Genomic DNA, 57671 nt, shown 5'->3' with positions numbered 1-57671 from the left:
GCTCGTGACGAAAGAAGCGGCTCTCTCACTAGTTGAGAGAGCCGCTTTTTTAGTAGAATAGAAGAAAAATAGAAACGAAGAATAACATTTCTATACGAAGGAGTTATTCCCATGTCATTGCACGATCTTTTCCGCCAAGTGATGGCCATTTACGAACAAGAAAAACGCGAAAAACTGTCAAAAGAGCGACGGTCGTTTCAGCTGGTGACACGAGCGATTCCAGAGGCGTTGAAAACATTGCCTTTCTTACCGCCTGACCGGTATGTGGTGAAAGGTTCTGTCGGTCAAGGGGTGTGGACTGACGTGCCGTGGGTGGCGGTGATGGATCAAGAGGTGACGGATTCGACGCAACGCGGGTATTATATCGTCTACTTATTCAGTGAAGATAGGCGCCGGCTCTATTTGACGCTCGCCCAAGGAGTGACGGAGACGCCGAGAGACGAAATGGAGCGGGTGAAGCGGGACATCCGCCAACTCATTCCCGCTGAAGAACGCGTGCGGACCGATGATGACATCCGTCTTGGCGAAAGCAAACGGGCGAAAGACTACGAACGGTCGGTGGCGGCGTATATCGCCTATTCGTTTGACGATCTGCCATCCGATGAACAACTCGCGCGCGACCTCGAAACGATGATCGGTTATTACCGACAGTATGTGGAGCGAACAGAACCGATGGCACCGCCCGAGCAGGCCCTTTCCTATCGGGAGGCGGTTGAGCATATTCATTCATACATATCCGCCAAAGGGTTTTACTATACGAAAGAGGAAGTGGCCAACCTCTTTCTATCGTTAAAAACAAAACCGTTTGTCATCTTGTCCGGCATTTCTGGAACCGGGAAAACAAAAATTGTTCAATGGCTCGCCGAGAGCGTCGGCGCGACGGAAGACAACGGTCGCTTCACCTTAATTCCCGTCCGCCCGGATTGGCACGACGGCTCGGACTTGCTTGGCTATGTCGACATTAAAGGCGATTTCAAGCCCGGGCCGCTCACCAACGTCATCATCGAAGCGGGGAAGCATCCGGACAAGCCGTATTTCGTCGTGTTGGATGAGATGAACCTCGCCCGCGTTGAGCATTATTTCAGCGATGTCTTAAGCGTCATGGAAAGCCGCCGCTGGGAAGACGGGTGCATCACCTCGTCACGGCTGCTGCCGAGAGAAACAGCAGGGTGCGATCTTTTTCTCCCGCCGAACGTCTACATCATCGGCACGGTCAACATGGACGAGACGACCCACCCCTTCAGCAAAAAAGTGCTCGACCGGGCGAACACGATCGAGTTCAACCGCGTCCAGCTCGACCATCTCGATTTTTTGCGCGACTTGCCGACCGTCGCGCCCCTGTCAGTCGGACAGGAGCTGTTCGCGGCGCGGTATTTGCATTTGAAAGATGTGTACGCACGCTGCCCAGAGCTTGTTGAAACCGTGACGAACCAACTCGTGGAGATCAACCGCATCCTCATGCCGCTTAACGCTCATATCGGCTACCGCGTCCGCGATGAAATTTGCTTCTACCTTGCGTACAACGAAGAAGGAAAGCTGATGGAATTTGAAAACGCGTTTGATCATTGCCTCTTGCAAAAAATTTTACCGCGCGTCTCTGGAAGTGATGCGAGAGTGCAACGCGCCCTGGAGCAACTATTTACGTTCTGCACTGGCATTGAATTAAATGGGGAATACGATGCCTTGCTTGATTTTACATACGCTAAATATCCGAAAAGCGCGGATAAAATTTTACACATGTTAAGGAGGTTAGCGGACGATGGCTTTACCTCCTTCTGGATTGGCTCGTGAGGATGTAGAGCTGGTCCATATTGAAACGAAACATTTAACACTCGTAATCAAAGGAAAGCCATATCACGAGCAATACAAAGGACTCCAGCAATACCGCAAACTCGACTTTCACGAATCGATGGAGTTTTTTGTCAAAGGAGAAGACATTTTCGAAGTAAAGATATTTGATATTGATCAGCAAAGACTTGTAGAATGGTCTGCGGGCCACCGGCCAATCTTTTTTGAAAATGGCATTTATCAAATCATCGTTTCTCCGAAAAACGATGTTGAATTAACGTTTTATCATGAATATCCATCGTTAAGAAGAGCGGTCGACCGAGTCAACATCGGCAGTCAATACGTACTGATGGGAAACCTCCATTTTCAAAATGAAGTGGGATTATCGACATTTGAAATCCGGAATGGAGATAAAGTCATATTAGAAGTGACGATCGAAATTTTTCCAACGAAATTAAATTATAAGGAAGACTATCAAAAGCTTCTCCAAGAAGTAAGCGATGAAATTTATAATCTCGCCTTTCATTTTATTAAGAAAACGTATCAGCGGGCGAAAGTAAAACTAGACGGCACTCCTTCCCGAAGCGAATTTTTCCGGCTGATGGAGGCGCATTTTCACGACTTCCTCCAAGCCATTCGGCAAATCGAGCGGCAGCCGCACCATCAGCTTGTGACGACCCATGTAAAAGCGAGGGGAGATCAGCTTGGCCGCTTGGACCAAAAAGGAAGAAACTATTTGCGGAAAAGACCGCAATTATTTTGTGAAGTCCATAACGGAATAAAGATTCAACACCGTTCACTAATGCCGGTATCCGGCTTAAAAGCGAAAAAAGAATTGACGTATGATACGCTGGAAAACCGGTTTGTAAAATGGATGATGGCACGTCTAATCGATAAATTGCAAGATTTATGGCAAAAAGTGCAATCGAAAAACAAACGATATGAAGTGGAAGCCGATCCGGATTTACTTACGAAAATCATGAACATGAAACGAGCGCTCGAAGCGAAAACAAACAATGCGTTTTGGCGGACGATCGGGAAACTGGACCGTTCGATCATGAGCCTCGTCTTGCAAATGGCGCCGGGATATCGCGATGCGTATCAAATATTTTTAATCGTGACGCGGGGCCTTGCACTGCAAGGAAAACTGTATCAAATGTCCGTCAAAGACGTGGCGACATTGTACGAGTATTGGACGTTTCTGAAGCTCGGACAACTGTTGGGCAAAAAATATAAATTGATCAGCCAGGACATAATTCAAGTGAATCGAACGGGGCTGTTCGTCAACTTGGAAAAAAACCGTTCCGCAAAGCGGGTATACGAACATCCGCACACGGGTGAAAAAATTATTTTGACGTATCAAAAATACGAAGGAAGGCTGCCGACCATTCCGCAAATTCCGGATACGATGCTGTCGATCGAAAAGAAAGGGAAAGATTATACGTTCAATTACATTTTCGACGCGAAATATCGTATCGATTTCGCAGTGGAGGGAAGCAGCTACCAAAAACGCTATCAAATTCCTGGTCCAATGGAAGAAGACATCAATACGATGCATCGTTACCGCGATTCGCTTGTTGTCCGACACAACGGACCTTATGAAAGAACCGCTTTTGGCGCCTATGTGTTATTTCCATGGTACGATGAAGATAGCTATCAAGAGCACAAGCTATACAAAAGCATTAATGAAGTCAATATCGGCGGGCTGCCGTTTTTGCCAAACGCGACTCGGTTAGTCGAACAATTGATCGAGCGTCTGATCGAAAAAAGCCCAGAGGAATTGCAAAAAGAAGGAATTTTGCCGCAAGGAATTATGGAGGAATGGCGATCTTCTTTCGATGAAAAAGTGCTTGTCGGAATGGTCCCTAGCGCACGAAACTATCACGCTCATCTGAGACACCGATTTTATCATATTCCGGTAAAACGGCTGAAAAAAGGATGGCAAGAAGCGAAATACATCGCTCTTTATCCAAAACAAGGAGCGGCACCGGTCAATGGAGTTACTTGCTTTGGAAAGATCACCGATGTAAAGTTTGTAAAACGATACGAAATCAACGAACTGCCAAAAAACAGTTCAGAGGAGTACGTGAGATTCGAGATCGAAAGCTGGCATTTTTTAAAGGACATTATCCGACCGGTCGGCTATGGAATATCGGTCTATACGATGACGACGTTAAACACATTAAAAGAAGCGAAAGAACTTCCTGAATTGTTCATGAAATCAAAAGAAGAAATCACTTTATGGAGAATGCTGCGGAGACTGTCCGACCGCATCCGCTTTGACCTGGATGACCGATACTTGGATAAAGCGTCTAAAATTACAGCGTACCGAATCAAAGACATTGTCATAAAGATCGAAGGAGAGCAGCTAGCCATCACACGAGGAACTGAACGCAAAACACTTCCGATTGATGCTTTGCTCAAACAGCCATCGATGGTGTTTAAGGAGATGGTGAGATTGATGGATAGAGATAATACTTAAAAAATAGCACTAACGGAGGTAGTAATCATGAAACACTTGCAGCAAAAAATTATTGAATTTCGCGATGCGCGCAATTGGAAACAGTTTCACACCCCAAAAGACTTAGCGATTTCATTATGCCTGGAAGCAGGAGAGTTGCTGGAAAATTTTCAATGGAAAAGCAGCGAAGAAGCTGTAAAAACAAACTTGGAAAATATAAAAGACGAAATTGCCGATGTAGTCATTTATGCGCTCCTATTATCACACGAATTAGGGATTGACCTAGAAAAAGCTGTTGTTGATAAAATAAAGAAAAATGAACAAAAGTATCCAATTGAGAAATCGTTTGGGTCAAAAAAGAAATATACTGAGTTATAAAATTGAAATAAGTATTGGTAATTTGTTAGATGTCTGTTCGCTGTTCCAATTGGAATCATGATCGTGTTCACCCCTTGGAGAGTTGTTTTTTGAACACTGTATATGACTTCTAAGGTGGTGGGTTTTTTATGTGCATTTATGCATTCGTTATGCGTTTTGCAACACGTTCAGTATTACTTAAACTATAGATGTCAATCGTTATACTATCATTGAGTAAATCAAGAACAAAAAATTATTAGGAGAAATGAAAGAAGCGGATAAACATTTTTTAATAAATTGAAGATAACAGTGAGAGAACCATGGGACCTTAGGAGAATATTGTCATATGTTGTCAAATGTCTGTTATTGTAAGATAACGTCGAATATAATAGAAATATAGATAACGTCCGGCATGCGAGTAACGTTGGGACTTTATATTTGGGGGGCTAGTTAATGATAACGCCATACCAAAGCAAATACTTTGCTTACGAATTAACAAAACAAAACGCTTCAAATTCGATAGGACGGTTAAGCCAATCTCTCATCAATGCTACGGTCGATTTAAACCCGCATCAAGTGGAAGCTGCTTTATTTGCCTTTCGTGCTCCATTGGAGAGAGGAGCGATTTTAGCGGATGAAGTAGGATTGGGAAAAACAATTGAAGCGGGATTGATTATCAGTCAATTGTGGGCAGAACGGAAGCGAAATATTCTTATTATCGTACCGCCTCCGTTAAGAAAACAATGGCATCAGGAACTATGGGAAAAATTTTATATCCCATCCATTATACTAGAAAGTAAAAACTTCAACGAAATGGTACGTTCCGGTCACCGTAATCCTTTTTTGCAACAAGATCAAGTTGTGATTACTTCTTATCCGTACGCCCGAAATAAAGCGGATATGATACGAAAGGTCAACTGGAATCTAATCGTTTTTGATGAAGCGCATCGTATGCGGAATGTATACAAAAAATCAAATAAAATTGCTCGCACGTTAAGAGAAGCTACAGCTGGTTATCCCAAGATTTTATTGACGGCTACGCCGTTACAAAACTCGTTAATGGAATTATATGGACTCATTAGTTTTATTGACCCGCACATTTTTGGTGATGAAACGACGTTTAGACGTCAGTTTTCCCGCGGAACGAAAGAAATGTCGGAAATGGATTTTATTGATTTAAAACAACGAATTAAGCCTGTTTGCCATCGTACATTAAGACGGCAAGTGACTGAGTACGTGAATTATACACAGCGTATTCCGATCACTCAAGAGTTTATGCCAACGAATGAGGAATGGGAACTGTATGAAAAAGTATCGGCATATTTACAAAGAGAACATCTTTTTGCGTTACCGGCAAGCCAACGAGCATTAATGACGCTTGTTGTCCGTAAATTGTTAGCTTCTTCTTCGTTTGCTATTTCCGATACATTGCTTTCTCTCATCAAAAGGCTTGAGCAATTGTTAGAACAATTAGATAGCGGAAAAACGGAGATAACTGTAGGACACTCTGATGTTTACGCTGATGTTGACGAATTTGATGATACGGTGGAAGAGTGGGAAGAAGACGATCAGCCATCATACATAGACAAATTATCGCCAGATGAAATGAAGGGTCTTATTCAAGAGGAAAAAGAAGAATTAGAACAATATTATTCTCTAGCAAAATCAATTAAAGAAAATTCAAAAGCGGAAGCATTGCTTATTGCGCTTGAAAAAGGATTTGAAAAATTAAGAATGCTAGGCGCAAATGAAAAAGCGGTTATTTTCACAGAGTCACGTCGAACACAGATGTATTTACGTGAATTTCTTGAACGTAATGGCTACGCTGGCAAAATTGTTTTATTTAATGGCGAAAACCAAGATGAACAGGCAAAACAAATTTATGAGCAATGGTTAGAAAAGCATCGGCATGATGATAAAATTACTGGATCAAAAACAGCAGATATGCGCGCGGCGCTTGTTGAATATTTTAAAGAACAAGCGTCGATTATGATTGCGACTGAATCGGCATCGGAAGGAATTAACTTGCAATTTTGCAGCCTAGTCGTTAACTACGATTTACCTTGGAATCCGCAGCGGATTGAGCAGCGAATCGGACGTTGTCATCGTTACGGTCAAAAACATGATGTTGTTGTGATTAACTTTTTAAATTGTAAAAATGAAGCCGATAAAAAAGTGTATGAAATTCTCTCCGAAAAATTTAGGCTGTTTGAAGGGGTTTTTGGTTCTTCCGATGAGGTGCTAGGTTCGCTGGAGTCCGGTGTCGATTTTGAAAAACGGATTCAACAAATTTATCAGACGTGTCGCACGGCGGAGGAAATTGAACAAGCGTTTAAAAACTTGCAAGCGGAGTTAGATGAGCAAATTCAATTAAAAATGAAAGAAACACGTATGCATCTATTGGAAAACTTCGATGATGAAGTAAGAGAGAAACTAAGAGATCATTATCATCAAACAAGTTTACACCTCAATCGTATGGAACGTTATCTTTGGAATCTATCAAAATATGAAGGAGCAAGAGAGGCAATATTTGATGATGAAACATTAAGTTTTGTCAAAGATCATGAAACATATCAAATGATATCACAAGCGAAGAAGCAAAACAGCCCAAATGTTCATCATTTTCGTTTTTCTCATCCGCTTGCACAAAAGTGGATCGAGCAAGCAAAAAGTCGGGAACTGTTGCCAAAGGAAATTACGTTCCGTTATTCGGATTATAAAGGGAAAGTCAGTATTTTAGAGCAATTGATCGGAAAAGAAGGTTGGTTATCGCTTGATTTGCTTCATGTACAGTCATTAGAAAGCGAACAGCACCTTATTTTTTCAGCAATTGATACAGAAGGTGGACAGCTCGATCAGGAAATGTGCGAAAAAATGGTTGAACTGCCTGCCGTTGAAGGAGAAGAGGTGGAAATTTCCGATTCGATTCGCAATACGCTTCGCCGGATCAGCGAAGGGCAACAAGAAGCAATTTTAAATGAAATTATGGAGAGAGCATCGGCTTATCTTGATTCTGAATTAGAAAAGCTGGAAAAGTGGTCGCAAGACTTGAAAAATAAACTTGAAAAAGATATAGATGAAATGACGGTAGAAATTGAACATTTGAAGCGAGAAGCAAAACTTACACGTAACTTAGCTGAAAAGCTGGAAAAAAACAAGCAAATTAAGGAATTGGAAAAGAAGCGCAACGAGATGCGGAGAAATCTCTATGATCAGCAAGATGAAATTGATGAACAAAAAGATCGCTTGTTCGAGGAAGTAGAGAAAAAACTAGAACAGCGTACGGCAACTGAGCACCTTTTTACAATCAAATGGAGAATCGTGTAGCAACAGGAGGGATTACATTGGCACAAAAACAAAAACTAGAATTAACATGGATTGGCAAAGACGAACAACCAAAACTCGAACCGCGCATTCTTCTCGAAGACCCGGAACTTTCGTATCATGCAAAAGAACGGGTGTCGGAAAATGATATATTTGATAACCGCCTTATTTATGGGGACAATTTGTTAGCGCTGAAAGCATTGGAACAAGAGTTTACGGGAAAGATTAAGTGTATTTACATTGACCCGCCGTATAATACAGGAGCGGCTTTTGAGTATTATGATGACAGTTTAGAACATTCAATTTGGTTGACTTTAATGAAACAAAGATTAGAAATATTAAAGAAACTATTATCGAAAGATGGGGTTATTTTTGTTCAAATTGATGATAAAGAGATGGCGTATTTACGTATTTTAATGGATGAGATCTTTGGTAGAAGAAATTTTCTGAATATGATAGTTGTAAAAACCTCTGACCCTTCTGGTCACAAAACAGTTAATCCATCTCCATATTCGCAAACCGAATATATATTAATGTATGCAAAGGAGAGAAGCCAATATAACTACGAAATTCAGTATGTGGAATCGGAGTATGATCCTTCTTATAATAAATATATAGTAAATCGCAATGAAAGTTTTGAAAAGTGGAAAATCGTAAATTTAGAAGATATTGTGGCAAAAGAGCTAGGGTTTAATGATGCACAAGAAGCAAAACTAAAATATGGTAAATTGGATTTTCTCGAGAAAATAGCAGAATTTGCTCTTCATAATGCGGATAGCGTATTTCAATTGACTGCAATTAGTGATGCAGCAGGAAAAAATATTGTTAAGATTAGAGATGAGTCTAAGAAAAATAGAGGAGTAATCTACCATATTCCACGCGAAGGTTATGAGGATATCTATGTTCTTAATGGAAGACAAATTTATTTTTATAGTTCCAAAATTAAAGAAATCGATAATAAAAAAGTACCTGCTAAGCCTTTAACTAATCTTTGGACTGATATACCATGGAATGGGATTGCGAATGAGGGAGGCGTTAAATTTAAAAACGGTAAAAAACCTGAAAAATTGATAAGAAGATGTATTGAGATGTCGACAAAGAAAGGAGACTGGGTTCTCGATTCGTTTGCCGGTTCAGGGACGACTGGTGCGGTGGCGCATAAAATGGGACGACGCTGGATTATGATTGAGCTTGGCGAGCATTGCCATACGCATATTATTCCGCGAATGAAGCGAGTCATCGATGGAACAGATCAAAGCGGAATTAGTAAAGCGGTGAATTGGAAAGGTGGAGGGGGGTTCCGCTATTACAAATTGGCGCCAAGTTTGTTGAAGAAAGATAAGTTTGGTAATTGGATTATTAATCCAGAATACAACCCCGAAATGTTGGCGGAAGCGATGTGTAAACATGAAGGGTTTACGTACAATCCAGACCCGGAAGTGTTTTGGAAGCAAGGTCAATCTACGGAGAACGATTTTATCTATACAACCACACAGCTTGTCACGCAACAAATGGTGGAAAGTATTGTCGAGCAAATGAAAGAAAATGAAACATTGCTCATTTGTTGTAAAGCATATAACGTTAACGTTGAGGATTTCCCGCAAGTGACGATTAAAAAAATTCCGCAAGCTATTTTAAACAAATGTGAGTTTGGTCGCGACGATTACAGTTTAAATGTCAACAACTTACCAATGAAAGAAAAAGAACCAGAACAATTAGAGTTATTTTAGGGGGAAGAGGTCATGAATCGTATCGTTAACGTTATCTCATCTCGGCTTAGTCTCCGTAAACCGCAAAAAGAATCATTGGAAATTCTCACCGAAGTGATTGAACACTTCGGCTTAGATAAACAAAATGATCCACAATCGTTAAAAGAGAAGTTAGCGGCTGTTAATGCATTATTTCCTAGTGTTACTGATTTTGAACGAGAATTTCCGTCGCTCTGTTTTGCGTTAGCCACTGGCGTCGGTAAAACACGTCTGATGGGAGCGTTTATTGCTTACTTACATATGGCAAAAGGAATTCGTAATTTCTTTGTTTTAGCACCTAACTTAACAATTTATGAAAAATTAATCCAAGATTTTACGCCTAATACACCGAAATATGTATTTAAGGGGCTTTCCGAGTTTGCTAATAAACAACCGAACATTATTACAGGGGATAACTATGATCAGCAAGCCCTCTTTTTAGCTGATCCGTTAGCTGTAAACATTAACATCTTCAACATATCTAAGATTAACAGCGAAGTTAGAGGAGGAAAAGCGCCAAGAATTAAACGGTTAAGTGAATATTTAGGACAGAGTTATTATGATTATTTAAAATCCCTTCCTGATCTTGTTTTATTAATGGATGAATCGCATCGGTATCGAGCATCAGCTGGGGTGAAAGCGATCAATGAACTGAACCCGATTCTTGGTCTGGAGTTAACGGCTACGCCGCAAGTGGAAAGCGGAAACAGAACGATACCATTTAAAAATATAATCTATAGCTATCCTTTGTATAAAGCGATGGAAGACGGATATGTGAAAGAGCCAGCTGTAGCGACGAGAGAAAATTTTAATCCAGCAAAATTCACCGAACGAGAGTTAGAACGTTTAAAATTAGAAGACGGTATCCGTGTCCATGAAGAAACGAAATTAGAGCTAGAATTATACGCTCGGGAAAACAACGAAAAATTAGTAAAGCCGTTTATTCTTATCGTCGCTCAAGATACGAATCATGCGGAAGAGTTAATGAACATCATTGAAAGTGATGATTTTTTTGAAGGACGCTATAAAGGTAAAGTCATTACTGTTCATTCCAACCAGCGTGGCGAAGAAAAGGACGAAACAATTAAGCAATTGCTTGCTCTTGAGGATCCGAATTCAAAAATAGAGATTGTCATTCATGTGAACATGTTAAAAGAAGGATGGGACGTAACGAATTTATATACGATTATCCCACTTCGTGCGGCAAACTCCAAAACATTAGTGGAACAGTCCATCGGTCGAGGACTTCGTCTCCCATACGGAAAACGGACGGGAGTTCCAGCAGTCGATCGTTTAACGATTATTGCGCATGATAAATTCCAAGAAATTATTGATGAGGCGAATAATCCTACTTCTATTATTCGCCGTGGGGTTGTCATCGGTCGTGATGTGGCACAGACAGAGAAAAAAATAGTTACTGTTGAGTCAAACGTAGAACGTTCATTAATTGATGAACTAGTTGGAACGACGGAATCCACTTCTCCAGAAGACGAAAAGAAAATAGAAATGAAAAGAAACATTGCGGAAACAATAGTAAAAGCCATTTCTAAGCAGCGCACATTATATAGTTCTAAACAATTAAAAGATCCTGAAGTACAACAGCAAATTGTTAGCGATGTGAAAGGAACATACACAGTATCACAATTGTCTATATTTGAGGAAGAACCTGAAAAAATGATTGAGAGCATGGTTGCAAGAGCAGTTGATGTACTTCCTAATTTGACTATGGAAATTCCGAGAATTATCGTGCAACCTACAGGAGAAATCTCGTGGGGGTACCGCGATTTTGATTTAAACTGCGATTTAATTCCAAAATTTCAGCCTGTTGCTGAAAATATTCTAATTGAACATTTGCGTACACATCAAAGAGAAGTGTTGCGGATTCAAAAAGATACGAATATGACGGAAGAACGTTTAGAAGATTATCTTGTCTTTCATCTAATGGATTATCCAGATGTTTCCTATGAAGAACATGCTGAATTGTTGTATAAGTTATCAGGACAGTTAATTAATTATCTTCGAAGTTATTTAAAAACGGAAGATGATGTCAAAAATGTAGTAATTTACAATCAAAAACGTTTGGCAGAATTGATTTATAAGCAAATGAAAGAACATTATTATGAAGAGCAAACGAATTATGAAGTGACTGTTCGAATAGGGTTTGATACGTTAAAAGATACCAGTGTCACTGTAGATGCTAATGAAGAAGTGCGCGATTTTCGCCAACTAGTAGCAAATAAAGCGGCGATTCGAAACATGTGTTTTGGCGGATTTAAAAAATGTTTGTATCGAACACAAAAATTTGAATCTGATGCGGAGCGAAGATTTGTGGTCATTTGTGAAAATGATCCATCCGTTTTAAAATGGCTGAAGCCAACGAAAAACCATATTAAAATTTATTATAATCAAACACAAGCATATATCCCGGATTTTATTGTAGAAACAGAAGAGAAAATGTATTTATGTGAAATCAAAGCAACAAACAGAATCGAAGAAGATCGAGAAGTAGCGCAGAAAGCACAAGCGGCTATCACCTGGTGCAAATATGCATCCGATCATGCTCGTCAAAACAACGGAAAAGAATGGGTATATTTATTAATTCCACATGATGATGTAGATTCGAATAAGACGATTAAAGGGTTGGAGGCGCTGTATAGAAAGTATTAATTTTTTATCATGATGTAAATAACAGATAAGCAAGCCAAACAGGCTCGCTTATCTGTTATTTGGTTCATCACCAAAAGTTGTACTTGCACCTGTCATGAAAGTATGTTAGCTGTTTCTAGCCGAACCCGCAATGCAAAACGCTGGATATTTCTGTATCCGTATCCCCGACGTTTCATCAGCTTGATCTTGTTATTTGTTCCCTCCATTTTCCCATTTGAATAAGGGGATAAAATGCACGATATGATTTCGTCTGTTCGTTTGACGAGTGATTTTGCGATGGCGCGAACAGCAGAACAAGGACAAAACAAATACCGATGAACCCAGGCGTTCAAACGACGTTTCGCTTGTCGCTCGCTTTGGCTTTTGGATACATAACGAAAATGTTGAAGGGATTGATAGACAGCCTGCAAGGAATCGCTCTCTTTCTGCCACTCCCGCACCGTTTGGCGCTCCTCCTCGGTGAGTTTCTCGGGACACTGGGTCAATAAGCGGCAAACATACCGAACATGCCCGTGTTTCTTGTTCCCTTTTCCGAAGGATTGGCGGCATCGATCCAACGCTTCCGTAAACAATTGAATCACATGAAAATAATCGACCACATGCTTCGCTTCCGGACACCCCCCTTGAATGGCTTTTTTCATCGCTGGAGCCAAATCACTCACGACATACTGAACAGAACCAGACACAGGAGCCAACACACGTCCAATGGCTTCCTCGTTCTTTCCTGCTTTAACGGCATACACTTCTCCCGTTTCGGCATCCATGACTGCCACTCCGTAATCATGCCCTTTTCGAAACGCAAACTCATCGACACAAACTGCCTTTGGTTGGATGTCATTCGATAGGAAGGAAGGGGCATGGGTATAAAACCAGCGTTCAACGGTCGTGTACGGAAGCTTGAGCATACGAGCCACCGCCTGAATGGATGTTCCGATGCAAGATTGCGCCACCCATTGCTGAAACGCATCCGTCGCTGCACTTCGAGGGGAAATTCCGGGATAAGACGTGCTGAATGTCATGCCACATGTACAACAACGTCTACGCTCCACAGGGAGTTCCACCCAAAAGATGCCGATCCGTTGAGCATACCCATGCATCCATTGCTTCTTTTTTCCTGTCATTTTGATCGTGCGTTTCAAGCAAACAGGACATAACGGGCATTGTTCGGGAAGAGAAAGTTCGAAAATCCAACGTTCTTCTTCTTTTCGCACCTTTTGAATCAAAACATCTGGTAAATCGATGAGTTCTTTGATAAACTGAGCGTACATGCGAATTTTCCTCCAATGGTTTGGTTTGGACACCTTTACCATACAGGAAAATTCGCATTTTTTGTACCCTCTATTTTCTCTATGCACACCGATCTTCAATGATCAAGTACAACTTGTGGTGAAGAGCCTGTTATTTTTATATTTTCAATATATTTGGATCTCCAAAGTATTGTTTGTAAAGTTGTTCAGCGTAATGATCTGTCATTTCAGCAATATTACAAAGCGTGAGCTGGAACTGTTCTCAATATTGTTGGACGAATGAATAAGTCAAATAAGTCAAAAAATTTATATGGATTGGATTTGATTGGGCTAAATTATTTAAAAATAAAAAGTTAAGTAAGATTTTAAAATAATCTTTGGTTTTTCAAAAAAGAAATATCTGTTGCAAAGGGAGAAAAGTTGGTTACTTTTTGAGTTTGTTTTTTCAGGTGATGATTATTTTTATTATAAGCAAAGGACATATGTTTTTTTATAAAAAAGAAATACGGTTTTGATAAAAAGTCCTCAAAATATTCTTGAAATAAACTGTCGGCTTCTTCTCTATATTGATCGTGATTTGTATACCGCCCGTGTTTATATTCATGTAATGCTTGCATATTTAAAGCAGATCCTTTCAAGACACCTAATAAACTTTTGTGTTCTGTGTTATATGTTTTCATAACATAATCAATGTCTTGAATTATGTCGTCATATTTTTCAAGCATTAGATATAAAAATGATTTCCAAACGTACAGCATTACTTTTTGCTCATCGTAATTATTCATATTAATCACGTGAGCAAATTCACTATTAATGTCTGAATATATATTATATGGATTCACCTTTCTCTCCTTTATTTTAATAAAGTTTTTATAGAATGGTACAAGATAATTACCAGGGTATAAAGTCATAATCTCTTGTAAATATTGTTCACTTTGTACACCATCGGTATCTAATACTTCTAAAATCATATTGTAAGACATGATTTCATTCTTATTTATTAATGTTTTCAAACCAAAGTTGAAAGCATAGTCTTCACGAATATTCTTAGTATACCTAGATATTTTTCTTGTTTTTTGATGAAGACGATTGTATTCTGCACCTGGTATTCTTTTCTCTTCTATTAAATAAGAACGTAATAAGTTATTTAATGAATAGACTAGTTGCCCGTTTTGATACTCCTTATAGAGCATAGACTGAGAACATAAAGATTCTAAAACATTCTGAAGCTCAGTATGTTCAATCGATGTAACATATTTTAATTCATGAAAGCTTAGATGATTATTTTCTGATACCGCTAAGGAGTACATTAATAATAGCTCATTAGCTTCAAGATTATTTAGTGTTGAATCGAAACAATATGCTTTTAAAGGTTTTTCAGCTTCTAGGTTTCTTCTCTCTAAAATATCATTGATGCCTCTATTCCTAATCATTTGAGCAATAAAAAATTTTATATACAACGGATTTCCGTTTGTCAATTTATAAAACCGGTCGAAATTATCAGAAATTTGAATTTCGAATCTTTTTTGAGTTTCTTCATCTTGAACAAGATCTTTTATTAGCTCAGATATATAAATTTTGCTAATATCCTCTCCGAATTTTTCAATATGGATAAATTCTTGAACTCTAAGATCGTGTCTAGAGGTTAAAAGAAACTTATGTCCTAGAGGAGCATTTTTTATAAAACGATGAATATCGGCTATCTCCTCATTTGAAAAAACTTCTAAGTTATCCAACACAATAAAAAACTTAGCACTCTCTAAAGCTTGGTTCACATATTCTTCCTTTTTATAAAAATCTAAACTCTGGATGAAATTTTTATCGTAGAAAACTAATAAAATTTTATTATATAAGTCCTCTAATGAATTAAATTCTCTATGTAATTGCCTTCTTTCATCGAAATATATTCTCTGATCTTTAGCGCTAATCCAAATTACATCATCAAACTCGTTTTCTCCATTTTTTATACTTTCTTTGACTTGGTGTGCAACTTTATAAGCTATTGAAGTTTTGCCAATTCCTCCATCTCCAGTTAAGGATAATAAATAATTTTTGTGATGATAAATCAACTCTTCATAAATAAGATTGATTTCATCATCTCTTCCTAAAAATTTATAATAAGGAGGGGGTGGGAATTTTGAGTACTTATTGTACGTTGGGTCATTGGATATAGTGTTATTTGGATTTAATCTTGTAGAATTAGAGATAATTTTCTCAATTGTGACTAAATCTTTTGCAATATCGTTTGAAGAACCATTTCTAAAATAAATAGCACCTTGTCGTAACTTTTCTCCCTCGTCTTTTGTACAGATAACTGGTCGATGTTGGTCTTTAGAGATTTCAATAACTACTAAGGTACGGTTGTAAGTATCTAGTGTAAATTTTTCAATTTTAAAATTAACAGGGTGACTACTATATGATTTAAGGAGTTGTACCCAATTTGCATCATCCACTCTAGTGTTCTTATCTACACCTAATATTTGTTTTTCACCAGTGTAGTCAACTTTGACTCCACAGATAATATAACCTGGTTCGTTTATAGTGGAATTAGCGAAAGAAAGTATGTCTTTGACAAAATCAGTTTTACTTTTTCTATCTGATATATCATAAAAAGTGGTTTTAAAATCTAATAACCTATGCTCGGTTTCCTTTAATAATTTTTTAATAAATTTTTCATCCATTTTTCTCCTCCTAAATTCTTTTTTATACATAATATAACAAAAATGTACTTTGACCTACATTATAACTATTTATGGTTTAGGGTGTCAAGGCCGATTATTTTTTCCCAAAAATCGCCGGTTTAAAATTCCCTAGAAGGACCTCATTGATCCTTCTGTTTTTCTTGTTGGAGCCTTTTTTCCCGTAATCGATAGCTTTCCCCCTTTAGGTTGAACTCACATTTCGCACCCTCTCGACCAAAATCGAGAGGATTTTTTATCTCCATGTCGAATAAAACCTTGAAACACAAGGAACGCAAAGGAGTTTTCCCATCATGGACGTTCGAATTCGTGCGATTTATGAAAGTTCCTATTTGAATATAATAAGCGCCATCTTCAAGGATCTTGGCCTCTCCCAGCTGATTGACCGACTGGTTCCGGTGGATCGCCAATGCCAAACCCGAACCAGCGATATCGTCAGCCTAATCATTCTGGATATCTTGAGCGGCCGGCAAGCCCTAGTTCATTTGGAACGGTGGGCGCATGACATCGATTTGCCGAAGCTGATTCGGCCAGGGCTGAATCCGTCTTGGTTCAACGACGATGCCATCGCCCGTCATTTGAACCGGCTGTATGAGGCGAATATCCATCAAGTCCTGTCGTCTTGCCTCGTGCAGATCTACAAGAAAGAAGGCCTCTCTCTTCGCGCCTTCCATGCGGATACGACGGACAAGACCGTTTACGGCGCGTATGAATCCGATTCGTCGGATGTGTTGCACATCACCTATGGCTATAATCGCCACCATCGCTGGCAAAAACAGATCGGCTTCGGCCTGATCGGCAACGAGGACGGCATCCCGTTTTACGGCGACGTGCACGACGGCAACGAGCCGGACAAAACGTGGAATCCCGAGGTGCTGTCGCGAGTCCATGAACAGCTGAAGCAAGCGAAGATCGACGACGAATGGATTTACGTGGCCGATTCCGCCGCGATGACGAAAGACACCTTGGCGCAGACGAAAGCCGCCAACGCCTTTTTGATTACCAGAGGCCCTTCGTCGCTCCGGATCGTGAAACGGGCATTAGCGGAGGCCGATTCGCCTCACATCCCGTGGAGCGAACCCTTTACCCTAGCGGAGAGAAACGGCGCCACGTACCGGGTATGGGAAACGGCCTCGACCTATGAAGGCCACTCGGTTCGGCTGATCGTCGTCGAATCGAGCGCGCTCGACCAGCGCAAAGGAAAAACGCTTGAAAAAGAACGAACCAAAGAAGCGGAGCTTCTTCGTGAGGAACAAGTCCGTTGGGAGCGCCACCCCTTCTCCTGCCGCGAAGACGCCGAACAGCCTTGACGTCCCTCAAGGCGTCCCTTCGCCCTCGGTTTCATCGGGTGGAGGCCGCGGTCGAAGAGATCGTGCGTCCGAAAAAACGGCGCGGACGGCCGAAAAAAGGGGCGGAACCCGAGATGGAGACGCTGTACACCCTTCGCCTAAACGTCGAATTCGACCAACCGGCATGGGAACAGGCAAGACGGAAAGCGTCCCGGTTTGTTCTCGTCACGACCGTTCCGAAGGAATGGAAGGGCCAACAAATGGATGCCCAAGAAATCTTGAAGCCGTATAAAGGGCAAATCTCGGTGGAAATGAACTTCGCGTTTTTGAAAGATCCGTTTTTCACCGATGAGATTGATGTCAAAAAGCCAGAACGAGTGGCCGTATTAGGCTATCTATTTCTCTTGGCCCTAGCGATTTACCGCGTTTTTCAGCGCCGGGTGCGTCAGTTCATCACTCCGGAACACCCGTTAAAAGGGGCTGGAGGCCGCAAGCTGACCCGGCCAACGGGACAGGCGATTTTTCAGCTGTTTCCATATGTGAACGTCGTCCTGCTGGAGCTGCCAGACGGGCGCATCCAACGCGCACTCGATCGCTCCCTCAACCCGGACCAGCGAAGGATTCTGCAGGGATTGAGCATGGATGAGAGCATCTACGTGTAACGCGATACGGAACGACCAGTGATGGTAAAAAAGGATTGCCATCGCTCGTTGTGTTGGTCAAAACGTTATTCTGAAAAACTAAATAAAAAATCCTTCGTTTCGACCTTGTTAGGGTGCGAAATGTGAGTTCGACAGCAACGTTTTACAAAAGTTGATACAATCAAATCAACTGAATCTTTTTATCTATGACAAAGGGAGGGGTCACGGGATGGCAACGATTCGTAAAGCGGATTATTACTATGGAGCACTTCTTTCCGCGCTGGTCAACGGCGGGTTGGCGCCGGCGCTGTTTGAAAAGGAAAATGACAACCGACAAATTTATGAAGTCACGACGAATAAAGCGAGCTATATTATGTACACGAAATACAACACGAATCCATCCGGCTCCAAAGATTTCACTTGGTCGTTTGTATTCAGCGATCATGAGATTGCTGAAATTAACAAGATTGATCTCGAACACAGCCAGGAAAAAGAAATCGTGTTTGCATTTGTCTGCGCACAGAAACAGCCGAGTGACTCCAATCAAGTGATTGCCATCGTCCGTTGGAATGAGTTTCTCGAGTGTGTCGACCTGCAAAGACAACAAGTGCGGGGAACTCCGCGGCTTTCCATAAAAGCGGTGAAAGGCTCTCCCAAGCTTCGCCTCTACGGCAGCAAGCGCGCAGATGTATTGGATGGAAAAGATCATACGATCAAAATTGAACGAAATCGATTAAACCATTTGTAATTAGGTGAAGGAACACCGATGGATGGGCTTATGTTATACGGTTTGTTCGTTTTGGCACATCTTAAATGTAGTGCCTATAGCGGCGAGCTATAGGCTCATTGTTTCGGCTCCTGTTTTTAGAAGAATGGCTGCTTCACGGAGCGATTTCTTTTTGCCAAAAGGAGGAACCCGGATGTCAAAATGGTGGATGATCCGCGCGGGCGATCGCAATGAACTGATTCCGCTTTGGCTGGAAAAGGGCATCGCATCGATCGGTTGGGCGAGATTGGGCGATCCGAAGCGCTTTCGGTCGAAAGAACAGCTGCAGCGAAAGGCGGATGAAGTGTTTGCCGAGTCAAAACCAAAATCGAGAACGAGTTGGGTGAATCAAGTATGGCGGTTTGCCCATGAAATCAAAAAGGGCGATCGAGTGATCACATATTCAAAAGAGAAAAGGGAGTACATTGTTGGAACCGTGACAGAAGAGCATCGTTACGATCCCTCCATCGGGCATCCCTATTATCCGAACATCATCCGGGTAAAATGGGAAAATGCGACAGTTCCAAGGGATTCGCTGTCAGACGGAGCGAAGAACAGTTTAGGTTCGACGCTGACGGTGTTTCGAGTGGACGAATGGGGCGATGAAATCGAGCAGCGTTTACACAGTGAACCATTCTCAAAACCTCAACATGAAGAGGGGGAAACGGAAGAAATCGTTGAAGACCTTGTTGGAAAAGCGTTGATGATGATCCAGGACAAAGTGGACAAGCTTGATCCGTGGCAAATGCAAGATTTAGTGGCGGGCTTGCTTCAAGCAATGGGGTACAATGTGCAAGTGAGTCCGAAAGGCCCTGACGGCGGTGTGGATGTGCTCGCCTATAAGGACGCGTTTGGCTTTGAAAAACCTGTAATCAAGGTGCAAGTGAAGCATCGCAAAAGCGCCGCCTCGGCCCCGGAAATCCAGCAGCTTCTCGGAGCCAACCCGATTGATGCCAATTGCCTGTTCGTCTCCACAGGCGGTTTTACGTCCCACGCAGAGGCAGTCGCCAAACATAATTCCGTGAAACTGATTGATTTGGAAGAGCTGGTCAACTTGATTGTTCATTGGTATGAGAACATGCCTAGCGATGCGAGAGCGCTGCTTCCGCTGCAGAAAATGTATGTGCCTGAATAAAAGCCGTTTGGGGCCGATTTCCTAGTTGCTCGAGGTTTTCCCGATTAAGCGAGTTGATGTTTGTTGAGCCTTTATGCCAAGGCAGGGATTTCGTCGTATTGACTTGGATGGAACACACAAGCGAAAAACGGAGAGCTTTCCCCAGCTCTCCATTTTTTCATTCATGCAGGATTTCGACCTTATGTTCACGAATGGTATTCCTTATGTTGGTTTCTTTCGTGAGGAACCGTTCTTTCCACGTGGGGGACGATTCGGCCAAGGATGTTGATGATGATAAACGGCCAACCGTTCGTCGTGCGGATGGTGCTCCCTAAGAACGCTGATCAAGTTGCGGTGTTTGCAAGGGCGGTGGCGCGAGAAGGTCGTCTTGCCTGCGATCAGGGAAGCAGCGGTTCAAGGCTGCGGCGAATCCCATCGCTTCGCGTTGCCGTGCAGACGGGGCGCCTCGTAAAAATGCGGGGGCAATGGCGGTGTGTGGCTGTAAAGATGGTGTTTTTGAGAGGGGATGAATGTTGCGAATCGTCACCTATACGTTCTATTCCATTGCCTCGGAACGAAGCGGGATTCGGCTGATGGATGCGGATTGGAGCGATCAGTGGGGATGGATCGTTGTGCAAAGAAGCCGCCGACGGTTGAATTGCTGGGAACGAAGAGCGAACTTTGGAGGGATCGGGGTTGAAGTTCTCTATTTTGTTTTTCTATCAGCTATTGAATTTTTAGGTGCAGATGGATAGAATGAAAAAGGAGAGCCATATGGCCCCGTAGCTCAGTGGATAGAGCGTCGGTTTCCTAAACCGTGCGTCGGAGGTTCGAATCCTCTCGGGGCCGTTCCAATGATCCGACTAGTTCGGATGAAAATTCGTAAACTCCTTGATACGACTGCGTTTGCAGTCGTTTTTCATTTTTTGGGAATCCGATGGGGTGAATATCATTCTTATTGAGGCAAGGAATGTAGAGTGGCGCTCACGTTGAGTTCAATGCATGTGGAAAAGACATAAAAATATATACAGTACATACAGTGGCATCGAACGATATTGAAGCGGGGGGCAAACATGACATTATTTGAAGAGTGTGTTTATGCAATAGGCCATGAGAACTTGAGGATGTTAACGAGCGGGGAAACCGAAACATATTTTGATTATTTGTGCACATGATTCCCGATCTTGCCTTGGGGGAGAATCGATTGGGAAAAGGTATCGGAAAAGAAACACATAAAGCATGCATCGGAAGTAGTTGATTGGCTGCGGCAAAGGGGAATTGATCATTACGATGTGATTGTGCTATGGAATTATTCTGATAACCCTGGCATCCAGACGACATTAGAGAGAGTTCTGCATGCTATTGATGATGTGTGGCAGTAGGGTCAGACACTTTTATTCTTTGCCAACATGGAGAGTATGCAATCGAATGTTTTCATGATGGTGTTGTGACGATCGGTGTTCCTGAAAAGAAGAGGCATTTTCATGCTGGAGAGGAGGGGGAGTCAAATGATCATTGCCAACAACTATAAAGAAATCAAAGACCATTTTGACTTCACAGATAGCATTATAACGGATATCAAGTGGAACAATCCGTTAGATTTGTCTATCACAATCGACTATTATTGGGATGTACAGGAGAATAGAGAGGAAAATAGAACATTCGTGTTGCATTTTACGGATTGCTTGGCTGTAGAGTACAAAATGAGGAAGGAAGTCATAGGAATGTCGAGGGAGGATCTCCATTTTGACAGCTTGTTTACCATGATTCGCTTCGAACATGCAGCAGCAGATTCAAGCGGATTTCAGCATTTTCGTATCTATACCTTTGATTATACAGAGCCGTTGCTGCAAATTATTTGCAAGCAGGTTCAGCTGGAAGAAGTGTAGGTCATTGTTTGTTAGGGGGGTTAATACAATTACCATTACATCGTTCCAGAACTTGACGGCCTGTAACCAAGGCTTCGCGGAAAACCTTCTTTTGCATGTCGAGAAATTAAATCGCATGGCCTGCACATCAAACGGATGGGTGCAATCGCACGGATGTCCTCCCATTGTGTTTGCAGATATCACTTATCGACAGCCCATGACTGTGGAGGAAACGGTAAGTCGTTGACAGATAAACCGGAGAAAAGAATGCTGACTGAACCGGTCACTTTGTACCATCACACAAGTCCTTGCCTATTCGCAAGGACATTTCTCCGAACGTTGGCAAGGCTAGTCACCCAACCGTTCTCGAACGTCTTCTTCCATCATGTCAAGAATAGTTGCAATGTCTGCGATGCTCATTTCCTTTTCTCTCATTTTCCGAATCGTCTCTTTGATTCCTTCTTCCCCTCCTGAAAAAATTCCGCATTTTTTTGCCAGACGGTGGCGAAATATTCAACGATTTTGTAAAATTATTGTGAAGGGCGATTGCGGATGGTCGTGTTGATGTCATGAATATGCAACGGTGCATTGAATTATATTAATATATTTTTGTTAAAATCGATAATAGTGACATACTATTAATCAATTGTGTTATAATAAATTTTGTAATCGCCCTCAAAAACAAAAGGGGTATCGGTGGAATCATTTCGAGCGCTCGCTCGATGCTCTTTTACAACTATTCATGGATAGGGATGGTAAACATGGGCAACAAACAAGGAAAAACGGATGTCATCTTAATCGGCGCGGGCATTATGAGCGCGACGTTGGGGACGCTCTTGAAGGAATTGGCGCCCGAGTGGGACATTGTCGTCTTTGAAAGACTGGAAGAGGCAGGAGCGGAAAGCTCCAACGAGTGGAACAACGCCGGGACGGGGCATGCGGCGCTGTGTGAGTTGAACTATACGGTTGAGAAGGCCGATGGGTCGATCGACATCGGCAAAGCGATTAAAATCAATGAGCAGTTTTACGTCTCCTTGCAGTTTTGGGCTTATTTAGTCAACAGCGGTATTCTTCGTGACCCGAAAGATTTCGTCCGTCCGCTGCCACATATGAGCTTTGTGCAAGGGGAAGACAATGTGGCGTTTTTGAAAAAGCGCCACGAAACGATGGCGGCCAATCCGCTGTTTAAAGGGATGGAGTTCACAGATGATCCGAAAAAGTTGGCCGAATGGGTGCCGCTCATGATGGAAGATCGGGTCGTGACCGAACCGATTGCGGCGACGCGGATCGAATCGGGGACGGACGTGAACTTCGGGGCGTTGACGCGCCAACTGTTTGAACATTTGAAACGGAAGAACGTGGAGATCCGCTACCGCCATCATGTCGAGGATATCAAACGGACAAGCGACGGCTTATGGGAGCTGAAAGTGCGGAATTTGGACACGGGCGCGGTGGAGCTTCATGCGGCCAAGTTCGTCTTCATCGGGGCCGGGGGAGGCAGCCTCCATCTGTTGCAAAAGTCCGGCATTCCGGAAGGGAAGGGAATCGGCGGCTTCCCGGTGAGCGGGTTGTTTATGGTGTGCAACAATCCGGAGGTTGTGGAAAAGCACCACGCGAAAGTGTACGGCAAAGCGAAAGTCGGCGCGCCGCCGATGTCGGTGCCGCATTTGGACACGCGGTTTATCGACAATCAAAAGATGCTGCTGTTTGGGCCATTTGCCGGGTTTTCGCCGAAGTTTTTGAAAAACGGATCGATGCTCGACTTGTTCACCTCGATCAAGCCGCATAACGTCTTGACGATCTTGGCGGCGGGCGTGAAAAATATGTCCTTGACCAACTATTTAATCCAGCAAGTGCTGTTGTCGAAAGAACAGCGCATGCAAGAGCTGCGGGAATTCGTGCCGACGGCGAAAAGCGACGAATGGGACATCGTCGTCGCTGGTCAGCGCGTGCAAGTGATCAAAGACACGGAAGCTGGCGGCAAAGGAACGCTGCAGTTTGGCACGGAAGTCGTCCATGCGGCTGATGGTTCGATCGCGGCGTTGCTCGGCGCGTCGCCAGGGGCATCGACGGCGGTTCATGTCATGCTTGAAGTGATGGAGAAGTGCTTCCCAGAACGGATGAACGAATGGCGGGCGAAAGTGAAAGAGATGATTCCGTCTTACGGCGAGTCGTTGATGAAAAACGAAGCGCTGTTGCGGCAAGTGCAAGCGTCTACAGCGGAAGCGCTCGGATTGAACGGCCACTTTGCGATGCAGTTGGCGTAGGCCATAGGTCTTAGCAATGGAAAGGAAAGCCGAGAGCCCGTTGCTTAGAAGGAGCAGCCGCCTGGAAATGAAGGGCGGCTGTTTTTCTATTTCGTTTGCCGCTTGGTGTCGGAATGAAAGGGGCCTTGCCCTGCGGTTTTCAGATGCACGGCGGGGCGCAATCAAGTATACTGGAAAACAAAGACGTGAATGGAATAGCAATGGATCATCGAGGCTTGTTGAGACGATCCTGCGCTGCGGCCGCTGTTATCTTCCATGGAGAAGCAGTTGAAGGGGGTGAGGCTATGACGAGATGGGTGTCCTATTCAGAAAAGCGGCAGTTCTTAACAACGTTTTTGCAGCAGCATCGTTTGAAGCATCCCGATGCCCGATTTGTGCTGCAATACTTGCTTCAACACCCCCATTTGCTTGAGAACGTCCATTTTACGGAAACCGAGCAAAAGCAGGCGCGGTGGCTGATCATTTCGACTGCGATGGCGGAAGAGGAAGGGCTCGTCTTTTATCGGCGCGGTCAAAAAAGCACGAGTCTTGCCTCGATTATGGGTGATTTGGCGCTGCATCCGAACGAGCCGCTCTATTTGACGCTCCATTTTCCAGGAAAGGCAAGGAATTTTTCGTACCTTCGGCTTATTGATCACCAAGCGTTTGAAAATGTCAGGCGGCACGAGCGGCATGAGAAAATGGCGAAGGCGGCCGAGCAAGTGTTGGATGAGGCGCTGAAACGTCATGAACTATCGGTGTTGAAAATGCAAATTGACCAGGCGCTTGACCGAAAAGATATGGCGTTGTTTCAACAGCTGACGGAACAGTTGAAAAAATACGAAGGACAAAACAGCTAAACGGGCTGCGGGCCTGCATGGGGCAAGCCCGCAGCCGGCGCTGGCCGCTGAACGCGGCAGTTGGGCATCGGGTGGGAGTGCTAGTGTTGCACCGTGCGGCAGCGTCAGGAAAGCGGGATGATGGCCTCGGCGACGTTGTAGTCGAACGAATCAAGTTCGGTCGGGCGGCCGAGCACAAGCTTGGCAAGCTCTGCGCCTAAATATGGCCCGACGGTGAGCCCGGAAGAGCCAAGGCCGTTGGCTGCGTAAAGTCCGGTAAAACCGGGAAGCGACCCGAAGACAGGGAGAAATCCAAGCGTGCGCGGGCGAAACCCGACCCGTGTTTCCACGTAGGTGCACGCCGACAGCCCTGGCGCGACGGCGAGCGCTTTGTCCAGTATTTCGTGGATGCCGCCGGCGGTGGCGCGGACATCCATCCCCGCTTCATCTTCATGGGTCGTTCCGATGATGATTCGCCCTCTAGGGAAGGCGAGCATATACTGATTGTTCGGCGGCATGACGACCGGCCATCGGCCAGTCTCGCCTGCCAACCATTCGAGATGAACGATTTGTCCTTTTTGCGGAGTGACGGCAAACCGAACGCCCAGCGGTTCGAGCAGTTCGCCAGCCCATGCGCCGGCTGTGACGATGACCGCTTCGGCCGTGTATTTCGCTCCATTGACTTTCGCGCCGATGACGCGGGAGCCTTCAAACAGGATCTGGGCGTTTCCGCGGATGTAGGCGGCGCCAAGCTTTTGGGCCGCGTTTGTGAGGGCGTCCCGCACCGCCCGGCCGTTCACTCGGGCGGCGCCGCTCACATATAGGGCATGATGCTCACCGCCAAGCGGCGGAAACAGCTCCTTCGCCTCATGGGGATGAAGCCGCACGATCTCTCCCATTTCCGGCGCGTCTTCGCGCCGTTTGCGAGCGCGCTCCTCCATTTGTTTCAGTTTCTGTTCGTCCGTGTGCAGCCATAGGGCGCCGACGCGCGCATAACCGGTGTCCGTTTCCCCGAGCGCTTGCAGTTCTTCGATGAGGGAGGGGTAAAACTTCGCTCCGTTTTTGGCCAATCGGTACCATTTTTGGTTGCGGCGCTGCGACAGCCAAGGGCAGACAATCCCCGCCGCCGCACCGGTCGCCTGCCCTTTGTCGCCGCGGTCGATGATGATCACGTTTGCGCCTTCCTTGGCCAAATGGTAAGCGGTCGAGGCCCCTAAAATGCCGGCTCCGACGATGATGTACTTCATTCATGAACACCTTTTCCTTTTTTCTACTAGCATACCATAGACGGCGCCAATCGGGAACCGGTGTGGGCCGGCCCGAAAGCCGGCAGGCGTCAAAAAGGCGCCCACGTCAAACGGTGTTCGGCATATTTTTTCCGTAAAAGATCTCATCCATTTCCCTTCTCAGCTTGGCGGTTGTTTCATTCGCTTCTTGTTCGCTCAAATCCTCTTTTGCATAGCCAAACAAGTAGTTGTCCAAGTCAAACTGTTTCAACTTGCATTTTGTGTGAAAAATATTCTCTTGGTAAATGTTTACGTCGATCATATCGTACTTTTCGCGAATGTGCTCCGGGATATAATCTTGAATCGACGTAATGTCATGGTCGATAAACAGCTTGTATCCGTGAATGTCGCGCGTAAATCCGCGCACGCGGTAGTCGATGATCATAATGTCGGCGTCAAATGAATGAATCAAATAGTCGAGCGCTTTGAGCGGCGAAATTTCCCCGCATGTGACGACATCAATATCGGCGCGGAACGTGCTGATTCCGTCATTCGGGTGATATTCTGGGTATGTATGGACGGTGATATGGCTTTTGTCAAGGGAAAGCACCACCGCCTCCGGCAAAGGGCCGTCATCTTCGGGCACCTCGACGACCGGCCCCTCGGAAACGAGCATCGTCACGCTCGCGCCCTGCGGAACGTAATCTTGTTTGGCGATGTTTAACACATGGGCGCCGATCATGTCGGCGACACGTTTTAAAATATTCGTCAGCCGTTCGGCATTGTACACGTCGTCAATGTATTCGATATACGCCTCCCGCTCCTTCGCCGTTTTCGTATAGCAAATATCGTACATATTGAAGCTGAGCGATTTCGTCAAGTTGTTGAACCCGTGCAGCTTGACGCGCGGTGTTTCGTTCATCGACGGGACCCATCCTTTCGTTTTTTCTTAATTTGTCCCGTTGCTGGCGAAGATAGTAATTTTTCATTTGAAATGGAAGAAAACGGAATATGGGCTTGCTCTAATGGTCTATGGCCATTTCCGGGAAGCGTCCGCTTCAGCTTGCCCGTTTCGCTTGATATTCTTGAATGACCGACCGGACAATGTGAAGGGAGTCCCACTCCTTCGCCGAAAAAAAGACGATCGGATATTTTTTCGGGAAAAGCGTTTCTTGAATTTGTTTCGGCGGCATGCCTTTTTCATATAAATCGATGATGTTGCCTTGAAGTTCAAGCAAGTAATCGAGTTTTCGCTGCAAGGCCTCGCGCCCGTTTGGGAGATAGCCGGCATGGGCGCAGAAGACGTCGCCGAAATCGTATGTCAACGTGCGTTGCAAGGAGGCGATGATCGCCGGGATGTTTTCCTCGCGCAAGATGACTTTCGTTTTCTCCTGACAGTACAAGTCGCCGCTGAACAATTGCCCCGTTTCGCGGTTCAAAAACGCCACATGATCGATGGAATGGCCTGGCGTCGGGATGACGTCCCACGTTGCGCTTCGTGAGGAAAACGTCGCGCCGATCGGTTTGGCGGTGAATGGCTCGCGCTTGCCCCAAAACACTTTTCGGTATAGCGGATAGTCCGCCTTTTGCTGGCAATAATGGATCATCGGTTCGTGCATGTAGATGGGCAGGCCCATCTTTCGCTGCAAAAATGCCGCGCAGCCGGTATGGTCTTCGTGATAGTGGGTGATGACGACTTGATCGATGTCTTGGTGTTGAAAAAACGAGGTGAATTCGTGCTCCATTGATTTGGCGCCGGTGTCAATCAGCACCCCATCGATGACAAAGCAGCGGACGGTGAGGCGGACGCCTTGAAACGTCGCCGTTCCTTTGGCGATATGCACGTTTTGAACCACTTCCGTTTCAAACCGTTTTTTGATCACTTTCTCGATCAGCATGGCGAACGGGCCTCCTTATTGGTGTGAGGATGTTGTTACCATTATACCACAACAGAATGAATGTTCATTCATTTGTTATTGGCGTTTCACACCCATCATGTGCTTGATGGGATGGAGAAAAGCGATGCTACAGTTAAGCTTACTTCAATCAAGCGTCTGTGAATATCCCCTCTTTTGGGGGATTGAACGTTTGATCAAAAGGAACGATTCGGAAATATGCAGGGGATGGTTTTGCGCAACTTGTATGATAAAATGATAGAAGATCGTATCGGAATGCGGATGCAATGGATGGACATTTGCGCCGACGCCTCTAATGGAGGACCGTCCATATTTCCGACAGGTGAGAAGGGGATGTTCATGAAAACCGTTATTCACGCTTTCGTCATTTCGATCATCGTTCATGTCGTGTATTTGGCATCCACCATCGGCATAGGGTATTGGAAAACGAAGCTTTACAAGCCCGATGTGGAGAATGCTTGGGAGAAAGCGGCCATGCTGCAAAATGAAGTGGTGTTTGGCCACACGGGGTCGCCGATTTTGTATTTGGTGTCGTTTGTTGGAGTGGCGGCGGTCGTTGCTTTGGTAATGCATGTGTACCAAATGGTTCGCGGCTGACAAAAGGAAAAAAGCCGGTCTCGACGGGGAACGAAACGTGTTGGGGCGGCTTTTCCGATTTTAGACGTTAATAGCCGTCCATCCGGCATCAGCTACAATGACCGTGCCAATGACGAGGATTTCACTACTCTATGGGAATAACGAAGAAAAAGGAGAACAAGGGGATGGCCGTTCTCCTTTTTCATGACGCAGATAGTGGAGATCAGTATTCATCTCTGTGAACATTATGGAGCAGGATCATATCCCACCACCGTCCATATTCCCGTCGCGTCTTGCCGGATCAGCCGTTTCAAATATACTCGCTTGATTGGAGTGTTGTGGGCGTCCACTTCCACGATGGCCTCCTTTGGATAACGGTTTTCTATGCATGTCGCTATGCCGATCTTCAAGGTAAAACAAGGACGAAGGCTGTGATCATTTCGATCATGGTGCATATCCGCGTTGTTTTGCCCATACACTGAAAGAAGAGGGGAAACAGGGAGGGAAGAGCGTGCAATTTTACTACGGCCCACACATGCCGCTGCGCGTTTTGGATGAGATTGAATTCTGGAAGCACCAAGAGGAAGAACATACGGTCGTCATTCGCGAGCTTGCGTCTGGATTGGAAGCGCCATATGTAGAAGCGTTGAAAAAATGGGAGGAGGCGCTTTCGGCTGCGCATCAGCACGCGGTCCGTTATATCGAATCGGTGGTTCGGGCCGGCCATTATGTTCCTGAACAACTGCATCAACAAGTGCTCCATTTTGTGTCGTACTGCCTAGAGCAGAGCCTTCAGTTCATCGAATTATGCCGGCAAATCAAAACCCGCAGCAAAGCCGTCAGCCAAAACCCGACCGCCAAGGTGGTGCTCGATCACATCATTCGCGAATCGGAGTATTTTGTCGGCATCGCGCAGTTGTTGCTGTACGGTACTCATTCGGCATTGGCTGCACTGCGGACAGATTCATCGGCGACGTCATAGATGCAATGTAGTATAATGGAATTGGGTGCTTCCACCTATTATGATGAGCCACGAGGGGGACATAGCTGTGATTGTCACGACCACCAATACCATTGAGGGAAAAGAAATTGAAGAGTATTTGGGCATCGTAGCGGGAGAGGTCATTTTGGGCGCCAATGTCGTCCGTGATTTTCTCGCCAGCATCACCGACATCATCGGCGGGCGGAGCGGAACGTATGAAAGCAAGCTGGCCGAAGGGCGGGAGATGGCGATCAAGGAGATGGTCAATAAGGCGAGAAGCCTTGGCGCCAACGCCGTCATCGGGGTGGATCTCGATTTTGAAACGCTGCGCGACGGCATGATGATGTGCATTGCGACGGGGACGGCGGTGCGGCTGAAATCGTAATGGGAAAGCAGCGGGTCTATCGGCCCCTGCTTTTTTTTGCTTTGTCGGCTGCCGTTGTGGGGGTGTCAGTGCATCGGCTGTTGATGCTGATGGGGTTTTGCAGCTTGAAATAGGATTGACAGAAGAAAAAAAAGCGGTTTATGATTCGCATATATGAACAAATGCTCATATATTAAAATGTGAGGGAACAGCCATGAACGCAGAGGATCATTCGTTTTTAGATGAAAGTGTGATTGAGGAAGTGTCACGGATCTTTAAAGCCCTAGCGGATCCGACTCGGATGAAGATGTTGTATTTGTTGTCGCAGGAAGAATGCCATGTAGGCCATATTGCGGAAGTGCTCGGCATGTCGCAATCGGCGGTTTCCCATCAGTTGGCGCTGCTTCGGACGTTGCGGCTTGTGAAATATCGCCGTGAGGGGAAGATGTTGGTTTACTCATGTGATGACGAACATGTCATTTCGTTGCTAAAGCAGGCGATTGATCACGCACAACACCAATAAATAAGGAGAGAAGATGGATGCATCATCACGCGCACGGCCATTGTGATCACCATCACGGGCATCATCACGGCAGAGAAGGAAATCAAAAAGGGCTGGCGATTGCCCTCGGTGTAACGATCGGGATCATGGTGCTCGAGTTTGTCGGCGGGCTTGTGACGAACAGCCTTGCTCTTCTTTCGGATTCGGGGCATATGCTGAGTGATGCCATTTCGCTTCTGTTAAGCCTGGCGGCGGTTTGGCTGGCGGCGAAGCCCGCGTCGCCGAAGAGAACGTATGGATTTTACCGGTTCGAGATTTTAGCGGCGCTAGTAAATGGGGTCACGTTGGTGGTGATTGCCGCTTGGATTATTTGGGAAGCGGTCGGGAGGTTTGTGAATCCACCTGCTGTCGCGAGCGGGCCGATGATGGCGGTGGCCGCCGTCGGGTTGTTGGCAAATCTCGTGAGCGCTTGGGTGTTAATGCGCAAAGGGGATGTCAAAGAGAACGTCAATGTCCGCAGTGCGTATTTGCACGTGCTCGGCGATGCGTTAGGCTCGGTCGGGGCGATGGCGGCAGGGCTTGTCATCTGGCTGTTCGATTGGTACGCGGCCGATCCGCTCATTTCCATCGCGGTGGCGGTTTTGATTCTAAAAGGAGCATTTGCCGTAGTCAAGCAGACAGTGCATATTTTAATGGAAGGAACGCCGGCGGCGATTGACCATGCGGAAGTGAAGGCGGCGCTCTCGGGCATTGATGGGGTGATCGATGTCCACGATTTGCATATTTGGACGATCACCTCGGGGCTTGATTCGTTAAGCTGCCATTTGCTCATTGAGGAAGGATGCGATGGACAGGCGGTTTTGCAGCGGGCGATTGATTTGGTCGAAACGCGCTTTCACATTCGCCATGCGACGATTCAAATTGAAATGCCGCACATCCGCCATGGGGAGATGGAAGTGTGAGGGCGGGTCATCCATGACCACGCCCTTCTGTTATTGGCTGACGCCAGTCCAATTGGTTTGCAAGGCTTCAAGGAAAATGCGCACGTTTTGTTTGTTTTCCATAATCGGTGCATAGATGTAGGAAAACATTCGGTAAAACGGTGGATGGTTCAGGCGAACGATGGACAGGTGGCCGTGCTCGATGTCGCGGGCGACGACGCTGCGCGACAGCAAGGACAGGGCGTTGCCGTTGATCAACGTTTCTTTAATGCCTTGGTTGCTGCTGATGATCATGAGCGATTTGACTTTCAGCCCGTTCGAGCGGATGAAATGGTTGAAATATTCCCTTGTTCCCGACCCGACTTCGCGCGCCACCCATGCTTCGTTTTGCAGCTCGGCGATCGTGACCTCCTCTTTTTGCGCCAGTTCGTGGCGGTTGGAGGCGACGATGACAAGCTCGTCCTGCATGAACGGATGAACGGACAGTTCTTTTTCGTTCGTTTGCCCTTCGATCAAGCCGATGTCGACTTGATATGATCTGACGAGTTCGACAATTTCTTTTGTGTTGCCGATCATGACCTCAAGCTCCAACTCTGGGTAACGTTTTTGGAAATCGGGCAAAAGCGGCGGCAAAATATACTCTCCAATTGTAAAGCTCGCCCCGATTTTCAATTTTCCTTTGACGGAATGATGGTGTTCCAAAATGTCTTGTTTCGTTTGTTCATAAAGCGCCACCATTTGTTTGGCGCGGTCGTATAGGAGCTCGCCGGTCGGCGTCATGCGCAGCCGCTTCGGGGAGCGGATGAACAGTTTCGTTTGAAACTCTTTTTCTAAATTTTTGATGTGCAAGCTGACGCTTGGCTGCGACAAATGGAGAATTTCCGCAGTTTTGGTGAAGTTTTTTACTTCAGCTAAGGTGATGAACGTTTTTAACTCTTCATAGTACATGTCCGCCTCTCCTCCGTCCCCATGATGACCGTACTATTAGAAATACTAATAGTTTTAATAATTTATATTTATTTTACTAATGTTTTGTTTTGCGGTAAAGTGTAAATATGATACCCTCATTAAAGTATACTTGGCTTATAGGAATAATGGAATTTGGCGTTCGTCCTGTCGTTGAGACCGAAACGGCGCCAATCGTTCCATTTTATTTTATATTGTGAGGTGGACACCGTTGCAGCTGCAAGTAACCAACAGTCCGTTTACCCAGGAGCAGATTGAGCTTTTGAATCGTTTGTTGCCAACGTTGACGCCGTCGCAAAAGCTTTGGCTGAGCGGGTATTTGGCTGCTGCCGAGGCGGCGGTCGCCGTTTTGGATGCCGAAGCGCCGGCGCTGTTTGCTGGAAGCAGCAAACCGGTTTCGAAAGAAGTGACGGTATTGTACGGCTCGCAAACCGGCAATGCGCAAAAGTTGGCTGAGAAAGCCGGCAAAGCGCTCAAAGAGCGTGGGTTTGAAGCGAAAGTGTTGTCCATGCTTGATTTTAAGCCGAACGAATTAAAGAAAGTGGAGACGCTGCTCATTGTTGTGAGCACGCATGGGGAAGGCGATCCGCCGGACAATGCGGTATCGTTTTACGAATTTCTCCACAGCAAACGGGCGCCGAAGCTGAATCATTTACGCTTTTCCGTCTTGGCGCTTGGCGATACGTCGTATGAACATTTTTGCCAGACGGGGAAAGATTTTGACAAGCGGCTCGAGGAGCTCGGGGGAGAGCGGTTTTATCCGCGCGTCGACTGTGACGTCGACTACGAGGAAGCGGCGGCGAAATGGCTTGATGGCGTGCTTGGCGAGTTAAGCAAAGAAGCGAATGCCCATGTTGGGGCCACGCCGCTTTTGTCCGCTGCGGCCACGGCGCCAAAAATGGAACCAGCTGTCGTCTATTCGCGGAAAAACCCGTTCCCGGCTGAGGTGCTGGAAAACATCAACTTAAACGGCCGCGGATCGAACAAAGAAACGCGCCATCTCGAATTGTCTCTTGAAGGATCGGGGTTGAAGTATGAGCCGGGCGATGCGCTTGGCATCTTCCCGAAAAACGATCCGGAGCTTGTCGATCTCATCATTCAAGAAATGAAATGGAACCCGGAAGAAACGGTGACGATCGACAAAGACGGGGAAGTGCGGTCGCTCAAAGAAGCGCTCACGTCCCATTTTGAAATCACTGTGTTGACCAAAGCGCTGTTGCAAAAGCTTGCGCCGCTGTCGAAAAACAGCGAGCTTCAAGCGCTCGTTGCCCCAGGCAATGAGGCGAAGCTGAAAGAATACGCCAAAGGCCGCGACTTATTGGATGCGTTCCGCGACTTCGGCCCATGGGATGCGGCGCCGCAACAAGTCATCTCGATTTTGCGCAAAATGCCGCCGCGCCTGTACTCGATCGCGAGCAGCTTAGCGGCCTATCCAGATGAAGTGCACTTGACGATCGGCGCGGTCCGTTATGAGTCGCACGGCCGCCTGCGCAAAGGGGTGTGCTCGACGTTCTGCGCCGAACGCGTCCAAATCGGCGATACGTTGCCGGTCTTTGTGCAGCCGAACCCGAATTTTAAGCTGCCAAAAGACCCATCGACGCCAATCATTATGATCGGTCCAGGCACTGGGGTTGCGCCGTTCCGCGCTTTTATGCAAGAGCGTGAGGCGACAGGAGCCAACGGAAAATCGTGGCTCTTTTTCGGCGACCAACATTTTATGACCGACTTCCTGTATCAAACGGAATGGCTCGCCTGGCTGAAAAGCGGTGTGCTGACCAAAATGGATGTCGCCTTCTCGCGCGATACAGAACGAAAAATATACGTCCAACACCGGATGCTCGAGCGAAGCAAAGAGCTGTTCGGCTGGCTCGAGGATGGCGCCGTCGTCTACGTATGCGGCGACAAACAACACATGGCGCGCGACGTCCATCAGACGTTGATCGAGATTATCGAAAAAGAAGGCGGAATGAGCCGTGAACAGGCGGAAGCGTATGTCACGGAGATGCAAAAGCAAAAACGATACCAACGCGACGTCTATTAATCTCAAAGAAGGAGTGGAATCGGAAATGGCGAAAGTCGAGTTAAAAGCGCCGGACGGACCGCCAAGCGATGTGGAGCGCATCAAGCAGGAAAGCCGTTACTTGCGCGGCACGCTCGCGGAAACGATGGAAGACCCGCTCAGCGCAGGAATTCCAGAGGATGACAACCGGTTGATGAAATTCCACGGCAGCTATTTGCAAGACGACCGCGACGTGCGCACCGAGCGGCAAAAACAAAAACTGGAGCCTGCATACCAGTTCATGGTTCGCGTCCGCACGCCGGGCGGGGTGGCGACGCCGGAGCAGTGGCTTGTCATGGATGAGCTCGCCCGCAAGTATGCGAACGGCACGTTGAAGCTGACGACGCGCCAAGCGTTCCAATTGCACGGCGTCTTAAAATGGAACATGAAAAAAACGATGCAAGCCATTCACAATGCGCTGATGACGACGCTTGCGGCGTGTGGCGACGTCAACCGAAACGTCATGTGCAACCCGAATCCGTACCAGTCGGAAGTGCACGCGGAAGTGTACGAATGGGCGAAGCTGATCAGCGACCATTTGCTGCCGCGGACGAGGGCGTATTACGAAATTTGGCTGGACGACGAGAAAGTGGCGGGGACGCCGGCGGTTGACGGCGAAGAAGAGCCGATTTACGGACCGACGTATTTGCCGCGGAAGTTTAAAATCGGCATCGCCGTTCCGCCGTCGAACGACGTCGATGTGTTCTCGCAAGACATCGGGTTCATCGCCATTGTCGAAGACGGCAAGCTTGCCGGGTTTAATGTCGCCATCGGTGGCGGCATGGGGATGACCCATGGGGACAAAACGACGTATCCGCAACTGGCGAAAGTGATCGGCTTCTGCAAGCCGGATCAAGTCGTGGAAGTGGCGGAGAAAATTATGACCGTTCAGCGCGACTACGGCAACCGCTCATCGCGCAAACACGCCCGCTTCAAATACACGATCGATCGGCTTGGGCTGGAAGCGGTGAAAGAAGAAATTGAGCGCCGCCTCGGCTGGAGGCTCGGCGAAGCGCGCCCGTACCATTTCGAGCATAGCGGCGACCGCTACGGCTGGGTCGAAGGCGTCAATGGGACATGGCATTTCACGCTCTTTGTCGAAGGCGGCCGCGTCAAAGACTACGACGATTACAAGCTGATGACCGGCCTGCGCGAAATCGCGAAAGTCCATACCGGCGATTTCCGGTTGACGCCAAACCAAAACTTGATCATCGCCAATGTCACGAGCGAGAAAAAGCCGGAAATCGAGGCGCTCATCGCCAAATACGGCTTGACCGACGGCCGCCGGTACACCGCCTTGCGCCGCAACGCGCTCGCCTGTGTCGCCTTGCCGACGTGCGGTTTGGCGATGGCGGAAGCGGAGCGGTACTTGCCGAAACTGCTCGATAAAATCGAGGAAATTATCGATGAAAACGGTTTGCGCGACGAAGAAATCACGATCCGCATGACGGGCTGTCCGAACGGCTGCGCCCGCCACGTGCTCGCGGAAATCGCCTTCGTCGGCAAAGCGGTCGGCAAATACAACATGTACCTTGGAGCCGCGTTCAACGGCACGCGCTTAGGCAAACTGTACCGCGAAAACATCGGCGAGGAGGAAATTTTGCGCGAACTGCGCATGCTCCTATCCCGCTATGCGAAAGAGCGGCTTGACGGTGAACACTTCGGCGACTTCGTCATCCGCGCCGGCATCGTCAAAGAAGTGACGGATGGGACGAATTTCCATGATTAAAGTGGTCAGGGTGAAATGGAAACCAGCCTCTCCTTGTTTAGGGGAGGTTGGTTTTTTGTTGCTTTCATGCAATGGCTTCGGTGTTTTGTTCATTGTAGCCGCATTCAATCTATATTAGGTTGTAATAAAGGATTTCCGATCTCCATGTCCTATCTTTATCACTTGAAAAGCTGGCACGGTGACAAAAAGAGCGAACAATGCTATGTAAAAAAGTTGCAACTTATATAATTCACAAAATATTTCAACTATATTATAGTAGTGTTATGAACTTGTATTTTTCAGATCATGACCAGGGGCAAACATTTTTTCCAAGATCGTATGCAGCGATCACGTGAATGGAAAGGGGGAGAAGATATTATGAAGATGGGAACAGAAAAACAAACATACTTGAATTACATCAATGGCGAATGGATTCATTCCTCCACTGGAAAAATCGAAGCCAGCCTTAACCCAGCCAACATCGATGATATCGTCGGCTACGTTCAAGAGTCCGGCGCGGAAGATGTGAACGCCGCGGTGGAGGCGGCGCGAAGGGCGCAGGCGGCATGGCGGAAGCTGTCCGGCCCGAAACGCGGAGAGTATTTGTTCCGCGCGGCTGACGTTCTTGAGAAACGGCTTGACGAGATCGCCGAAACGATGACAAGAGAAATGGGAAAAACGCTCCCGGAAGCAAAAGGGGAAGTGCAGCGGGGAGTCAATATTTTGCGCTACTATGCTGGGGAGGGGATGCGGTCCATCGGCGAGGTCATTCCATCCATGGACGGCGAAGCGTTGATGTTTACCACGCGCGTGCCTCTTGGCGTGGTTGGGGTCATCACGCCGTGGAACTTTCCAGTCGCGATTCCGATTTGGAAAATCGCACCCGCCATCGTCTATGGAAACACCGTTGTGTTTAAGCCGGCGCAAGAAACAGCTGTCACCGCCGCGAAAATCGTGGAGTGCTTTGATCAAGCGGGGCTGCCGGCCGGGGTTGTGAATTTGGTGACGGGCAAAGGATCGGTCATCGGCAATGCGATCGCCGAACACCCCCATATTCACGGCATCACCTTCACCGGCTCCAATGAAGTCGGCAAAACGATCGCCCAAAAAGCGGTGGCCCGAGGGGCGAAATACCAGCTGGAAATGGGCGGAAAGAATCCGGTGATCGTGCTCGAGGACGCTGACCTTGATCGCGCCGTCGAAGCGACGATTAGCGGAGGACTGCGTTCGACGGGGCAAAAATGTACGGCGACAAGCCGTGTCTTCGTTCAGAGTTCCATCTATGAATCGTTTAAAGAACAATTATTAGCGAAGATTAAACAGTTGAAAATTGGCGACGGACTGAAAGAAGGCGTCTGGATGGGCCCGTGCGCCAGCCGGAAGCAGTTGGAGACGATTCTTTCTTATATCGAAAAAGGGATCGAAGAAGGGGCGACATTGCTTTGCGGCGGCCGCCGCTTGGTCGATGGAGAGCTCGGAAACGGGTTTTATATAGAGCCGACGGTGTTTGAGAACGTATCCCCGAACATGACGATCGCTCGCGAGGAAATTTTCGGGCCGGTGCTCGCCTTAATTAAAGTGGACACGTTTGAAGAAGCGTTAGCCTTAGCCAATGACACACCGTTTGGCCTTAGCGCCTCGATTTTCACGCAAAATATCGGCAAGATGCTCGCGTTCATCCAAGACATCGAGGCCGGACTCGTCCGGATTAATGAAGAAAGCGCCGGCGTCGAACTGCAAGCGCCGTTTGGCGGGATGAAGCAGTCCAGCTCCCACTCGCGGGAACAAGGACGGGCGGCCATCGAGTTTTTCACGGCGATTAAAACGGTGTTTGTAAAAGGATAAGAAGTTGAGGAAAGTGCGCTGCCGTTTGGGCAGGGCGCTTTTTTAGCGTGAGGGAATTGGCAAAGGCGATTGTCGGCGAGCAAACGGTTTGCTTACATATAGAGGAAATAGCATGTGCGGGAGGGAGAGCGGCATGAGCCAATCAGGCGAGCAACGCCGGTATACGCTCGGCGAGTTCTTTTCTTTAGCTGGAGACGAGCGGATGGAGCTGTACGAAGGAACGATTGTGTTGATGTCCCCAGCTCCTTATGAGCATGAAGGGGTGGTCGCCAATTTGATTGCCGAGTTTCGCATGGCGTTAAAAGGAAGTCCTTGCCTTGTGTTCGGCAGCAACCTCCAAGTCGTTCTTTTGTTTGAAGATGAACAAAAAGGAACGAAAAATGTAACGGTGCTGCCCGACCTATCTATTATTGGTGATCGAACGAAACTGCGCCAAGGTCGGTGTTACGGCGCCCCCGACCTAGTGGTGGAAGTGTTGTCGCCAAGCACGGCCCGCAACGACCGGCTGCTTAAGCGTCATTATTATGAGAAAGCAGGAGTCCGCGAGTACTGGCTTGTCGATTATCAGCACCAGGTGATGGAAAAATATGTTTGGCAATCGGGGACGTTTCAGCTAGAAGACGTGTACGATGCAGCCAACGGAGCGGCTGCATCGACCATGTTTCCCGAGGTGCATTTTTCCGTGAAGGAGATTTTTGCGTTTTTGTCGTCGTAAAGAGCGGCACAGGCACATACAAAATAACAACAAGCATAACGGCCGACTCAAAGAAATGATCCGTATCGCGAAACGGGCAGCAGAGTCGGACTTGCCAGTGTTCATTATGGGGGAAAGCGGAGCCGGCAAGGAGCTGTTCGCCTAGGCGATTCATCAGGAAAGCCCGCGGGCTGACCGCCCATTCGTTCCTGTAAACTGTGCGGCCATTCCTGACGCTTTGCTGGAAAGCGAATTGTTCGGCTATGTGGAGGGATCGTTTACACATGCGAAAAAAGGAGGAAAAATCGGGCTGTTTGAACTGACGGACGGGGGAAATGGTTAAATAAGTTGAACAAGAGCGTAGCTAACGGACAGGCGGGCTTAGGCGGCCCGCCTGCTTTATCGTCATAAAATGACATTCTTAATTTTGTAGATTTCCCGTTCGTGTTCGATGACTTTGTTCGAGAGGAAGGTGATGTCAAGCTTGATGTTGTTCAGCTGTTCGGTGAATGATTGGGCATGGGAATCGACTTTTTTCTCTAAGGCGTCGAGTCTTTGGTGGATGGAAGAGACTTCACCGTGAAGTTTATGCACGTCCATCGCGAGGGCGTCGAGTGCAGCGTCGGTTTCATCCTGGCGGTGAAGAAGAGCAGACATCAGATCATACAGCTCTTTTTGGCCGGCTTTGATATGGGCTTGTTCTTCTTCTAACCGCTTTTGGCCTTCAAGGAGAGCTTGCTGGATCCGTCGGAATTCTTCCTGTTCTTTTCGCATTTCTTGCTGTTCTCTTCGGATCTCCTGCTGCTCTTTCCGCATTTCTTGCTGTTCTCTTCGGATCTCCTGCTGTTCTTTTCGCATTTCTTGTTGTTCTCTTCGGATCTCCTGCTGCTCTTTCCGTATTTCTTGTTGTTCTCTTCGGATCTCCTGCTGCTCTTTGCGCATTTCTTGCTGTTCTCTTCGGATCTCCTGCTGCTCTTTCCGTATTTCTTGTTGTTCTCTTCGGATCTCCTGCTGCTCTTTTCGCATTTCTTGTTGTTCCGCTTCCAGCCGTTTGTGGCTTTCGACGAGGAGATGCAACGTGTTTTCGATATGACCGAGCCGGTCGAACAGTTGCAAGAGGATCTCTTCGCTCATGTTGGCCCCTCTTTCATCTTAATTTCCTTCATTATAGCACATATGTTCTTGTTAGACAAGCAGGAATGGTGTATATAGGAAAGCGTACAAACATATGATACAATGGATAAACAAACTGACAAATCTCAGTGCGGGCATCGGCCAGTACGTTTTAGAAAGGGATCGATGTATGCTTTACGTTTCTCCTGCCAAAATCGCAAGCTATTTTTATCATGAGTGCGAGCGGAATTTTTATTTTCAGTCGTTGGCGAAAGAGCGGCGCGGCGAGCTCGATGTGCCGGAAGAGCTGTTTGAGCGGCCCGCGGTTCATGAGGGAGTGCTGCGCCGAGGAGTTGAGTGGGAAGAGGAAGTGATCACGACCCATTTGGCCGGCCAAGTGAAGATGGGAGAGCGAGAGCCTGGCGTGCCGATTTCCCACTGCTATTTGGATGGCGAGGAAACGATCCGCGAGTTGAAGCGGCCGAGCAAGCGATATTTGTATCAGCCGACATTGATCGCGCCGCCGCGCTTTTACGAACGGTACGGGTTGGATCGGGACGACATCCATTTTGCGGCGTGCCGCCCGGATTTGATTGAGTGCATACCGGGACAAAACGGCTTTGTGTTTCGCATCATCGACATCAAATCATCAGACGTGTTGAAGCTTTCCCACCGCGTGCAAACGGCGTTGTACGCCTTGATTTTGTCTTCCGTTTTAGAGGAGCACGGCATTAGGGGCAATGTGGATTGGCGCGAAGCGGGGGTATGGACGTACAAAACCGAGCAGCCGCAAGCAGCGGATATCAGCCAGTTGCTCCCGTATCTCGAACAGTTTTTGGCTGGCGAACTGACGGCGCTGGCCGAGAAGCAACCCGATGAGCTGTTTTGGCACTTAGATTACCGGTGTGAATGGTGTCCGTTTTATGACTATTGTTTCGACAAAGCACGGCAACAGAAGCACATTTCCCTCGTTCCGTACTTATCGAACTACACGTCCCGCTTCATCCGTGAGCGGCAGCTGCCTGAGACGATCGGTGAGTTTCGCCAATTTCTTGAACGTCAAGAAAACAGGCATGTGCTGAAACAAAACGCCGGGCTGGCGCGCCAACTTCGGCGGCTTGAAGCGCAGCTTGAGGCCATCATGCAAGAAAAAGTCGTTCCTTATGATCGGGCGGTGACGCATATGCCGATATGGGAAGACATCCGTCTTATTCTCACCGCGCAACGCGACCCGTTGACGGGCAAGATCGCGGCGGCATCGCTGTACCGTGTTGGTGGAACAGACGTGTTTGGAACGGGATCGGAAATGCATCATGTTATCGCCGGTTCGTTTGAGGAATGTGACGAGGTCGGCCGAAAGTTGGCCGATGCGCTGGACCGCCTGCTTCATACGGTGCACGATTACAACCGAGAGCGAGAGTGGCGGGCGCAAAAGTCCGTGCAGGCGTATGTCGTCGACAACTATGAATGGGACAATGTGCAACAGTTGCTTCAAGAGCTTTTGCTGGATCCGGGGTATAACGAAAAAGCCGTTCGGTTGCTGTCGTATTTTCATAGCAGCGTGTTAGCAAGCGCCAGCGATCATCCGTCCGAAATCGTTCCGCTTCCTGTCGTTGTCCTGACAACGGCCGTGAGCCAGCTGTTCGCCTTGCCGGCGCATGTCGCGTACCGTCTTGAAGACTTGTCGCGATATATTGCGGCCTACAATGATTCGCCGTTTCTGTACTCGGCGAGTGAGCGTTTTTCATTTCGTTTGACAAACGCCATGAAACTGGATGTGCTGCACGACGCCTGGCAAACGGGGGACGAGGAAAAACGAAAAGCGGTCGAGAAGGAGCTAAGCCGGCGTCTTTGGGCCGCAAGCAGCATTATCCAAGGCATCCGCGTCTGGGCTGAGAGCGTCCATCCTTCGCCGCTTATTGTCTGGCCGGAAAAATTTGCTTTTCCCGATCTGGCTGATTACCGTGATCCGCTTGTGTCCAAGCTGGCGTTTATGGCGCGCTACGAGGCGCTATTAAACTACTTGGAAATTCGCCGAAGCCGCCTGCTCCCGCTTTCGGAGCGGCTTGAGAACGGAGTGACGCTTCATGTCACGTACCTTGGCGGCGATCGGTTCCGATTGAACAACCGGCAGGCGCTTGAAGCGATCGATCAAAAGGCGAGCTGGATTTTGACGGAGTGCAATGAGGAAGGGGAAAAGGCGCAACAGGCGTTTCCAGATTATAAGTATTCCAGCGAATGGAAGCCGCCCCAATGGGCCAATTTGTACTTTACCCGCATTCGCGCCATCGAAGATGATGGCAAGACAGCTGAACTCGAGCTCGAGTTGCCCAAATGGATCGACCGGTTCCCGCTTGTGGAAGGAGAGGAGTATCGGCTGTCGATCCGGCATGCCGATTTTACCACCCGGCGCGTCTTGCAGGCGTTGCAACAGTTGGATCAGGAAAATCATCGCATCTTGGACTTGATTCGCGATCCGATTCGCTATCGGAAAACGTTTCGTCCCAACTGGGATGTAGAGGAGGTGAAGGCGCTCCTCCGCCAAAGCGGGCTGACGAAAAGCCAGCGCCAGGCGTTTCTTCAATTTCTTCGTCATACGTTGACACTCGTCTGGGGGCCGCCTGGCACCGGAAAAACGCACTTTATCGCCGCCGCTCTTCAGTTGCTTATGGCGATTTACGAACATCAGGGGCGGAGGCTTGCCATTCTCATCTCCGGCTTCACTCACGCGGCGATTGAAAACTGCCTGCGCAAAATTCAGGAGCTTGCGCCGCGGCGCAGCGTCCATATCGCGAAACTCGGCGAGATTCAGACGGAAAACGCCAAAGGAATCGCCGAGGTGGCGGACCGTGACCTTCTCGGATGGCTTGGCAGCGGCGGCCATCGGGTGCTTGGCGCCACGCTGTACGGCATTCAAAGGGCATACGAAAAAGGCTATATAGAAGGGTTTGACGTCGTCGTCCTTGATGAGGCGTCGCAAATCCGCGTGGCCGATTCACTGTTGGCGTTACGCCATGTCAAAAAAGCAGGCAGGCTGCTCATTGTCGGCGACCATTTCCAGCTGCCGCCGATCATTCAAGGGACGTATGCGGCCGGCGAAGGGGAGCCGCACTTGTTCGACTCGATTTTCCGCCTGTTGTTTGACGCCGATGTCGAGAAGCGGTATACCCGCCAATTGACGGACAATTTCCGTATGAATGAGGCGCTTTGCCGCTACCCGGCCGATCGGATTTATGGACGTGACTATACAGCGTTCAACCGCCAAATTGCCGAGCAAACATTGGCGCTCGTCGACGCTCCAACTGCCGATGAATGGGTGGAAGCGGCGATCGACCCCGATTATCCGCTTGTTGTTTGCGTTTATGATGGTGCGCACGGCACGCAAGAAAATGAGGCCGAAGCGCGCTGGGTGGCCAACATAACGAGGGTGCTTCGGGAACGGCTCCTTGATGGTGATGGAAAACGGTATGATGACACGCCGGATGGCGATCAAGCGTTTTGGCGCCACGGGCTGTTTATCATCTCGCCACATCGGGCGCAAATCCGCGCCATTCGCCGTGAGCTTGAACGCCAAGAATTGCGCCCGCCGTTTTTCGTCGATACGGTTGATAAAATGCAAGGGCAAGAGGCGGATGCGGCGATCATTAGCTACGGCGTCGCCGACCCTGAACTGGCTGTGATGGAAGGGGAGTTCATCTACAGTTTGAACCGCCTCAACGTTTCGCTTACACGGGCGCGGAAAAAGACGATCCTCTTCCTCTCGCGCCAACTCATGTCGCCGTCGCTTCAGGTGATCGGCAACGAGGAATACCGTGAAGGAGTGAATTTTATGCTCGGGCTCGAGCACTACGCTTCACGGCGTGGGGAAGCGCAAACGTTTATGGTCGACGGTGTTGCGCTACAAATGTACCGAGTCCGTCATCCTTAACATAGAAAAGATGAGTTTTCGATGAAACGGCTGGGTTGAACAGGAAAAGAGGATGAATAAAGGCGCTTTTCAACTTGGGAAATTCTTTGGTGTCTCCGCGAATCACCCATTTTTCTATAAGAAAACCGCATAAGCAGTCGCCATCCGCCATGCCGCCTTCTCCATTTGTTGGCTCGTTTTGTTTCCATGCTGAGCGCAGCCGCGCACGGTTCGGAAGAGGGGGCATGGCGATTTTTTTGGGGACGGAATGGGGATTGATGTACGAACGGTGAATAGTTGATAAGAAAATTAAGGGAGGAAACCGCCGAGCCATGGAGAAATAATGGAAATAAGATTTGTCGATAAGAAGCACTGTGCTAGGAATACGCGACAAGAGAGGGGGCGTGCCATGGCAAACGTCGGCGGGAGAAGGAAACCGGCAGCGGATGCAAGGCTTGAGGCGATCAAAAAGCTCTTTCCGGAAGCGGTTGTGGATGGGGGCATCGATTGGGAGTTGCTGAAGAAAGTGTTTGGCGGTCACGAACGGCAAGAAGCATATGAGTTCACGTGGCCGGGGAAGGCGGAGGCGAGGCGGCTCGCTGAGCTGCCTGCGTCCGGAGTATTGCGGCCGGATCAGGCAGCGAGCAAACAGTGGGAGACGACGAACAATTGGTATATTGAAGGAGACAATTTAGAGGCGTTAAAGCTGCTGAGAACGTCGCATGCGGGAACCATTCAAATGATTTACATCGATCCGCCGTACAATACAGGAAAAGTGCTCACGTACAAAGACAATTGGCGCAAGGGGAAAGCCGTTGTTCCTAGCGGAATCCAGGAAGAAGCGCGTGCCCATGCCGGCTGGCTCAACATGATGTACCCGCGCCTTTGGGTGGCGAGGGAGCTGTTAGCCGAGACGGGGGCCATCTTTATCTCCATTGATGATACGGAGCAGGCGAATTTGAGAAAAATGTGCGATGAAATTTTTGGCGAGCGGAATTTTGTCGCCACGTTCATTTGGCAGCGGGCGTTTTCGCCCGTGAATATGAACAAGTTCGCCTCGCGCAACCATGATTTCATTTTATGTTATGCGAAAAACATCGATCGCCTGGCTTGGTACGGCTTGCCGCGCCATCCGGAAGCGGATGGGCGGTATGCCAACCCAGACAATGACCCACGCGGTCCATGGACGTCAGGCGATTTGTCGGTGGGTCCGCCGATTCCGGAAAAGATTTATGAGATTGTGACGCCAAGCGGTCGGGTCGTTTCCCCGCCGAATGGGTATTGCTGGCGGGTGACGAAGGAGCGCTTCGCCGAGCTGGCGGCGGATAACCGCATTTGGTTTGGCAAAGACGGAAACGGGGTGCCGCGCCTGAAGCGGTTTTTAAGCGAAGTGAAGTCGACGGTGACGCCGCTTACGATTTGGACGCATGACGAGGTGTCCCATTCGCAGGAGGCGAAAAAGGAGCTGAAGGAGCTGTTCGATGGGCTCGCGGTGATGGATTACCCGAAGCCGGTGAAGCTCATTCAGCGCATGGTGGCGTTGACAACGAGGGATGATGATCTCATCCTGGACTTTTTTTCCGGCTCGGCGACAACGGCTCATGCCGTCATGCAGCAAAACGCCGAAGACGGCGGCCGGCGGTCGTTTATAATGGTGCAGCTTCCCGAACGGCTTGCGGAAACGTCCGAGGCGTATCGGGTGGGGTTTCGGACGATTTGCGACATTGGCCGCGAGCGCATCCGCCGCGCGGGGGAGAAAATCGTTTATGAAACGGGGAAGACGGAGCTTGATATCGGCTTTAAAGTGTTTCGGATTGAGAGAACCAACCAGCCCGCTCGCTAGGCGAACGGGCTGTTCCTTGACTAGGTTGATGAAAGGCGCTTTGGTTGAGGTGATACCCGTGTTTTCCGAGTCTCTGATGTCCAACGTTTCGGGCGCTTTTTTTACAACGACGCCGCAGCCCAACGGTCGTTGACAAAGACGTCGTACTCCGCGGCAATCGTTTCTTTGAGCTCCGCTAAAGATGGGATGCCGTCGGCGAAAGTGTAGGTGTCAAGGCAAATGAGGGAGTATTCGTCGCCGGGATCAAATACGATGGTGACGACTTCTTCCGTTCCGGCGTCCACTTGCCGGACGGTGTCGCCGTCTTCCGGCTCAACGAGTACGTTTTGGTATGTTTCGCGAATGACATAATATCCTTCTTGCAATTGCTCGGCAAATAAGTGCTCCATGTCCATCAGTTCGTGGACGATCATGTTTAGTCCTCCTAGTTTGTGAATTTATTCTCAATGTAAGTATACAACGGAATGGCAGCTAATGTAATAGGAGCTGACGGAAGTTTAAAAAGTTGTCATTTTTACATGACAGCGCGATTTGGACGAGAGGGGTGGAAAAGATCTGTTCTACACAAAACGAACGCCCGTGTCGACGGGCGCCCGTTCATGTGATAGGGATCAATCTTTCGCTGTTGTGGATGCCGCCGGCTGGTAGTTTGGATTGAGGCGGCGCCGGGCGAAGACGAAGTAGCAAACGATGACGACGGCAGTGATGAGCAACGTCAGCAACAACTGTGAAACCATTGAGCGGATGAACAACATCGAGGCGAGAATGACGAGCAAAACGAGAATCGTAAAATAGGTCAAGTACGGAAACAACCACATTTTGATTTTTAAGGCGGCGCCGTTGTCCCGCTCGAGTTTTTGCCGCATGCGCAACTGCGAGACAGCAATGGCTAAATAAACGAGCAGCGCGATCGCTCCGGAAGAGTTAACAAGAAAGAGAAACACTTTATCAGGCGAAACGTAGTTCATGATGACGGCGATGTAGGCGAACAACGTGCTGGCGATGACCGCTCGAACTGGGACGCCGTTTTTACTTAGTTTTAAAAATAGTTGCGGTGCTTCTCCTTTTTGCGCTAAAGAGTACAGCATGCGCGATGTCGTGTACAGCCCCGAATTGAGGCAGGACAAAACGGCGGTCAATACGATAAAGTTCATGATTTGCGCGGCCGCAGGGACGCCGACATGTTCGAGCACAGCGACAAACGGACTTTTCAACACGCTCGCCGAGTTCCAAGGGAGCAATGTGACGACAACGGCGATGGAGCCGATGTAAAACACTAAAATCCGCCATGTGACCGATTTAGTGGCCTTCGACACGGCTTCTTGCGGTTCGGCTGATTCTCCGGCGGCAATCGTCACGATTTCCGTCCCGAAGAACGAGAAAATGACGATGACAATGCCGATAAGGATGGAACCGATCCCATGCGGCATCAATCCGCCATGGCCGGTCAAATTTTTCAAGCCGACCGGATCGCTGCCCGGGGCAAGGCCGAAAATGAACGCTAAGCCAATAATGAGAAAAAGAACGATGCTCGCTACTTTGATGAAGGCGAACCAATATTCAAACTCTCCGTAGGATTTTACTGACCAAATATTTGTAAGTGTCATCAAAACGGTCAGAACAAGGCTGAACAGCCATAACGGCACGTCAGGAAACCAATATTTGATGATTGCTGCTCCCGCATTGGCTTCAATGGCAACGACAATCACCCAGAAAAACCAGTAAAGCCATCCAACCGTAAATCCTGCCCATGGGCCGATGGCTTCATGGGCGTAGGCGGCAAATGATCCACTCGTCGGACGGGCCGCGGCCATCTCCCCGAGCATCCGCATAACGAGAACGACTAAGACACCCGCTAAGGCATACGAAAACACAGCTCCCGGCCCTGTTGAATGGATGACAGCTCCGCTTCCGACAAACAATCCGGCGCCAATGACCCCGGCGATGGCAATCATAGCCATATGGCGCTCTTTCAATCCTTTTTGCAGACCGGAATCATTCATCCCTATTCCCCCCTCTCAAAAAGAGTTTAAATTTTTCAAATAATCTCACTACGCGATTGTTTTTAGTGTATATGGAAAAATTCACTCTACACATTAGACAAAATGCCAACTAAAAATGGAGTTTCATTGGACGATTTGTCAATAGGCGTCTCGGCTATAGAAGGAGTTTAGTTATAAAGTTTCGAATATTTGTGATAATAAAGACAAAGCAAAAGGGGGAGAGGCAAGAATGGAATGCAGCTTTCCTCTTACGGTCGCTGACGTTTTAAGGAGAAAATATTTTGAAAGAGCCGTTGTTGCCGCTGGAAAAGGCGGGTTGTCCAGAATCGTCAAGTGGGTGCATGTCGTCGAGGTGACGAAAATCAGCAATTTGTTACGGGGCAAAGAGTTGATTTTATCCACTGGAGTCGGATGGCGGGAAGATGCTTCGTTGTTTTTATCGCTGCTTCGGCAACTGATCGAATGCGATGCCTCCGGGTTGTGCATCGAACTAGGAACATATGCTTCTTCCATCCCTGATGAAGCGTTAAAACTGGCGGATCAGCACGATTTCCCGATCGTCTTTTTCCTTGAAGAAGTCCCGTTCGTTGAAATCACCCATGACATCCATACGCATTTGATCAACCAACAGTATCAAATGATTTCCCAGCTTGAATCGTATTCCCAAGAGTTAAACAAAAAGCTGTTGACCGTTCATGACCATCGGGAGATTTTAACGTGTTTGCATGATTGTTTAGGCCATCACGTGGCTTTTAAAATGCAGGGCGGGGATGTGGAGTACATTCCATGTCGGCCGAGGCAGAAACGAGAGGCCAGCATCTGTTCGGGGAACAGCGGATGGCCCGTAGATGCGGTCGTCAAGCCGATTTCTTTGTTCGGCGCCGAGTATGCGGAGCTGGCCCTTCTCCCTGACGGCCGCGATGTCAATGAGTTTGACCTTCTCATTTTGGATCGCACTGCGACTGCTTTGGCGCAACACTTATTGCGGAACCTTTATGCTGAGGAGAAACGGCGCACGGAGGAAAACGAGTGGCTGAAAGGATGGCTTGAAGGGGAATACTCAGACCAAGAGATTTCTTCCTTTTTATTGGATCATCATCCCTCTTTTGACAGCTGTCGGGGAGTTGTGTGGGTTTGCAAGGTGGAAAGGGCTCATCAAAAAGGAAATTTTGATTTGACATATTTCAAGCTTTTATGCCGTTCGCTATTTGAGCAGCGAGGATTTTTCGTGTTTTCTGTGGAGATAGGCCGGCAGCTAGCGTTTATCGCCCTTGATTGGCGGGGTGAGTCCACGTGGAAAAAGCGGGTCGAAGATGGAATTGAATCCATTAAGGCGTCAGATTTTGTACGGACGCGTCTTCCCTCCTTATCCATAGGCGTTGGAACGTTTGTCAACTCTCTTTCTGCCATGAATCAAAGCTATCGAGCCGCGCTGGAGGCGCTGAAAATTCGAAACCGGTTGAAGGATCAAACGGTCAGTCCATTTTACGAGGATTTGCATTTGTATCGGATGATCATGGTTCTAGATAAATATAGCAATCTGCGCGAAACGGCCTGTCAATATTTAGGGCCGATTATCGAGTACGACAGGAAGTACAATGGGAAGCTGCTAGAAACGCTCAAGGTGTACTTGCAGTGCAACGGCTCGAAACAAGAGACAGCGAAGCGGCTGTTTATTGTCCGGCAAACGTTGTATCACCGTATAGAGAAGCTGGAAAGTTTCCTTGGCCCCGATTTCATGGCGCCTGATAAACGGCTGGCCATTGAGCTGATGATCAAAGCGTACGACTGCTTGATGGATGCGGACGAGATTTCGTACAGACATCGGAATGTGCAGCGTTGGGCTGATTGAGGAGGATCGGACAAGACGACGGATTCGTGAAAAAGCTTTTCGCTTAAAAATATCCTACGGTCGCGGTTGGGAGTGAACGCAGTGGTCAAACTGTGGAGCAAATGTGTTCACCGTTTTTACACTCTGTCTAATGAACAGCATGGTGAATTGAGCGATAATGGCTATAACATGAAACGATTCTAAATAGAGGGGAGTCAAGCGGCGATGAAAACGGAACAACCCCACCAACTGTGGCTCGAAAAAGACGACCGATATATCTGGCATTCGATGAAGCCGTATAACCCACAAGCAACGCTGATTGCGGCCGAAGCGAAAGGCTGCTGGGTGACGGATGCAGCTGGACACCAGTATTTGGATGCGATGGCTGGGCTCTGGTGCGTCAACGTCGGCTATGGGCGCGAGGAACTCGCCGAAGCGGCGTATGAGCAGCTGAAGACGCTGGCGTATTTCCCGCTCACGCAAAGCCACCTGCCGGCCATCGAGCTCGGGGAAAAGCTCAACGAACTGTTGGGCGATGAGTATGTCATCTTTTTCTCAAACAGCGGATCAGAGGCGAACGAAACGGCGTTTAAAATCGCCCGCCAATACCATCAGCAGCGCGGGGAGCATCACCGGTACAAAATCATTTCCCGCTACCGGGCGTACCATGGGAATTCGATGGGGGCGCTCTCAGCGACCGGGCAGGCGCAACGGAAATACAAATACGAACCGCTCGCGCCGGGCTTTATCCATGTGCCGCCGCCGGATGTGTACCGCGACCCGGATGCGGCGGATGACCCGCGCCGGTTGCGGGCGGTCAAGGCCATTGATGATGTCATGACGTGGGAGTTGAGTGAAACGATTGCGGCCGTCATTATGGAGCCGATCATCACCGGGGGCGGTGTGCTCATTCCTCCGGACGGGTATATGAAAGCGGTCAAAGACGTGTGTGAAAAACACGGGGCTTTGCTGATTGTCGATGAAGTCATCTGCGGCTTCGGCCGGACGGGAGCGGCGTTCGGATTTCAACACTACGGCGTCAAGCCGGACATCATCACGATGGCAAAAGGCATTACGAGCGCGTATTTGCCGCTGGCGGCAACGGCGGTGCGAAAAGAGATTTATGAAGCGTTCAAGGGAACGGATGAATACGACTACTTCCGCCATGTCAATACGTTTGGCGGCCACCCGGCTTCGTGCGCGGTGGCGCTGAAAAACATCGAGATCATGGAGACGGAGCGGCTGTTTGACCGCTCGCGCGAGGCAGGGGAATGGCTGCTTGATGAGCTCAAAACGAACCTAGCCGGCCACCCGTATGTCGGCGATGTGCGCGGCAAAGGGCTGCTTGTCGGCATTGAGCTTGTCGCTGACAAAGCGACGAAAGAGCCGCTCGATGTGTCGCTTGTCAATCAAGTGATCCATCGATGCAAAGAAAACGGCCTCATCATCGGCAAAAACGGAACGACAGTCGCCGGGTACAACAACGTGCTCACCTTATCGCCGCCGCTTTGCATCACGGATGATGAACTTTCGTTTGTGGTGCGTGTCTTGACCGGGGCGCTAGCGGCCATTCAATAAGAAGAAGGACAAACGCCAGCTTGGGTCGACAGGCTGGTGTTTTGTTTGCCTTCGTGCAGACATTCGGAAAAACATAGAAGCAGGCGGCTGTCGCTAGGGCTGAACGTTCTCCCGCCTATGCGCTTGTTCTTCGAGATGGGAGATTCTTAGACACCTGCCTCAGGGCAGGCTGCCCGATCATCGATTCCTGTGTGTTTGACGAAAGATCGATCATGAACACTGAATGGCCATTCCGAACAAGAGCCGTTTTAACCCCATTCAAATACATACGTTAATGGAATAGCTAAGTCCTTAAATTGTGCGGAATGCAGCGTGTCTTGTTGTCCGTATGTTGCATGTCGTTGATATGTACCTTCGTGCAAATAGTACACATGAATCATTTTATTAGCAGTATCAACAATCCAATATTCCGCAATTCCATAGTGTTGGTAAGTATAAAATTTTTCGTTGTAGTCTTTTAAAGCGGTTGAAGGTGACAAGACTTCAACAACCAGTGTAGGTGCCCCGTAACATCCTTTTTGGACAATCTGTTTTTTATTGCAAATCACGGCAATATCGGGTTGGACAATGTCATCAGGGGTTTCATACGTTTCATTTTTGCTAAGGAATACATCAAACGGCGCCATAAAAACATAACAATGTTTGTTTTGGAAAAAATGGCGCAAAGCAAAATACAATTCTCCGACTGCAAATTGATGTTCCGAAGATGGAGCAGGTGTCGTATTATATGCTTTTCCATTTATAAGTTCCCAGCGACCTTCCCATGTTTTCCAGTCAGCGTAAGTGTAAATTTTGTTCGAGTCAGGGATATTGCCCATTGTTTCACCCTCTTTCATTTTTAAGAATACGTTTGTTTACAGTTTAGCAAAAGAAATCAAGGAAGTGTAGGGAGGACTTTCATTAGACGTTTATTTATCACCCGCTTACGCTCACAAGCGGGAGTGAGGGTCTTCTTGGTTCAGGATGATAAAAAAGGAATCTGGCGTTTGTTTGTCGAATGACATGAGTGAAGAATGTATGGGGAAAGGGAGAGAATGATGTCCGCATTTCAAGCGTTTGTTGTCAACAAAACCGAAACAGAATTTACCGCCGGTGTGCAGACGATTTCCATGGATGATTTGCCGGAAGGCGATGTCCTTGTCCGCGTCCATTATTCAAGCGTCAACTACAAAGACGGATTGGCGTCCATTCCGGACGGCAAAATTGTGAAAACGTATCCGTTTGTGCCCGGAATTGATTTGGCCGGGGTGGTTGTTTCGTCGCAACATCCGCGTTTTCGCGAAGGGGATGAGGTGATTGCGACCGGTTATGAAATCGGCGTGACACATTTCGGAGGCTACAGTGAATATGCTCGCCTGCACGGCGAATGGCTCGTTCCGCTGCCGAAAGGGTTGACGTTGAAAGAAGCGATGGCGATCGGGACAGCTGGGTTTACAGCGGCGCTGTCCATTCACCGTCTTGAGGAGCACGGGCTGACGCCGGAACGCGGACCGGTGCTTGTCACGGGGGCGACGGGCGGAGTCGGGAGTCTGGCCGTGTCGATGCTCGCGAAGCGCGGCTACACGGTGGAAGCGAGCACAGGCAAAGCGGCGGAGCACGATTATTTGCGCGTTTTAGGGGCGAAAGAAGTGTTGACGCGAGAGGACGTCACGGCTGAGCGCATTCGTCCGCTTGATCGGCAGCGCTGGGCAGCGGCAGTCGATCCGGTCGGCGGCCGGACGCTGGCCACGGTGTTAAGCCGCATCCGCTACGGCGGAGCCGTGGCGGTGAGCGGACTGACCGGAGGGGCGGAAGTGCCGACGACGGTCCATCCGTTTATTTTGCGCGGTGTCAGCTTGCTTGGCATCGATTCTGTCTATTGTCCAATGGATGTGCGCCTCCGCATTTGGGAGCGGCTCGCTGGCGACTTAAAGCCGGATTTGGAGCGGATTGCTCAAGAGATTTCGCTCGCTGAATTGCCGCAAGCGCTTAAGCGCATTTTGCGCGGCGAACTGCGCGGCCGGATGGTGGTGCGGCTGGGATGACGTTTGGGACGCGGTCTGCTTGAAGCAACGCCAAAAGCTCGATGCTTCCACATTCCTTCTTGTTTTGTCCTTGACACGAACACTTCCTAAAAGGTCGGTGAAAAACGATCATTTTCGTCAAATGGGTGGTTTTTTTTGGAAAAGAAGAGACATTTTTACAAGGTTTCTTAACTTGAGAAGGGATATTGTTGAGCTGATTTTTTCATTAAATCACCAGTCTTCTAAAAGAGTGAAGGGGACGGGGGAGGCAGGCGTGCAGAAGAATAAGAGAAAGACGCAGGAAGCAGCGCCTGCGTCTTTTTTATCCCCGCAATTGGTACCGCTCCAGCTCGGAGAAAAAGTCTTTCACAAACCGGTAAAACACTTTCACCGACGGGGCGAGCTCGTGATGGTCGGAGACGATGATGCCGACATTTCGCTTCACTTGCGGCATTTCAATCGGCACTTTGGCGGCGTAGCGAAGCAAGCTTTCCGACAGGGCGCTCTCCGGCAAGAGGGTCACGCCGATGCCGGCGGAGACAAGCCCTTTAATGGCATCGAGATCTTCGCCTTCCGATGAGATGTTGGGCGAAAATCCGGCTTGGTGGCAAGCGTCAATGACGATTTGATGCAAAATGTATCCCTTTGGAAACGTAACAAACGGGTCGTGGCGCAGTTCGTTTAACACGATCCGGTCGCGGCGAGCGAGCGGATGGCTGTTCGGCAGGAGGGCCGCAAACGGTTCAGAAAATAAAATTTCCCCTTTGATGCCGATTTCGCGTGCGGGAATTGGTCCAAGAAAGGCCAAGTCAATTTCCCGTTTTTTCACCGCTTCGATTAAATAATAGTACGACCCTTGGCGGAGATGGAACGAGACGTTTGGGTGTTCCGCTTTAAAGGCGGAGATGACCATGGGCATCATGTGGCTTGCCAGGCTTGTCGGAAACCCGATTTTAATCGTCCCGCGCTCCGGGTCTAAATATTCTTCGATTTGTTGCTTTGCATCATCGACCGCCTTCAACACCGCTTCGGCGTGCGGCAAAAAATGACGGCCGATGGGGGTGAGCTTCACGTTCCGCCCTTCCCGTTCAAAAAGCTGCACGCCAAGCTCCGCTTCTAAGTTTGCGATTTGCCGGCTGATCGCCGACTGCGCGACATGGAGGGCATCGGCGGCTTCGGAGACGTGTTCGCGCCGGGCGACTTCCACGAAATATTGCAGCTGCCGCAGCTCCATTTTTCTCCCTCCTTTTGATTGATCGCAAAATGAGATGGATTTTATCTAAATTATATATTGTTTATATTAATTTTGAAAACTACAATGAATATTACAGACAATTCGGAACGGGAGGGGAAGGCAGCATGAAACACTACGGATTACCGGAAGCGCAAGGGTTATATCGCCCGGAATTTGAGCATGATGCATGCGGGATCGGGTTTTATGCGCATTTGAAAGGAAAACCGTCGCACGACATTATCAAAAAGGCACTTCATATGCTTCGCCAGCTTGAACACCGCGGCGGACAAGGGAGCGATCCGGAAACGGGCGATGGCGCGGGCATTATGACGCAAATTCCGCATGAGTATTTTCAAGCGGTGTGCGGCGGGATGAACTTGCCGGAAAAAGGGCGCTACGGGGTCGGGATGTTCTTTTTGCCGGAAGAGGAAGCGAAACGGGCGTACTATGAATCGATGTTCAATGAGATCGTCGCTCAAGAAGGGCAACGGCTGCTCGGATGGCGGACAGTTCCAGTTGATCGTGAAAAGCTTGGCAAACTGGCGCGGCAAAGCCAGCCGTTCATCCGCCAAGTGTTTGTCGCGGCAAGTGATGACGTGGCTGATGAGTTGGCGTTTGAACGGAAGCTGTATGTGATCCGCAAACAATTCGAAAAATGTGTGGAAAACAACGAGTGCTATGTAGCGAGCTTCTCGAGCCGGACGATCGTTTATAAAGGGTTGCTTACGCCGGAACAAATCGATGCGTTTTATTTGGATTTGCAAGATGAACGGTTCCGTTCGGCGTTTGCCCTCGTGCACTCGCGCTTCAGCACGAACACGTTCCCGAGCTGGGAGCGGGCCCATCCGAACCGCTATTTGATCCATAACGGCGAGATCAACACGCTGCGCGGCAATGTCAACTGGATGACGGCGCGCGAGAAGCAATTTGTGTCGGAAGCGTTCGGCGCGGATTTGGAAAAAGTCGTGCCGATTTTGGATACGAACGGCAGCGACTCGTCGATTTTGGACAATGCGTTCGAATTTTTCGTTCTTGCTGGCCGGAAGCCGGCCCATGTCGCGATGATGCTCATTCCGGAACCGTGGTTTTGGGATGAGCAGATGGACGGGGCGAAAAAGGCGTTTTACGAGTACCATAGCTGTCTCATGGAGCCGTGGGATGGACCGACGGCGATTTCGTTCACCGACGGCAAGCAAATCGGCGCCATTTTGGACCGGAACGGCTTGCGTCCGGCCCGCTATTACGTCACCAAAGACGACTACATTATTTTTTCATCCGAAGTCGGCGTCATTGATGTCGACCCGAACAACATTTTATATAAGGAACGGCTGAGCCCGGGGAAAATGCTTTTGGTTGACCTCGAGCAAGGGCGCATCATCTCCGACCAGGAAATCAAGGAAGAAATGGCTCATGAAAAGCCATATCGCCAATGGATCAACGAGCAAATGATCACGCTTGGCGATCTGGAAATTCCGGAGGACGTCGAAGCGCCGAAGCAACTCGTCAAACTGCAAAAAGCGTTCGGCTACACGTTTGAAGATGTGGAAAAAACGATTTTGCCGATGGCGGCGGAAGGAAAAGATCCGACCGGCGCTATGGGCATGGACGCGCCGCTTGCCGTGCTGTCGGAGCGGCCGCAAAGTTTGTTCAACTACTTCAAGCAGCTGTTCGCCCAAGTGACAAATCCGCCGATTGATGCGATCCGCGAATATGTCGTCACCTCGACGATGACGCTGCTTGGCAAAGAAGGGAACATTTTGCATCCGGACGCCAAAGCGGCGCGGCGCATCCGCTTGGAAACTCCGCTATTGACGAACGAAGAGCTCGCAGCGTTAAAAGCCAATCCGTACCCGGAATTTGCGTGCGCGGTGCTGCCTACGCTGTTTACTGATGATTTGAAACAGGCGCTTGATGAGCTGTTTGCCAAAGCGGATGAAGCGATCGAAAACGGGGCGGCGCTTCTTGTGCTGTCCGACCGCGGCGTTGATGAAACACATGTCGCCATTCCGGTTTTGTTGGCGACAAGCGGGCTTCACCAGCATCTTGTCCGCAAAGGGACGCGCACGAACGTCAGCCTGCTTGTCGAAAGCGGCGAAGCGCGTGAAGTGCATCATTTTGCGGCGCTCATCGGCTACGGGGCGGACGCCATCAACCCGTACTTGGCGCTGGAGACGATCCGCCAAGCGTCAGAAAACGGCACGATCGCCTTGTCTTACCGTGAAGCGGTGAAAACATATATCAAGGCGGCTGTTGACGGTGTCGTCAAAGTGATGTCGAAAATGGGCATTTCGACGGTGCAAAGCTACCGCGGCGCACAAATTTTTGAGGCCGTCGGCATCAGCAACGATGTCATTGATGAATACTTTACCGGCACGGCATCGCAAATTGGCGGCATCGGGCTTGCGGAAATCGCCAAAGAAGCGAAAATGCGCCATGAGTCCGCATTTGACGCACGGTACGAAGACGATGTGCTGGATACGGGCAGCGAGCTGCAATGGCGACGCAACGGCGAACATCACGCGTTCAACCCGAAGACGATCCATTTGCTGCAGTGGGCGTGCCGGAAAAACGATTACAACCTCTATAAACAATATTCGAAACTGGCCAATGAAGAACAGTTGACGTTCTTGCGCAATTTGTTCGATTTCGATTCGAGCCGGCAACCGGTGCCGATTGAGGAAGTCGAACCGGTCGAGTCGATCGTCCGCCGCTTTAAAACAGGGGCCATGTCGTTCGGTTCGATCAGCCAGGAAGCCCATGAGGCGCTGGCGATCGCCATGAACCGGATCGGCGGAAAAAGCAACAGCGGCGAGGGCGGCGAAGACCCGGCCCGCTATGTGAAAGATGAAAACGGCGACTGGCGCCGCAGCGCGATCAAACAAGTGGCGTCCGGACGTTTTGGCGTAAAAAGCCATTATTTGGTCAATGCCGATGAATTGCAAATCAAAATGGCCCAAGGAGCAAAACCGGGTGAAGGCGGGCAGCTTCCGGCCAACAAAGTGTATCCGTGGGTCGGCAAAGTGCGCGGCTCAACGCCAGGGGTGGAGCTCATCTCTCCGCCGCCGCACCATGACATTTACTCGATTGAAGATTTGGCCCAACTCATTTATGATTTGAAAAACGCCAACAAAGATGCGCGCATCAGCGTGAAGCTCGTCGCCAAAGCCGGCGTTGGCACGATCGCCGCTGGCGTGGCGAAAGGGAACGCCGATGTCATTGTCATCAGCGGCTATGACGGCGGCACGGGCGCTTCGCCGAAAACGAGTATTAAACATGCCGGCCTGCCGTGGGAGCTTGGTTTGGCGGAAACGCATCAGACGCTCATG

39 protein-coding genes, 1 tRNA gene and 3 pseudogenes (1 of these 43 running past the window's edge) are annotated in these 57671 nt (G+C 48.3%); 32 read left to right on the top strand and 11 right to left on the bottom strand.

From position 1 onward, the window contains the following. Positions 1-111 precede the first annotated feature (111 nt). The 6 genes from CWI35_RS03290 to CWI35_RS03265 all read left to right on the top strand — a co-directional run bounded on the left by CWI35_RS03290 (position 112) and on the right by CWI35_RS03265 (position 12345). Entirely contained in the window at positions 112-1791 is a 1680-nt protein-coding gene (locus CWI35_RS03290) for an MrcB family domain-containing protein (protein ID WP_119877493.1), read from the top strand. Continuing rightward, positions 1760-4270: a restriction endonuclease-like protein gene (locus tag CWI35_RS03285; protein ID WP_042382626.1), complete on the top strand. Its 2511-nt coding sequence runs from the start codon at positions 1760-1762 to the stop codon at positions 4268-4270. The genes CWI35_RS03290 and CWI35_RS03285 overlap by 32 nt, the downstream gene beginning before the upstream one ends. Before the next feature lie 27 nt (positions 4271-4297). Then, complete coding sequence (locus CWI35_RS03280) at positions 4298-4627, top strand: nucleotide pyrophosphohydrolase (RefSeq protein ID WP_014195554.1); 330 nt, start codon at positions 4298-4300, stop codon at positions 4625-4627. A 432-nt stretch (positions 4628-5059) separates the two neighbouring features. Further along, on the top strand, positions 5060-7933 hold the full coding sequence (locus CWI35_RS03275) for an SNF2-related protein (RefSeq protein ID WP_119877492.1): 2874 nt from the start codon (positions 5060-5062) through the stop codon (positions 7931-7933). Positions 7934-7950: 17 nt separating this feature from the next. Then, positions 7951-9660 carry a site-specific DNA-methyltransferase gene (locus CWI35_RS03270; protein ID WP_240432132.1) on the top strand — a complete coding sequence of 570 codons (1710 nt, stop codon included), beginning with the start codon at positions 7951-7953 and terminating at the stop codon, positions 9658-9660. Positions 9661-9672: 12 nt separating this feature from the next. Next, positions 9673-12345 (top strand): DEAD/DEAH box helicase, encoded by a 2673-nt coding sequence (locus tag CWI35_RS03265; RefSeq protein WP_119877490.1) that lies wholly within the window; start codon positions 9673-9675, stop codon positions 12343-12345. A gap of 92 nt (positions 12346-12437) precedes the next feature. Here CWI35_RS03265 and CWI35_RS03260 read toward each other — a convergent pair whose 3' ends face one another. Further along, positions 12438-13613 carry an ISL3 family transposase gene (locus tag CWI35_RS03260; RefSeq protein ID WP_119877489.1) on the bottom strand — a complete coding sequence of 392 codons (1176 nt, stop codon included), beginning with the start codon at positions 13611-13613 and terminating at the stop codon, positions 12438-12440. A gap of 344 nt (positions 13614-13957) precedes the next feature. Further along, on the bottom strand, positions 13958-16273 hold the full coding sequence (locus CWI35_RS03250; protein ID WP_160269244.1) for an RNA-binding domain-containing protein: 2316 nt from the start codon (positions 16271-16273) through the stop codon (positions 13958-13960). 311 nt (positions 16274-16584) lie between these two features. Between CWI35_RS03250 and CWI35_RS03245 the strand changes: the two are divergent. From CWI35_RS03245 to CWI35_RS03205, 10 genes and pseudogenes are all read left to right on the top strand, one after another. Then, a pseudogene (locus CWI35_RS03245) lies at positions 16585-18242 on the top strand (IS1634 family transposase). A 208-nt stretch (positions 18243-18450) separates the two neighbouring features. Next, positions 18451-18969 carry a hypothetical protein gene (locus tag CWI35_RS03240; RefSeq protein ID WP_119877486.1) on the top strand — a complete coding sequence of 173 codons (519 nt, stop codon included), beginning with the start codon at positions 18451-18453 and terminating at the stop codon, positions 18967-18969. A gap of 172 nt (positions 18970-19141) precedes the next feature. Next, positions 19142-20122 (top strand): restriction endonuclease, encoded by a 981-nt coding sequence (locus CWI35_RS03235; protein WP_033015505.1) that lies wholly within the window; start codon positions 19142-19144, stop codon positions 20120-20122. Positions 20123-20631: 509 nt separating this feature from the next. Then, complete coding sequence (locus tag CWI35_RS03230) at positions 20632-20856, top strand: hypothetical protein (protein ID WP_119877485.1); 225 nt, start codon at positions 20632-20634, stop codon at positions 20854-20856. A 21-nt stretch (positions 20857-20877) separates the two neighbouring features. Further along, a tRNA-Arg gene (locus tag CWI35_RS03225) sits at positions 20878-20950 on the top strand. 335 nt (positions 20951-21285) lie between these two features. Then, positions 21286-21483 carry a CDI toxin immunity protein gene (locus CWI35_RS18800; RefSeq protein WP_429895519.1) on the top strand — a complete coding sequence of 66 codons (198 nt, stop codon included), beginning with the start codon at positions 21286-21288 and terminating at the stop codon, positions 21481-21483. Between the two features lie 126 nt (positions 21484-21609). Beyond that, on the top strand, positions 21610-21990 hold the full coding sequence (locus CWI35_RS03220; protein WP_119877484.1) for a hypothetical protein: 381 nt from the start codon (positions 21610-21612) through the stop codon (positions 21988-21990). 100 nt (positions 21991-22090) lie between these two features. Continuing rightward, positions 22091-22260 (top strand): annotated as a pseudogene (locus tag CWI35_RS18500) (hypothetical protein); the annotation flags it as partial. 461 nt (positions 22261-22721) lie between these two features. Further along, entirely contained in the window at positions 22722-24236 is a 1515-nt protein-coding gene (locus tag CWI35_RS03210; RefSeq protein WP_205536315.1) for a malate:quinone oxidoreductase, read from the top strand. A 284-nt stretch (positions 24237-24520) separates the two neighbouring features. Beyond that, positions 24521-25075: a YpiB family protein gene (locus tag CWI35_RS03205; protein ID WP_033010977.1), complete on the top strand. Its 555-nt coding sequence runs from the start codon at positions 24521-24523 to the stop codon at positions 25073-25075. A 104-nt stretch (positions 25076-25179) separates the two neighbouring features. On the opposite strand, the gene CWI35_RS03200 is transcribed toward CWI35_RS03205, so the two are convergent. From CWI35_RS03200 to CWI35_RS03190, 3 genes are all read right to left on the bottom strand, one after another. Continuing rightward, entirely contained in the window at positions 25180-26301 is a 1122-nt protein-coding gene (locus CWI35_RS03200; RefSeq protein ID WP_119877482.1) for an NAD(P)/FAD-dependent oxidoreductase, read from the bottom strand. Positions 26302-26407: 106 nt separating this feature from the next. After that, positions 26408-27202 (bottom strand): adenosylmethionine decarboxylase, encoded by a 795-nt coding sequence (speD, locus tag CWI35_RS03195; protein WP_044745791.1) that lies wholly within the window; start codon positions 27200-27202, stop codon positions 26408-26410. A gap of 136 nt (positions 27203-27338) precedes the next feature. After that, on the bottom strand, positions 27339-28178 hold the full coding sequence (locus CWI35_RS03190) for an MBL fold metallo-hydrolase (RefSeq protein ID WP_119877481.1): 840 nt from the start codon (positions 28176-28178) through the stop codon (positions 27339-27341). Between the two features lie 357 nt (positions 28179-28535). Between CWI35_RS03190 and CWI35_RS03185 the strand changes: the two genes are divergently transcribed. The 5 genes from CWI35_RS03185 to CWI35_RS03160 all read left to right on the top strand — a co-directional run bounded on the left by CWI35_RS03185 (position 28536) and on the right by CWI35_RS03160 (position 31582). Then, positions 28536-28793 (top strand): hypothetical protein, encoded by a 258-nt coding sequence (locus tag CWI35_RS03185; protein WP_015374580.1) that lies wholly within the window; start codon positions 28536-28538, stop codon positions 28791-28793. 490 nt (positions 28794-29283) lie between these two features. Then, the gene (locus tag CWI35_RS03175) at positions 29284-29754 is read left to right on the top strand and encodes a DUF2935 domain-containing protein (protein ID WP_011230900.1); all 471 of its coding nucleotides are present in this window, start codon (positions 29284-29286) and stop codon (positions 29752-29754) included. A 67-nt stretch (positions 29755-29821) separates the two neighbouring features. Further along, the gene (locus CWI35_RS03170; RefSeq protein ID WP_011230901.1) at positions 29822-30139 is read left to right on the top strand and encodes a YbjQ family protein; all 318 of its coding nucleotides are present in this window, start codon (positions 29822-29824) and stop codon (positions 30137-30139) included. Between the two features lie 193 nt (positions 30140-30332). After that, the gene (locus CWI35_RS03165) at positions 30333-30641 is read left to right on the top strand and encodes an ArsR/SmtB family transcription factor (protein WP_011230902.1); all 309 of its coding nucleotides are present in this window, start codon (positions 30333-30335) and stop codon (positions 30639-30641) included. Positions 30642-30658: 17 nt separating this feature from the next. Beyond that, complete coding sequence (locus CWI35_RS03160) at positions 30659-31582, top strand: cation diffusion facilitator family transporter (RefSeq protein ID WP_053413581.1); 924 nt, start codon at positions 30659-30661, stop codon at positions 31580-31582. A gap of 30 nt (positions 31583-31612) precedes the next feature. Here CWI35_RS03160 and CWI35_RS03155 read toward each other — a convergent pair whose 3' ends face one another. Then, positions 31613-32509, bottom strand: coding sequence for a LysR family transcriptional regulator (locus CWI35_RS03155; RefSeq protein ID WP_011230904.1), 897 nt, complete (start codon positions 32507-32509; stop codon positions 31613-31615). Positions 32510-32738: 229 nt separating this feature from the next. On the opposite strand from CWI35_RS03155, the gene CWI35_RS03150 reads away from it, so the two are divergent. From CWI35_RS03150 to CWI35_RS03130, 5 genes and pseudogenes are all read left to right on the top strand, one after another. Continuing rightward, positions 32739-34568, top strand: coding sequence for an assimilatory sulfite reductase (NADPH) flavoprotein subunit (locus CWI35_RS03150; protein WP_119877480.1), 1830 nt, complete (start codon positions 32739-32741; stop codon positions 34566-34568). Positions 34569-34593: 25 nt separating this feature from the next. After that, positions 34594-36315, top strand: a complete 1722-nt coding sequence (gene cysI, locus CWI35_RS03145) for an assimilatory sulfite reductase (NADPH) hemoprotein subunit (protein ID WP_119877479.1) — start codon at positions 34594-34596, stop codon at positions 36313-36315. A 357-nt stretch (positions 36316-36672) separates the two neighbouring features. Next, on the top strand, positions 36673-38139 hold the full coding sequence (gene gucD / locus CWI35_RS03140) for an alpha-ketoglutaric semialdehyde dehydrogenase GucD (protein ID WP_119877478.1): 1467 nt from the start codon (positions 36673-36675) through the stop codon (positions 38137-38139). A gap of 133 nt (positions 38140-38272) precedes the next feature. Beyond that, on the top strand, positions 38273-38854 hold the full coding sequence (locus tag CWI35_RS03135) for a Uma2 family endonuclease (protein WP_119877477.1): 582 nt from the start codon (positions 38273-38275) through the stop codon (positions 38852-38854). A gap of 64 nt (positions 38855-38918) precedes the next feature. Continuing rightward, positions 38919-39167, top strand: a pseudogene (locus CWI35_RS03130) (sigma 54-interacting transcriptional regulator); the annotation flags it as partial. 71 nt (positions 39168-39238) lie between these two features. On the opposite strand, the gene CWI35_RS03125 reads toward CWI35_RS03130, so the two are convergent. Then, positions 39239-39967, bottom strand: a complete 729-nt coding sequence (locus tag CWI35_RS03125; RefSeq protein ID WP_119877476.1) for a coiled-coil domain-containing protein — start codon at positions 39965-39967, stop codon at positions 39239-39241. Positions 39968-40136: 169 nt separating this feature from the next. Here CWI35_RS03125 and CWI35_RS03120 point away from each other — a divergent pair, with 169 nt between their 5' ends. Together CWI35_RS03120 and CWI35_RS03115 are read left to right on the top strand one after the other, a co-directional pair. Beyond that, positions 40137-43874: a bifunctional RecB family nuclease/DEAD/DEAH box helicase gene (locus CWI35_RS03120; protein WP_119877475.1), complete on the top strand. Its 3738-nt coding sequence runs from the start codon at positions 40137-40139 to the stop codon at positions 43872-43874. 388 nt (positions 43875-44262) lie between these two features. Beyond that, positions 44263-45696 (top strand): site-specific DNA-methyltransferase, encoded by a 1434-nt coding sequence (locus CWI35_RS03115; RefSeq protein ID WP_023634510.1) that lies wholly within the window; start codon positions 44263-44265, stop codon positions 45694-45696. 101 nt (positions 45697-45797) lie between these two features. Here the strand turns inward: CWI35_RS03115 and CWI35_RS03110 are convergent, their stop codons facing one another. Continuing rightward, a complete protein-coding gene (locus CWI35_RS03110; protein ID WP_023634509.1) occupies positions 45798-46109 on the bottom strand; it encodes a hypothetical protein in 312 nt (103 codons plus the stop codon). 198 nt (positions 46110-46307) lie between these two features. Beyond that, the gene (gabP, locus tag CWI35_RS03105) at positions 46308-47699 is read right to left on the bottom strand and encodes a GABA permease (protein ID WP_119877474.1); all 1392 of its coding nucleotides are present in this window, start codon (positions 47697-47699) and stop codon (positions 46308-46310) included. 229 nt (positions 47700-47928) lie between these two features. Between gabP and CWI35_RS03100 the strand changes: the two genes are divergently transcribed. Both CWI35_RS03100 and CWI35_RS03095 read left to right on the top strand, forming a co-directional pair. Beyond that, positions 47929-49551 (top strand): PucR family transcriptional regulator, encoded by a 1623-nt coding sequence (locus CWI35_RS03100; protein WP_063329879.1) that lies wholly within the window; start codon positions 47929-47931, stop codon positions 49549-49551. Positions 49552-49755: 204 nt separating this feature from the next. Further along, positions 49756-51108, top strand: a complete 1353-nt coding sequence (locus CWI35_RS03095) for an aspartate aminotransferase family protein (RefSeq protein ID WP_119877473.1) — start codon at positions 49756-49758, stop codon at positions 51106-51108. Positions 51109-51356: 248 nt separating this feature from the next. Here the strand turns inward: CWI35_RS03095 and CWI35_RS03090 are convergent, their stop codons facing one another. After that, the gene (locus CWI35_RS03090; RefSeq protein ID WP_011230924.1) at positions 51357-51926 is read right to left on the bottom strand and encodes a Uma2 family endonuclease; all 570 of its coding nucleotides are present in this window, start codon (positions 51924-51926) and stop codon (positions 51357-51359) included. A gap of 219 nt (positions 51927-52145) precedes the next feature. On the opposite strand from CWI35_RS03090, the gene CWI35_RS03085 reads away from it, so the two are divergent. Next, positions 52146-53132, top strand: a complete 987-nt coding sequence (locus CWI35_RS03085; protein ID WP_031212882.1) for an NADPH:quinone oxidoreductase family protein — start codon at positions 52146-52148, stop codon at positions 53130-53132. Positions 53133-53433: 301 nt separating this feature from the next. On the opposite strand, the gene CWI35_RS03080 is transcribed toward CWI35_RS03085, so the two are convergent. After that, positions 53434-54345: a glutamate biosynthesis transcriptional regulator GltC gene (locus CWI35_RS03080; protein ID WP_011230926.1), complete on the bottom strand. Its 912-nt coding sequence runs from the start codon at positions 54343-54345 to the stop codon at positions 53434-53436. 125 nt (positions 54346-54470) lie between these two features. Here CWI35_RS03080 and gltB point away from each other — a divergent pair, with 125 nt between their 5' ends. Next, on the top strand, positions 54471-57671 hold the 5' portion of the coding sequence (gene gltB, locus CWI35_RS03075; protein ID WP_020278735.1) for a glutamate synthase large subunit. 1359 nt of this gene lie beyond the right edge of the window; the window shows 3201 of its 4560 coding nt (coding positions 1-3201); the start codon lies at positions 54471-54473; its stop codon lies beyond the right edge, outside the window.

Source organism: [Bacillus] caldolyticus (assembly GCF_003595605.1).
Lineage (GTDB): Bacteria > Bacillota > Bacilli > Bacillales > Anoxybacillaceae > Geobacillus > Geobacillus thermoleovorans.
Note: the sequence above shows the minus strand (reverse complement) of the source record. Positions and strands in the feature narration are given on the sequence as shown.

Excerpts from the sequence above, each read along its gene's own strand:
- CWI35_RS03200 (WP_119877482.1), bottom strand. The coding sequence starts at position 26,301 with ATGAAGTACATCATCGTCGGAGCCGGCATTTTAGGGGCCTCGACCGCT.
- CWI35_RS03190 (WP_119877481.1), bottom strand. The coding sequence starts at position 28,178 with ATGCTGATCGAGAAAGTGATCAAAAAACGGTTTGAAACGGAAGTGGTT.
- gabP (WP_119877474.1), bottom strand. The coding sequence starts at position 47,699 with ATGAATGATTCCGGTCTGCAAAAAGGATTGAAAGAGCGCCATATGGCT.
- CWI35_RS03155 (WP_011230904.1), bottom strand. The coding sequence starts at position 32,509 with ATGTACTATGAAGAGTTAAAAACGTTCATCACCTTAGCTGAAGTAAAA.
- CWI35_RS03120 (WP_119877475.1), top strand. The coding sequence starts at position 40,137 with ATGCTTTACGTTTCTCCTGCCAAAATCGCAAGCTATTTTTATCATGAG.
- CWI35_RS03240 (WP_119877486.1), top strand. The coding sequence starts at position 18,451 with ATGGCAACGATTCGTAAAGCGGATTATTACTATGGAGCACTTCTTTCC.
- CWI35_RS03290 (WP_119877493.1), top strand. The coding sequence starts at position 112 with ATGTCATTGCACGATCTTTTCCGCCAAGTGATGGCCATTTACGAACAA.
- CWI35_RS03250 (WP_160269244.1), bottom strand. The coding sequence starts at position 16,273 with ATGGATGAAAAATTTATTAAAAAATTATTAAAGGAAACCGAGCATAGG.
- CWI35_RS03260 (WP_119877489.1), bottom strand. The coding sequence starts at position 13,613 with ATGTACGCTCAGTTTATCAAAGAACTCATCGATTTACCAGATGTTTTG.
- CWI35_RS03085 (WP_031212882.1), top strand. The coding sequence starts at position 52,146 with ATGTCCGCATTTCAAGCGTTTGTTGTCAACAAAACCGAAACAGAATTT.
- CWI35_RS03080 (WP_011230926.1), bottom strand. The coding sequence starts at position 54,345 with ATGGAGCTGCGGCAGCTGCAATATTTCGTGGAAGTCGCCCGGCGCGAA.
- CWI35_RS03160 (WP_053413581.1), top strand. The coding sequence starts at position 30,659 with ATGCATCATCACGCGCACGGCCATTGTGATCACCATCACGGGCATCAT.
- CWI35_RS03265 (WP_119877490.1), top strand. The coding sequence starts at position 9,673 with ATGAATCGTATCGTTAACGTTATCTCATCTCGGCTTAGTCTCCGTAAA.
- CWI35_RS03285 (WP_042382626.1), top strand. The coding sequence starts at position 1,760 with ATGGCTTTACCTCCTTCTGGATTGGCTCGTGAGGATGTAGAGCTGGTC.
- cysI (WP_119877479.1), top strand. The coding sequence starts at position 34,594 with ATGGCGAAAGTCGAGTTAAAAGCGCCGGACGGACCGCCAAGCGATGTG.
- CWI35_RS03090 (WP_011230924.1), bottom strand. The coding sequence starts at position 51,926 with ATGGGCAATATCCCTGACTCGAACAAAATTTACACTTACGCTGACTGG.
- CWI35_RS03100 (WP_063329879.1), top strand. The coding sequence starts at position 47,929 with ATGGAATGCAGCTTTCCTCTTACGGTCGCTGACGTTTTAAGGAGAAAA.
- CWI35_RS03115 (WP_023634510.1), top strand. The coding sequence starts at position 44,263 with ATGGCAAACGTCGGCGGGAGAAGGAAACCGGCAGCGGATGCAAGGCTT.
- CWI35_RS03110 (WP_023634509.1), bottom strand. The coding sequence starts at position 46,109 with ATGATCGTCCACGAACTGATGGACATGGAGCACTTATTTGCCGAGCAA.
- speD (WP_044745791.1), bottom strand. The coding sequence starts at position 27,202 with ATGAACGAAACACCGCGCGTCAAGCTGCACGGGTTCAACAACTTGACG.
- CWI35_RS03095 (WP_119877473.1), top strand. The coding sequence starts at position 49,756 with ATGAAAACGGAACAACCCCACCAACTGTGGCTCGAAAAAGACGACCGA.
- CWI35_RS03275 (WP_119877492.1), top strand. The coding sequence starts at position 5,060 with ATGATAACGCCATACCAAAGCAAATACTTTGCTTACGAATTAACAAAA.
- CWI35_RS03235 (WP_033015505.1), top strand. The coding sequence starts at position 19,142 with ATGTCAAAATGGTGGATGATCCGCGCGGGCGATCGCAATGAACTGATT.
- CWI35_RS03185 (WP_015374580.1), top strand. The coding sequence starts at position 28,536 with ATGAAAACCGTTATTCACGCTTTCGTCATTTCGATCATCGTTCATGTC.
- CWI35_RS03205 (WP_033010977.1), top strand. The coding sequence starts at position 24,521 with ATGACGAGATGGGTGTCCTATTCAGAAAAGCGGCAGTTCTTAACAACG.
- CWI35_RS03230 (WP_119877485.1), top strand. The coding sequence starts at position 20,632 with ATGTTGCGAATCGTCACCTATACGTTCTATTCCATTGCCTCGGAACGA.
- CWI35_RS03125 (WP_119877476.1), bottom strand. The coding sequence starts at position 39,967 with ATGAGCGAAGAGATCCTCTTGCAACTGTTCGACCGGCTCGGTCATATC.
- CWI35_RS03135 (WP_119877477.1), top strand. The coding sequence starts at position 38,273 with ATGAGCCAATCAGGCGAGCAACGCCGGTATACGCTCGGCGAGTTCTTT.
- CWI35_RS03220 (WP_119877484.1), top strand. The coding sequence starts at position 21,610 with ATGATCATTGCCAACAACTATAAAGAAATCAAAGACCATTTTGACTTC.
- CWI35_RS03280 (WP_014195554.1), top strand. The coding sequence starts at position 4,298 with ATGAAACACTTGCAGCAAAAAATTATTGAATTTCGCGATGCGCGCAAT.
- gucD (WP_119877478.1), top strand. The coding sequence starts at position 36,673 with ATGAAGATGGGAACAGAAAAACAAACATACTTGAATTACATCAATGGC.
- CWI35_RS03165 (WP_011230902.1), top strand. The coding sequence starts at position 30,333 with ATGAACGCAGAGGATCATTCGTTTTTAGATGAAAGTGTGATTGAGGAA.
- CWI35_RS03210 (WP_205536315.1), top strand. The coding sequence starts at position 22,722 with ATGGTAAACATGGGCAACAAACAAGGAAAAACGGATGTCATCTTAATC.